The organism is Cyclobacteriaceae bacterium, assembly GCA_013141055.1.
Taxonomy (GTDB): domain Bacteria; phylum Bacteroidota; class Bacteroidia; order Cytophagales; family Cyclobacteriaceae; genus ELB16-189.
In genome coordinates this window covers 173,015-230,685 of sequence record JABFRS010000001.1, presented here as the reverse complement: position 1 = coordinate 230,685, position 57,671 = coordinate 173,015, and the positions used below count along the sequence as shown (strand labels likewise).

General features: G+C 43.5%; 59 protein-coding genes and 2 pseudogenes (1 of these 61 cut by a window edge). 50 read left to right on the top strand and 11 right to left on the bottom strand.

Features of this window, described 5'->3' with window-relative positions:
- The 9 genes in view from HOP08_01065 to HOP08_01025 are tightly spaced (at most 17 nt apart) and all read left to right on the top strand, a layout consistent with a single transcriptional unit that may run on beyond the window.
- Positions 1-231, top strand: the final stretch of a protein-coding gene (locus tag HOP08_01065; GenBank protein ID NOT73485.1) for a hypothetical protein. Its footprint begins 348 nt before the window's first position; the window shows 231 of its 579 coding nt (coding positions 349-579); its start codon lies beyond the left edge, outside the window; its stop codon occupies positions 229-231.
- 1 nt (position 232) lies between these two features.
- On the top strand, positions 233-1,636 hold the full coding sequence (locus HOP08_01060; protein NOT73484.1) for a 3' terminal RNA ribose 2'-O-methyltransferase Hen1: 1,404 nt from the start codon (positions 233-235) through the stop codon (positions 1,634-1,636).
- Entirely contained in the window at positions 1,629-4,211 is a 2,583-nt protein-coding gene (locus tag HOP08_01055) for a polynucleotide kinase-phosphatase (GenBank protein ID NOT73483.1), read from the top strand. Before HOP08_01060 ends, HOP08_01055 begins: the two co-directional genes overlap by 8 nt.
- A 17-nt stretch (positions 4,212-4,228) precedes the next feature.
- On the top strand, positions 4,229-5,005 hold the full coding sequence (locus tag HOP08_01050; GenBank protein NOT73482.1) for a hypothetical protein: 777 nt from the start codon (positions 4,229-4,231) through the stop codon (positions 5,003-5,005).
- Positions 5,006-5,009: 4 nt separating this feature from the next.
- Positions 5,010-6,596 carry a hypothetical protein gene (locus HOP08_01045; GenBank protein NOT73481.1) on the top strand — a complete coding sequence of 529 codons (1,587 nt, stop codon included), beginning with the start codon at positions 5,010-5,012 and terminating at the stop codon, positions 6,594-6,596.
- A gap of 13 nt (positions 6,597-6,609) precedes the next feature.
- Positions 6,610-7,368: a nucleotidyltransferase domain-containing protein gene (locus tag HOP08_01040; GenBank protein NOT73480.1), complete on the top strand. Its 759-nt coding sequence runs from the start codon at positions 6,610-6,612 to the stop codon at positions 7,366-7,368.
- Positions 7,365-8,438, top strand: a complete 1,074-nt coding sequence (locus tag HOP08_01035; GenBank protein NOT73479.1) for a nucleotidyltransferase — start codon at positions 7,365-7,367, stop codon at positions 8,436-8,438. Before HOP08_01040 ends, HOP08_01035 begins: the two co-directional genes overlap by 4 nt.
- Complete coding sequence (locus tag HOP08_01030) at positions 8,435-9,433, top strand: hypothetical protein (GenBank protein NOT73478.1); 999 nt, start codon at positions 8,435-8,437, stop codon at positions 9,431-9,433. Before HOP08_01035 ends, HOP08_01030 begins: the two co-directional genes overlap by 4 nt.
- A gap of 17 nt (positions 9,434-9,450) precedes the next feature.
- On the top strand, positions 9,451-10,128 hold the full coding sequence (locus tag HOP08_01025; protein NOT73477.1) for a hypothetical protein: 678 nt from the start codon (positions 9,451-9,453) through the stop codon (positions 10,126-10,128).
- Between the two features lie 30 nt (positions 10,129-10,158).
- On the opposite strand, the gene HOP08_01020 is transcribed toward HOP08_01025, so the two are convergent.
- Positions 10,159-11,295 carry a site-specific integrase gene (locus HOP08_01020; protein NOT73476.1) on the bottom strand — a complete coding sequence of 379 codons (1,137 nt, stop codon included), beginning with the start codon at positions 11,293-11,295 and terminating at the stop codon, positions 10,159-10,161.
- Positions 11,296-11,674: 379 nt separating this feature from the next.
- A complete protein-coding gene (locus HOP08_01015; GenBank protein ID NOT73475.1) occupies positions 11,675-12,295 on the bottom strand; it encodes an SCO family protein in 621 nt (206 codons plus the stop codon).
- On the opposite strand from HOP08_01015, the gene HOP08_01010 reads away from it, so the two are divergent.
- The 30 genes and pseudogenes from HOP08_01010 to trxA all read left to right on the top strand — a co-directional run bounded on the left by HOP08_01010 (position 12,287) and on the right by trxA (position 36,881).
- Positions 12,287-12,355: a hypothetical protein gene (locus HOP08_01010; GenBank protein ID NOT73474.1), complete on the top strand. Its 69-nt coding sequence runs from the start codon at positions 12,287-12,289 to the stop codon at positions 12,353-12,355. The two genes, HOP08_01015 and HOP08_01010, sit on opposite strands and share 9 nt — an antisense overlap.
- A 91-nt stretch (positions 12,356-12,446) precedes the next feature.
- Complete coding sequence (locus HOP08_01005; GenBank protein NOT73473.1) at positions 12,447-12,815, top strand: hypothetical protein; 369 nt, start codon at positions 12,447-12,449, stop codon at positions 12,813-12,815.
- A gap of 91 nt (positions 12,816-12,906) precedes the next feature.
- Entirely contained in the window at positions 12,907-13,719 is an 813-nt protein-coding gene (locus HOP08_01000; GenBank protein NOT73472.1) for a hypothetical protein, read from the top strand.
- Between the two features lie 52 nt (positions 13,720-13,771).
- The gene (locus HOP08_00995) at positions 13,772-14,812 is read left to right on the top strand and encodes a cytochrome-c peroxidase (GenBank protein NOT73471.1); all 1,041 of its coding nucleotides are present in this window, start codon (positions 13,772-13,774) and stop codon (positions 14,810-14,812) included.
- Positions 14,809-15,708, top strand: a complete 900-nt coding sequence (locus HOP08_00990; protein ID NOT73470.1) for a hypothetical protein — start codon at positions 14,809-14,811, stop codon at positions 15,706-15,708. The genes HOP08_00995 and HOP08_00990 overlap by 4 nt, the downstream gene beginning before the upstream one ends.
- A 25-nt stretch (positions 15,709-15,733) precedes the next feature.
- Positions 15,734-16,708: a YHS domain-containing protein gene (locus HOP08_00985; GenBank protein NOT73469.1), complete on the top strand. Its 975-nt coding sequence runs from the start codon at positions 15,734-15,736 to the stop codon at positions 16,706-16,708.
- Between the two features lie 19 nt (positions 16,709-16,727).
- The gene (locus tag HOP08_00980) at positions 16,728-16,892 is read left to right on the top strand and encodes a hypothetical protein (protein ID NOT73468.1); all 165 of its coding nucleotides are present in this window, start codon (positions 16,728-16,730) and stop codon (positions 16,890-16,892) included.
- A 37-nt stretch (positions 16,893-16,929) separates the two neighbouring features.
- Complete coding sequence (locus HOP08_00975; GenBank protein NOT73467.1) at positions 16,930-18,126, top strand: exo-alpha-sialidase; 1,197 nt, start codon at positions 16,930-16,932, stop codon at positions 18,124-18,126.
- 325 nt (positions 18,127-18,451) lie between these two features.
- Positions 18,452-19,780, top strand: a complete 1,329-nt coding sequence (locus HOP08_00970) for a TolC family protein (GenBank protein ID NOT73466.1) — start codon at positions 18,452-18,454, stop codon at positions 19,778-19,780.
- Between the two features lie 18 nt (positions 19,781-19,798).
- A complete protein-coding gene (locus HOP08_00965; GenBank protein NOT73465.1) occupies positions 19,799-20,893 on the top strand; it encodes an efflux RND transporter periplasmic adaptor subunit in 1,095 nt (364 codons plus the stop codon).
- Positions 20,894-20,964: 71 nt separating this feature from the next.
- Positions 20,965-24,156 carry an efflux RND transporter permease subunit gene (locus tag HOP08_00960; protein ID NOT73464.1) on the top strand — a complete coding sequence of 1,064 codons (3,192 nt, stop codon included), beginning with the start codon at positions 20,965-20,967 and terminating at the stop codon, positions 24,154-24,156.
- A 37-nt stretch (positions 24,157-24,193) separates the two neighbouring features.
- Positions 24,194-24,508 (top strand): hypothetical protein, encoded by a 315-nt coding sequence (locus HOP08_00955; GenBank protein ID NOT73463.1) that lies wholly within the window; start codon positions 24,194-24,196, stop codon positions 24,506-24,508.
- Between the two features lie 12 nt (positions 24,509-24,520).
- The gene (locus tag HOP08_00950) at positions 24,521-24,703 is read left to right on the top strand and encodes a DUF2892 domain-containing protein (protein ID NOT73462.1); all 183 of its coding nucleotides are present in this window, start codon (positions 24,521-24,523) and stop codon (positions 24,701-24,703) included.
- A gap of 75 nt (positions 24,704-24,778) precedes the next feature.
- Complete coding sequence (locus tag HOP08_00945) at positions 24,779-25,846, top strand: cytochrome c oxidase subunit II (protein ID NOT73461.1); 1,068 nt, start codon at positions 24,779-24,781, stop codon at positions 25,844-25,846.
- A 6-nt stretch (positions 25,847-25,852) separates the two neighbouring features.
- Positions 25,853-27,694, top strand: a complete 1,842-nt coding sequence (locus HOP08_00940) for a cytochrome c oxidase subunit I (GenBank protein NOT73460.1) — start codon at positions 25,853-25,855, stop codon at positions 27,692-27,694.
- Positions 27,695-27,715: 21 nt separating this feature from the next.
- Positions 27,716-28,282: a hypothetical protein gene (locus HOP08_00935; protein ID NOT73459.1), complete on the top strand. Its 567-nt coding sequence runs from the start codon at positions 27,716-27,718 to the stop codon at positions 28,280-28,282.
- 113 nt (positions 28,283-28,395) lie between these two features.
- Positions 28,396-28,821: a DUF983 domain-containing protein gene (locus HOP08_00930; GenBank protein ID NOT73458.1), complete on the top strand. Its 426-nt coding sequence runs from the start codon at positions 28,396-28,398 to the stop codon at positions 28,819-28,821.
- Positions 28,799-28,999, top strand: a pseudogene (locus HOP08_00925) (hypothetical protein). Before HOP08_00930 ends, HOP08_00925 begins: the two are co-directional and overlap by 23 nt.
- Positions 29,000-29,060: 61 nt before the next feature.
- Entirely contained in the window at positions 29,061-29,336 is a 276-nt protein-coding gene (locus HOP08_00920; GenBank protein ID NOT73457.1) for a heavy-metal-associated domain-containing protein, read from the top strand.
- Between the two features lie 105 nt (positions 29,337-29,441).
- Positions 29,442-30,815 carry a cytochrome ubiquinol oxidase subunit I gene (locus tag HOP08_00915; GenBank protein NOT73456.1) on the top strand — a complete coding sequence of 458 codons (1,374 nt, stop codon included), beginning with the start codon at positions 29,442-29,444 and terminating at the stop codon, positions 30,813-30,815.
- Between the two features lie 5 nt (positions 30,816-30,820).
- Positions 30,821-31,855, top strand: coding sequence for a cytochrome d ubiquinol oxidase subunit II (gene cydB, locus HOP08_00910; protein NOT73455.1), 1,035 nt, complete (start codon positions 30,821-30,823; stop codon positions 31,853-31,855).
- 32 nt (positions 31,856-31,887) lie between these two features.
- Positions 31,888-32,513, top strand: a pseudogene (locus HOP08_00905) (Crp/Fnr family transcriptional regulator).
- Positions 32,514-32,582: 69 nt separating this feature from the next.
- Positions 32,583-33,380: a sulfite exporter TauE/SafE family protein gene (locus tag HOP08_00900; protein NOT73454.1), complete on the top strand. Its 798-nt coding sequence runs from the start codon at positions 32,583-32,585 to the stop codon at positions 33,378-33,380.
- A gap of 85 nt (positions 33,381-33,465) precedes the next feature.
- A complete protein-coding gene (locus HOP08_00895; GenBank protein ID NOT73453.1) occupies positions 33,466-34,875 on the top strand; it encodes an MBL fold metallo-hydrolase in 1,410 nt (469 codons plus the stop codon).
- 12 nt (positions 34,876-34,887) lie between these two features.
- Positions 34,888-35,232, top strand: a complete 345-nt coding sequence (locus HOP08_00890) for a rhodanese-like domain-containing protein (protein ID NOT73452.1) — start codon at positions 34,888-34,890, stop codon at positions 35,230-35,232.
- Between the two features lie 115 nt (positions 35,233-35,347).
- On the top strand, positions 35,348-35,566 hold the full coding sequence (locus tag HOP08_00885; GenBank protein NOT73451.1) for a DUF2892 domain-containing protein: 219 nt from the start codon (positions 35,348-35,350) through the stop codon (positions 35,564-35,566).
- Positions 35,553-35,750, top strand: a complete 198-nt coding sequence (locus HOP08_00880) for a hypothetical protein (protein ID NOT73450.1) — start codon at positions 35,553-35,555, stop codon at positions 35,748-35,750. The genes HOP08_00885 and HOP08_00880 overlap by 14 nt, the downstream gene beginning before the upstream one ends.
- 29 nt (positions 35,751-35,779) lie before the next feature.
- Positions 35,780-36,094, top strand: coding sequence for a rhodanese-like domain-containing protein (locus tag HOP08_00875; protein ID NOT73449.1), 315 nt, complete (start codon positions 35,780-35,782; stop codon positions 36,092-36,094).
- Between the two features lie 12 nt (positions 36,095-36,106).
- A complete protein-coding gene (locus HOP08_00870) occupies positions 36,107-36,574 on the top strand; it encodes an OsmC family peroxiredoxin (GenBank protein ID NOT73448.1) in 468 nt (155 codons plus the stop codon).
- Between the two features lies 1 nt (position 36,575).
- Positions 36,576-36,881, top strand: coding sequence for a thioredoxin (gene trxA, locus HOP08_00865; GenBank protein NOT73447.1), 306 nt, complete (start codon positions 36,576-36,578; stop codon positions 36,879-36,881).
- Between the two features lie 47 nt (positions 36,882-36,928).
- Here trxA and HOP08_00860 read toward each other — a convergent pair whose 3' ends face one another.
- The 5 genes from HOP08_00860 to HOP08_00840 form a co-directional block, all read right to left on the bottom strand.
- On the bottom strand, positions 36,929-37,276 hold the full coding sequence (locus HOP08_00860; GenBank protein NOT73446.1) for a hypothetical protein: 348 nt from the start codon (positions 37,274-37,276) through the stop codon (positions 36,929-36,931).
- A 6-nt stretch (positions 37,277-37,282) separates the two neighbouring features.
- Complete coding sequence (locus tag HOP08_00855) at positions 37,283-38,026, bottom strand: polyphosphate kinase (GenBank protein ID NOT73445.1); 744 nt, start codon at positions 38,024-38,026, stop codon at positions 37,283-37,285.
- A complete protein-coding gene (locus HOP08_00850) occupies positions 38,023-40,422 on the bottom strand; it encodes a plasma-membrane proton-efflux P-type ATPase (GenBank protein ID NOT73444.1) in 2,400 nt (799 codons plus the stop codon). Before HOP08_00850 ends, HOP08_00855 begins: the two co-directional genes overlap by 4 nt.
- A gap of 307 nt (positions 40,423-40,729) precedes the next feature.
- Positions 40,730-41,344, bottom strand: coding sequence for a LysE family transporter (locus HOP08_00845; protein ID NOT73443.1), 615 nt, complete (start codon positions 41,342-41,344; stop codon positions 40,730-40,732).
- Positions 41,345-41,385: 41 nt separating this feature from the next.
- A complete protein-coding gene (locus HOP08_00840; GenBank protein ID NOT73442.1) occupies positions 41,386-41,766 on the bottom strand; it encodes a rhodanese-like domain-containing protein in 381 nt (126 codons plus the stop codon).
- Positions 41,767-42,115: 349 nt separating this feature from the next.
- Between HOP08_00840 and HOP08_00835 the strand changes: the two genes are divergently transcribed.
- From HOP08_00835 to HOP08_00825, 3 genes are all read left to right on the top strand, one after another.
- Complete coding sequence (locus HOP08_00835; protein ID NOT73441.1) at positions 42,116-42,814, top strand: peroxiredoxin; 699 nt, start codon at positions 42,116-42,118, stop codon at positions 42,812-42,814.
- 19 nt (positions 42,815-42,833) lie between these two features.
- Positions 42,834-44,099: an FAD-dependent oxidoreductase gene (locus tag HOP08_00830; protein ID NOT73440.1), complete on the top strand. Its 1,266-nt coding sequence runs from the start codon at positions 42,834-42,836 to the stop codon at positions 44,097-44,099.
- A 70-nt stretch (positions 44,100-44,169) separates the two neighbouring features.
- Positions 44,170-45,138: a hypothetical protein gene (locus tag HOP08_00825; protein ID NOT73439.1), complete on the top strand. Its 969-nt coding sequence runs from the start codon at positions 44,170-44,172 to the stop codon at positions 45,136-45,138.
- 57 nt (positions 45,139-45,195) lie between these two features.
- Here HOP08_00825 and HOP08_00820 read toward each other — a convergent pair whose 3' ends face one another.
- Positions 45,196-46,341 (bottom strand): hypothetical protein, encoded by a 1,146-nt coding sequence (locus tag HOP08_00820; protein ID NOT73438.1) that lies wholly within the window; start codon positions 46,339-46,341, stop codon positions 45,196-45,198.
- On the bottom strand, positions 46,329-46,691 hold the full coding sequence (locus tag HOP08_00815) for a hypothetical protein (GenBank protein NOT73437.1): 363 nt from the start codon (positions 46,689-46,691) through the stop codon (positions 46,329-46,331). Before HOP08_00815 ends, HOP08_00820 begins: the two co-directional genes overlap by 13 nt.
- Positions 46,692-46,983: 292 nt before the next feature.
- Between HOP08_00815 and HOP08_00810 the strand changes: the two genes are divergently transcribed.
- The 4 genes from HOP08_00810 to HOP08_00795 all read left to right on the top strand — a co-directional run bounded on the left by HOP08_00810 (position 46,984) and on the right by HOP08_00795 (position 49,935).
- On the top strand, positions 46,984-47,145 hold the full coding sequence (locus HOP08_00810; GenBank protein ID NOT73436.1) for a hypothetical protein: 162 nt from the start codon (positions 46,984-46,986) through the stop codon (positions 47,143-47,145).
- Between the two features lie 358 nt (positions 47,146-47,503).
- Entirely contained in the window at positions 47,504-48,070 is a 567-nt protein-coding gene (locus tag HOP08_00805; GenBank protein NOT73435.1) for a sigma-70 family RNA polymerase sigma factor, read from the top strand.
- An 80-nt stretch (positions 48,071-48,150) separates the two neighbouring features.
- Complete coding sequence (locus HOP08_00800) at positions 48,151-48,723, top strand: DUF4974 domain-containing protein (protein ID NOT73434.1); 573 nt, start codon at positions 48,151-48,153, stop codon at positions 48,721-48,723.
- Positions 48,724-48,771: 48 nt separating this feature from the next.
- Entirely contained in the window at positions 48,772-49,935 is a 1,164-nt protein-coding gene (locus HOP08_00795) for a hypothetical protein (GenBank protein NOT73433.1), read from the top strand.
- Here HOP08_00795 and HOP08_00790 read toward each other — a convergent pair.
- Complete coding sequence (locus HOP08_00790; protein ID NOT73432.1) at positions 49,932-50,189, bottom strand: hypothetical protein; 258 nt, start codon at positions 50,187-50,189, stop codon at positions 49,932-49,934. The two genes, HOP08_00795 and HOP08_00790, sit on opposite strands and share 4 nt — an antisense overlap.
- A 357-nt stretch (positions 50,190-50,546) precedes the next feature.
- On the bottom strand, positions 50,547-50,945 hold the full coding sequence (locus tag HOP08_00785; GenBank protein ID NOT73431.1) for a helix-turn-helix transcriptional regulator: 399 nt from the start codon (positions 50,943-50,945) through the stop codon (positions 50,547-50,549).
- Positions 50,946-51,125: 180 nt separating this feature from the next.
- On the opposite strand from HOP08_00785, the gene HOP08_00780 reads away from it, so the two are divergent.
- The 4 genes from HOP08_00780 (at position 51,126) to HOP08_00765 (ending at position 57,658) form a co-directional block, all read left to right on the top strand.
- Entirely contained in the window at positions 51,126-51,692 is a 567-nt protein-coding gene (locus HOP08_00780) for an RNA polymerase sigma-70 factor (GenBank protein NOT73430.1), read from the top strand.
- Between the two features lie 178 nt (positions 51,693-51,870).
- Entirely contained in the window at positions 51,871-52,800 is a 930-nt protein-coding gene (locus tag HOP08_00775; protein NOT73429.1) for a FecR family protein, read from the top strand.
- 153 nt (positions 52,801-52,953) lie between these two features.
- Positions 52,954-56,262, top strand: coding sequence for a SusC/RagA family TonB-linked outer membrane protein (locus HOP08_00770; protein NOT73428.1), 3,309 nt, complete (start codon positions 52,954-52,956; stop codon positions 56,260-56,262).
- A 10-nt stretch (positions 56,263-56,272) separates the two neighbouring features.
- Entirely contained in the window at positions 56,273-57,658 is a 1,386-nt protein-coding gene (locus tag HOP08_00765; GenBank protein ID NOT73427.1) for a RagB/SusD family nutrient uptake outer membrane protein, read from the top strand.
- The last annotated feature ends 13 nt before the right edge of the window (positions 57,659-57,671 follow it).

Sequence of the window (57,671 nt, the reverse complement as noted above, 5' to 3'; positions counted from 1 at the left end):
TACATGTTTGACTTTGAAGAACCAGAATATTCCGGACGGTCTTTGTCTGATTTATCGAGTGAACTGAAATCCGATGCTCAGGAACTCTTAAATGAAATTGAGCTTCAGGAGAAAATGAATCCGGATTTTCAAATTAAATCGTTTCGAAAAATTGAAAGCGAGTTGATCACGTCTACTGTTGTCTCAAAGAAGAAGTGGTGGACCGTTTTGTATAGTAAATTAATGAATTGAAATGTTACTGACTATTTCAACGACACATAATAACGCAAGAGATCTCAGTCATCTGCTTCATAAGCATCCTGATAAGTTGCAAAGTGTGGATTTATCCAATGGATTGGCGCATATCTTCTATCCTCATGCGACGGATGAGAGATGTACTGTCGCGTTATTGCTTGATATCGATCCGATCGGACTTGTTAGAAATTCCGGCAGGAGCGGAGATGATTCATTCTCATTACAACATTATGTGAACGACAGGCCCTACGTGGCTTCGTCGTTTATGAGCGTAGCAATTTCCAAGGCATTTTCCACTGCCATGAATGGAACATGCAATAAACATCCTGAGCTGGTAGATCAGGTGATGCCATTTGAGATTGAGATATCCGTGATTCCTGCTCCTAAAGGTGGGGATGTCATCATCAGGAAATTCTTTGAACCACTTGGGTATGAAGTTGCTCTCGAAAGGCATGAACTCGATTCGAAATTTCCGGAGTGGGGAATGAGCAAGTATTTCACCTTGAAGCTCTCAGGAAATTTTAAGCTGAAGGAAGTATTAACACACTTATATGTTCTGATTCCCACACTCGATTCAGAGAAGCACTATTGGGTGGGAAAGCAGGAAGTTGAAAAATTACTTGATAAGGGTAAGGACTGGTTAACGTCACATCCCGAAAAGGAACAAATTACCAGGCGCTATCTGAAAGGTCTTGGTGGTTTAACAAGAAATGCACTCGACAGGTTGGTTGAGGTAGATGAAATAATAGAAGACAGGATAGAAGATGAAAACGAGGGAGATATCGTAAAGGAGACACTTCACTATAAGAGGCTGAGAAATGTGTTAAACGAGATCGTTGATTCCGGTGCAAAAACGGTTGTTGATCTCGGTTGTGGCGAGGGTAAGCTGTTGAGAATGTTATTATCGGAGAAACAGTTCAGTCGAATATTAGGAGTTGATGTCGCTTTCCGTGAGCTGGAGAAAGCGAGTCAGCGTCTGCGGATTCAAGAAATGGCTCCAAAGCAAAAGGAACGAATTGAATTGATCCAGGGAGCGCTTACCTATAGGGACAAACGATTAGAGGGCTTTGATGCAGCAGCAATTGTGGAGGTGATCGAACATTTGGATCCGAATAGATTGAAAGCACTCGAGAGAGTAGTGTTTGAATTTGCTCGACCTAAAACTGTGATTATTACTACTCCCAATCGTGAATACAATATTCTTTTTGAGAAAATGAATGTGAAGCAAATGAGACATACTGACCACCGATTTGAGTGGACAAGATTTGAGTTTGAGAAGTGGAGTAATAGTGTCGCTGTAAAGAATGGATATAATGTTGAATTCAAACCGATAGGTGAAGAGGTCGAAAATATTGGAGCACCATCGCAGATGGCAATTTTTAAAATGATAGGAAATGAGTAATACTGAATTAAAGATACCTGAACTTTCACTTGTTGTACTGATCGGAATTTCTGGTTCGGGTAAGTCTTCATTTGCCAGGAAGCACTTTAAGGAAACCGAAGTACTTTCTTCAGATAAGTGCAGAGGGATCGTGTCTGATGATGAGAATAGTCAGTCAGCAACTGACGATGCATTTGATGTATTGTATTACATCGCTCGTAAGCGCCTGAAGAATGGCTTGCTTACAGTTATTGATGCAACCAATGTCCAGGAAGAAGCGAGGAGGCCATTAGTTCAATTGGCAAAAGACTTTCATTGTCTTCCTGTTGCAATCGTTCTGGATGTACCGGAAAAAATATGCGAAGAAAGGAATGAGCTTCGTGCTGACAGAAATTTTGGTAAGCATGTTGTAAGGCAGCAACGAGTTCAATTAAGACGGTCGATTAAGAAACTGAAAGGCGAAGGCTTCAGGCACATCTTCGTTCTGGATTCCGTTGAGGAAATTGAATCCATTGACCTGATCAAAAGAGATAAGCTCTACAATGACAAGAGAGATGTTAAAGGGCCATTTGATATTATCGGCGATGTTCACGGATGCTTTCAGGAACTTACTGAACTGTTGACCAAGCTGGGTTATGAGATTCAACGTGTACCAGAAGATCAAACGAATTTCGGTTTTGCAGTGATCGCACCAGAAAGTCGAACCGCGGTTTTTCTTGGTGATCTTGTTGACCGAGGACCCGATTCACCTTCTGTGTTGCGATTGGTGATGAGCATGGTGAATTCCAGAGTTGCCTATTGTGTTCCAGGAAACCATGACATGAAGCTTCAGAAATTTCTTATTGGAAAAGATGTTCAGTTAAAGCATGGCTTGGCTCTTACTGTAGAGCAGTTGAGTAAAGAGAACGATCATTTCAAAAATCAGGTGAGGGAATTTCTATATGGTCTTGTCAGTCATTATGTATTTGACAATGGAAGGCTAGTTGTTGCTCACGCTGGTTTGAAAGAAGAAATGCAGGGCAGGGGTAGCGGAGCAGTTAGATCTTTCTGCATGTTCGGGGAGACTACGGGCGAAACCGATGAATTTGGATTGCCGGTTAGATTTAACTGGGCATCTGAATATCGTGGGAAAGCTATGGTTGTGTATGGACATACACCTGTGCCGGAACCTCAATGGTTCAACAGGACAATTGACATTGATACTGGCTGCGTGTTTGGAGGAAAGTTGTCAGCATTACGCTATCCGGAAGAAGAGCTTGTTTCTGTTGATGCGAAACGAGTCTATTGTGAGCCCGCAAGGCCGTTGAACTGGAAAGCAGCCAGCTCGACGTCCCAGCAACATGAGCATGATGATCTGCTGGACATCGATGATGTTATTGGAAAGCGTATTATTAGTACGCGTCTGAGAAACAACATCACGGTAAGAGAAGAAAATTCAATTGCAGCATTGGAAGTGATGAGCCGTTTTGCGTTAAATCCGAAGTGGCTCATCTACTTACCACCCACGATGTCTCCGTCAGAAACAAGCGAGTTGGAAGGATATCTCGAGCATCCTTCGGAGGCACTAAAATATTTCAGAGGTCAGGGAATCGAGAGAGTCGTATGCGAAGAAAAGCACATGGGATCACGCGCAATTCTGATTATCTGCAAGGATGAAAAGACCGTGCTCAAGAGATTTGGCATTGAGAATGAAGGAATTGGTGTCTGTTATACACGTACGGGAAGGAATTTTTTCAATGATACAGAATTAGAGAAGCAATTCATTGGACGTGTTAACGCTGCATTGACCAGCTCCGGATTTTGGGACAAATTCAACACGGATTGGGTTTGTCTTGATGCAGAATTAATGCCTTGGTCTGCAAAAGCCCAGTCGTTGTTGAAGGATCAGTATGCTTCAGTTGGTGCGGCCGCTTCTTCGGCATTGAAGAACGTGGTTAGTCGCTTAAGACAAACTGCCACAAGGAAGATTGAAGGCATTGGAACTTTGTTGACAAAATTCGAAACCAAAATTGAAATGGTTTCTGATTTCGTGGATGCTTACAGAGGCTATTGCTGGCCGGTAAATGGGTTGAATGGATATAAGCTCGCTCCTTTTCACATATTAGCGACTCAAGGAGCGGTGCACATTGATAAAGACCATGTGTGGCACATGAGTGAGATCGAAACAATCTGCAAGGCTGATAGTGAACTATTAATGGCGACCCCTTATAGGATTGTGGATATTAACAATGAGAACGATGTGAACGATGTTGTTTCCTGGTGGACAAATCTGACGGAAGCTGGCGGTGAGGGAATGGTAATTAAGCCATTTGATTTCGTTGCGCGAGGCAAGAAGGATCTTGTTCAGCCAGCGATAAAATGCAGGGGTAAGGAGTACCTGAGAATTATTTATGGACCTGAATATTCTGCGCCAGAAAATGTAGTGAGGTTAAGGAGCAGGGGACTTTCAGGGAAGAGGTCTCTGGCATTGAGAGAGTTTGCGCTAGGAGTGGAGTCTCTTGAGAGATTCGTAAAGAAGGAACCTTTGAGAAAGGTACATGAATGTGTGTTTGGGGTATTGGCATTGGAGAGTGAGGAAATTGATCCGAGACTTTGACTTTAATAGCTATGGAAATGAATGAAATAAAGATTAAGAGAAGATTCTGTTACACAGTAACTGATGATGTAATAAATTCTTTGGATGGCCAAACGCATGCACCCTTAGATTCAAATCCTATTGAAAATAATAAAAAGCAGATTAATCAAATTCCTGATAAGAAAAAGCATAACAACATTGTTCTGATTGATAAAGATGCAAAAGAATTACTACTAACCGTTCCTTTAAGATTTAAGAATTCCATCTACTCAAGTTATTTACCTGACCCGGTTACGCTCTTTCTTCATTTAGCGCAGAGGGAGTTTGTTAGTCTGGCACAATTAGAGGAGTTTCTTAAGCAGAATTATCAGGCTGGAACTTTCGCATTAGTTACATATGATAACAATTTCCATCATAAAAAATTTACTTATGTGATCTCTTTAATAGTTTTTCTTATTATGACCATCGAGGCTCTCGTAAATGAAATGCTTCCTGACAATGCACTTGTTGATAAGCAAGAAATGGCTAAAGAAAAAATGGAGAGAGAGCTGACATTGGAGGCAAAGATTAAAGTTCTACAAGATATTGGCTTTAAGCTTAAGAGAGAGAATTACAACAAAGTAATCTATTTAAAGAAACTGAGAAATGACATTGTTCATCTCAAAAGTTTTTCAAAGGATATCAACAAGGTAAAATCTGTATATCCTTTCGACGAAATTCTAAATCTCGATGTTAAGAAATACTTCAATGAGATTTTGTCCATAGTCGAAACTTTGTCGCCAGGAAGAACCGAATACTTAAAATCAGAAACTTAAGATTATGCAAATCCTTAAGGAAAATCCTTTAACAAAAGGTCTTCATTCTCTCTGGAAAAATCAGATTTTAAATCAATTGTCAATTGAAACGGATCATTTGTCATTAATTCATTATGTCAATTCGAGTCCTAAGAAATTCTACGATAGGAACGCATTTGATGTTTATTCGAATTTTTTAAAGCTAGCGAATTCAGAAAACCCAGAAATTCTTGAAGTCATAATTAATGATCTTGGACAGGATATTAATAACGCTAACTACATCCTTAATGAGATTGATGTGAAGCCGATTCATGACACAATTCTACCAGCTAATGATTTAGAGACCCTGGATTTTATGGACACTCAAATTCATTTTAACCTTTTGAGAATTTACGAGTCCCCATTTTACTCTTTCTTATTTATTCCAGCAAAGTATAAGCGGATAAAAAGAGGCGCATCGGCAGAGGGATTGGATTTGTACAATGTTGTCGAGGAGTTGAAGAAAACTGAATTTAGTTTTATTCAAGATGTGTATAACAGCTTACTCCGTAACGGTATTGGTCACGGTAAAACGCTGCCGTCTCAAAATAGTATTGTTTACACTGACAAGAAGGGGAATAGTGTAGAATTCCAGATAAGAGATGTGATTAGGATATTTGACGACTTGGTTGATATGACCAATGCTTTTTGTTTAGCTCTTAGGATATTTCTTTTTTCTAAATCCGAAAGCACAACAAAGCCAAGATTCAATATTCCAAGGGCTTTTCTTACTGAAGAGTTAAAGACAACTTGCCAAAGCCCCGGATGGCAGGTGTTGAACACATTTGAAGGAACTGCAATTGGTAACAGACGGCAATTAACGGTTTATGTAAAGAATGAGAATAGAGATTTTGACAAAGTCAGATTTTATTGCTTTCATACAGCATACCTGGCCGAATCTTTGACTCAGGATTATGATAGAATATTTATTTCACTGCTTTCTAGTCATGCATTGCCAGGATGGGCTGCATTTAATGGGGTTCGTTTAAGGGAGCTTAGAGAAGTGAAAACCACAAATTTGACTGACTATGCTAATGTACTTGAGGATAACTTAATTGCTTTTCGTCCAAATGTTAATTTACCTAAAATATTCTACAGAATTGGAGGTATGAGAGACGCCTTTCTGATCTCCTTCGGATTACAAATGCAGAAGCGTTCGCCAAGATTTATTGAAGTTCGAGATTCATACCATCATTCAAAAGGCTCGTATTTGGTTATTGGAGATGCAAGTGTTGTTTTATCTCATGTGCCGCAAGAAGATAAGGTATTTTTTATAAGGCGGAATTTGAAGGTGATAATTAATGAGGTTAAGAAATTCACTACTCGACAATATTCTGTATTTTCTGTAAACAATTATCTTCCTGTAAAGTATGCACGAATTTTTATTTATGACTCAAATAACAGGGTTCGTAACCTCAGACATTCAGGGTTAATTCCTGAGTTAATTGCTGCAATACATATTAACACCGCGAGAAATATCAAAACGATAGATTTAATTAATTGTACAGTTGAGCAAACAGGAGCAATTAAAATTTATTGGCACAACAATTGGCGAGGGAGAACAAGAAATTAGTTTGATTGTTATGATGAACATCCGACACATAATAGAATCTCAATTAATTCAAAGTGAAATTGGTCACAATGTAAGTATTTTGTATGCTGCTGAATCTGGCAGTCGTGCTTGGGGTTTCCCATCACCTGATAGTGACTTCGATGCTCGTTTTATATATGTTCATAGTAAGGAATATTATTTGAGTATTGAAGAACAAAGAGACGTCATCGAGCTTCCAATAGATGCGGTTCTGGATATCAACGGTTGGGACCTTCGCAAGGCGTTAAAGCTATTTCGGAAGTCCAATGCGCCAGTATTTGAATGGCTTCAGTCGCCAATAGTCTATAAGTCTAATCCTGAGTTTCATGCGGAGATGAATTCGCTGATGCCAAGGTATTTTTCGCCAAGGGGAATGTTTCACCATTATCTGAGTATGGCTAAATCGGTGATTGCCGGACCGGATCTTTCCGGAGCAGAAGTGAAGCTGAAGAAATATTTCTATGCATTAAGGCCATTGCTCGCGTGCAAATGGATACTTGACTACAATGAAGTTCCTCCAATGGAGTTTGGAAAGCTTCGCATTCTTCTCGATGAAGATTTACAGGGTATTGTGAATGATCTCTTGGATCAAAAGTCTAAGTTAGATGAGACGTTTACCATTAAACCGATTAAGGAGTTGAATGCCTGGATTACTAATAGCCAGGAGTACAATGAGAATCATCAACCATTAGCGCGCGCTGTTTCGGATGATCATGAAGACCTGAATCAACTATTTAGAAAATTTCTGAAATGACATTGCAACAACTTAACGATAATCCTTCGTGCCTTTTACTGAAATGTATCAGCGGTAGTCAGGCGTACGGATTGTCGCTGCCGCATTCTGATATCGATTTGAAAGGAGTATTTGTTCTGCCGAAAAATGAATTCTATGGATTAACATACTCTGATCAGGTAAATAATGCGAGCAATGATGAGATGTATTACGAGTTAAAAAAGTTTGTGGACTTACTGCTCAAAAACAATCCTAATATCATTGAACTCCTGAGTACTCCACAGGACTGTATTATTCATCGTAATCCAGTGATGGATCTGATTCGTCCGGAGCATTTCCTGTCACGATTATGCAATCAGACATTCGGACAATACGCTTACGCTCAGATAAAGAAAGCGAAAGGGCTGAATAAGAAGATATCAAATCCAATGGAAAAGGAACGGAAGACAATTCTCGACTTCTGTTTTGTGATACAGGGGCAGGGATCTGTGCCTGCTGAAAAGTGGTTAGATGGCAAGGGCTTTAAGCAGGAGGAATGTGGATTGGTGAGAGTTGACCATATGCGGGATATTTATACATTATTTCATTCCTCACAAGCGGGCAGTGGCACTTTGTTTAGTGGAATCTATTCTGGTGACGCCGCCAATGATGTCTCGCTAACATCCATACCCAGAGGGCTGCAACCTTTCGCCGTTATGAATTTTAACAAGGACGGTTATTCTATTTATTGCAAAGATTATAAGGAATATTGGGATTGGGTGGAGTCGCGTAACGATGAGCGTTATGAGAATACAATTAGTCACGGGAAGAACTACGATGCTAAAAACATGATGCATGTATTTCGCCTGCTTAATATGGCTGAAGAAATTGCCAGGTATAAACAAGTAAATGTAAGGCGTCCTGAAAGAGAGTATCTTTTAAGAATTCGATCTGGGGAATTTTTGTATGAAGACCTTGTCAAGGATGCGGAAGAAAAAATAGTTCGCATAAATGAACTATTTACTTCATCTGATCTTCCGGATCAACCCAGTGCGAAGCACGCTGAACAGACTCTTATCGAATTACGAGACCATATTTATAGAATGAAATGACCAAATTTATTCCACTTGAGCGCGATCCGAAGTGGTCGGCCTTCAATGAACATACTTGGGAGTCGTTCCAGGAAAGCTATCTGCCAAAATGTGATCTTATTCCAAGTGTAAACGAGGAAGTCAGGAAGCAATATCGTGCAATACGTAAACTAATGGCGTATAGCTATTTTGAATATGAATTCTTTGATATTGCTGCTGCGCAAATGTCTATGCTCATGGAAATGGCAATGGCATGGAAGTATGAAACCGTAACAGGTGAACCATGGAAGAAAAAGATTAAAAAGGGTGAGCCACGCCGGGATCTAAAGAATCTATTCGAGTGGCTTGGCTCAAATGGTTATTTTGATAAAACTTACTTTGTTAGTGCTGATTTGCTCAGAGGTACCAGAAACTATTATGCGCATCCAAAAAAACATGGATTTGCTGGTGGTATTAATTTGACAAGAATTAATGAATTGATTTTTTTAATAAATGAGCTATATGATCCAAATTTGAATAAACGCAATGTATTAGCTATTGAGCTGAATACTTGGCTGACGAAGAATTGTAAGATGCGAATGACATTGTGCACGCCCGCCGAAACTATTCCATTGGCCGACCTAGCAATTGCATATATAGATTGCTCAACGGGAGACCCAAGATATTATTTGGGCTGTTTCCCTTTGTTGAAACTTCAGGAGATTGATCAGGATAGCCACTATGCTCCTCGGACTTTAATGTTTATTCAACTGGTGGATTTGAAAATGAACGATGGATATCTAGCTGGCACCGAAATTTTTGGGGGCCAGGAAGTTCGAATAGAAGTAGCTAATGAGGCGAACACGCTGCTCATTGATCAATGGTATAATCAACTTGAAACTATGGTGCATGTAGCTGCACAGATGCCTGCTTGGAGATTTATGGAACTATTTAAACTAGTCGGAGAGCTAAAGACAAAATATTTCATAAACATGTCTGAAGGTTTTAAAGTAAATGAAATCGAAGAATTAAGCTAAAAAGTTTACTCATTTCAATGCCACTCGATCGATCAAAATTTCAAAAGACAAAAGCAATAGCATTGTATAAGCAGTTTATCTTGTATGAATTTCGCGAAGTTGGTCTGTTTTTATTTGAAATGGATAATGCGTTAACAGCTAAAGTTTCCGAAATCGAAGATTTTGCAAAGACAATGATTGATAGCTCAGATCGTGAAGATACAAGGAGTGAGTTTATTGACAACCTTTTGGAGGATCCCTATCAAATGGGCACTACGTTTAAACAATTATTATTTAATAGCTCGTTTATTTCTGTCTTTGCTATGTTTGAGAATGCAATACAGGGTATTTGTCGTCACTCTCTGGGCGAAAAATTTCAAGTCAAACATAAAAATATAGTAGTCGGTTATAAAAAGGATCTTGAGAACTTTTTTAAATGCAGCCTAGATTCAGATGTTTGGAATGAAATCTTGCTTTTTAGGGGGGCACGGAATAAGCTCGTTCATAGTTCGTTGCAACTCACTTCTACAAAAGAAAGTCCTATGGGTGATGAATTGAAAAACTTTCTTAAGAAAGTTGGTCATATCAAGTTTAAGGAGGATGATAATTTTGTTGTGTCGGATCGACGTTTTTTGGAGAAGTTCTGTAATGTCGCGGAGACCTATTTGAAATTCGTTTTCAAGGAAATTGGATCGCAAGCACGAAAAATTGACTAGAGGGGTTGGAATTAGGTCTGGAACAGAAAGTTATCCCTCTTCGGTGGGTATTAGTGAAAGTTTGTTGATTGCTTCAATTTTAAGATTATCTGTAATATGTGCATATCGCTCAGTTGATTTCAGGTGCCTATGGCCAAGTAACTTTGAGACAGTAGAAATATCAACACCTTTTGAAAGTAGCAAAGTTGCGTGCGTATGGCGACCAGCGTGAAAGGTGATTTTCTTAGTGATGCCAGCTTTTAACATCCACCGGGAAAGACAGACGCTTGTTTGAGAGCTGTATCTCAGGAAATTAAAGATGCGCTCAACAGGTTCTTTACGCTCTCCAAGCAATTGTAATGCTTCGTTTGTAATAGGCAGAACGAGATATTTATTTGTTTTCTTTTGCTCGAGATGAATGTAGGCTCCATTTTCGTTCTCATGGATTTCATTCCACGTAAGATGAAAAATATCGGACCACCTTAGGCCGGTTAGAACGCTGAACAGAAATGCTTCCTTGAGATAGAGTTCTTCGCACGGTGCTTCTGCAAGCTTTCTGACCTCGGTGATTGTTAAAAATTCCCGTTTGCTTTCTTTAACCCGAATGGCTGACACCAGGGCTGCGGGATTCTTCTCGATGAGATTGCGATCAAATGCATTTGTAAGGGCTGACCGTACTTTGTTGAAGTAGGAGTGGGCGGTGTTAGCCATCAATGATCGCTTACCTTTTTCTTTATGTTCCTCTAGTAAGTAATATTTGAATTCCGTCAACCACGCATCATCGATTTCATCTAACCGTGGGTTCTTATTTCCAATGAACGTTGTCAGGTGTTTCAATGCCCCTGCCCAGTTCTCTGAATTATTTTTGTATTTGGCGCGCTGATCAGCAAGTTCAGTAAAGAATTCCAGGAAGCTTGGACGTGGTAATATGTTTGAAGGGCCATACTTAACCATCCGAAGACTAAGAATTCGTTTGTGTTTTATCTGCTGAGCGATTTCGATAATTGGTTTGTTCTTTTCTATCGCTGCCTTTCCCCATTCACCGCTCAGATAAAGTTTCAAAAACTCGTATGACCGTTTGCCATTCCAATACACGTCCAGGTAGAGCGAGTAGTCACCGTTGCGTAGCTTTTTCCGTCTGAGTCGGACGGGTTCTTTGCCGTTGAGATCCATATCCTTTGTTCGCATGGCTTATGAAAATTATGTGCACAATTAGACGAGCTATTGATGCACAAGTTTAGTGTTCAAATTTTGTTACTCAGCTTCGGGAGTAACAAACGAGTAACAAAAATGAACTGCGCCTGCTTAAGAATCGGGCCAATCGGCGTGTCAACTAGTTGATAATCAATAAAGCCTTCAACATTCACTTATTATTTTGTTACTGCCTAATTCCTTCATCCTCAACGCCTTCCAAATCCTACTTGCCATTGATGAAATCTTTATTTTAGTTCAAATCAGTCCGAATCTGATAACATTGTACAAGACAGAACATCGTTACGCTCGAAACGACGTCAGCGGATAATCCTAAAAGGCATTACTTAATAGTGCATTTTTTCAGCCGGGAATTTCACAAACTGGATTCAGTCCGAAGAAGTTTAATATCCTCTACAAGCCGGTCGACATCGCTTTCAATCGTGCCGTCATACTTGCCACGAATCCTGCCTTTCTTATCGATTAGAAGGAAAGCTCCACTGTGAATGAACCCATCCGGCTCAGCTTTGTCCTCCATTGCCGTTGCGAAATAGCTAGTCTGTGCAATCCTATAGATAGAATCCTTCTTACCGGTGACGAAATGCCATCGGTTAGTTTCAACACCTAACCGCTTGGCAAAATCATGAAGCAATGCGACCGTGTCATATTCCGGATCAATAGTATGCGACAAAATGAGGACATCAGGCATGTCTTTCGTTGCCTTGTACACACGCAACATCTGTGTTTTCATGATAGGGCAAATAGTACGACAGGTGGTGAAGAAAAAATCTGCTACGTAAATCTTGTTCTTGAAATTATCATTGGTGATAGTAGCGCTGTCCTGGTCCACAAACCGGAACGGTGCGATTTGATGGTACACCGTGTCGGCGCCGTTCACGGCACGCTGGCCGAAGATGGGAAGTGTTTTGTCCTTTGAGGAACAGCCTGACATGATAACAAAGGCAGCGATAACGATGAAAAATACTATTTGGCGCATAAGTCTAAGGTTCCAGAGAATGGTAAATGGTATTATATGAAAGATACTCGATGTGATTAAAATAGCCAATAAGTTGCCTTCTCCGACGATAACAGTCGAGAAAGCACCACAGTTCGGAGAATAATTTGCAAAAAAATCCTACTTTTGATCCGTGAGAAAATTCGCCAGCTATGTTATTATCCTGAGCATGACGCTTCATTGCGCAGGCAGGCTTGGCGCCCTTTCTTATCTATACGAGCAGCGCCACCAGATTGCTTTCTCCCTGGGATTGACGGCTGAAAAAGTCATCGCCATGTGTAAGGGGGATTATCAACAATCGCTTGTGATCGTCACGGAGGACAATAATGAGGAAAAGCGTTCTCCTGTTCCTACAACTACAGAGATCAATCTTTTTTTTGCAGTCATTGAATCTGGCATTCCTTCAGGCATCCGGTTTGAATTGAGCGTTTCAGGTACTGGCTACCACTCTGCATCCTACACTTCACCTCCGGGAGACATCTTTCATCCACCACTAGTTTAGTTCATTCTGACTGATCTTCTCCGATCAGATTTCTGGTAATGCTCATTACCACCATTAGTCTATTTTCAGAATTTATAAACTTAATTCATTTATGAAGTCTTTAAGATTTTCACTTATCGTTATTTCTATATTTTCAATTTCCGTATTGTTCACTTCCTGTAAGAAGGATGAAGTGGCGCCGGGTCCGGGTACGTTGACATTGCATTTTGACAATGTTGCCGGCGATGCGGATCTGCAAATGAACACCGCCAACACGCCCTATGTAAATTCAAAAGGAGAGGCATTCAAGATCACCTGGCTTACCTATTATATAAGTAACGTTAAAGTTAAACGTTCGGACGGCACCGTCTTCACGGACGAAATAAAATCGGACGGGTCAGCGGGATATTATCTTATTGATGAAACAGATGCTGAATCACAGGACATCGTGCTGAAGAATGTTCCAGCTGGAGATTATACAGAAGTAACGTTTACGGTAGGTGTTGATGCAAGCCAGGTAAACCAGGGTGCCCAAACCGGAGCGCTAGATCCTGCAAAGGGTTTATTCTGGAGCTGGAACACCGGTTATATCTTTTTTGCAGTAGAAGGTGTGTCACCCGTATCCACTCAAACTGACAATGTGTTTCAGTACCATGTTGGTGGCTATAAAGAAGATGCATCGAGTAGCATCGCTGCTAATAATGTCAAAACGTTAACGCTTGGCTTCAACGGGGATTCTGCACCGGTAAAAGTTGGTCATGAACCTGAAGTTCATTTGATCATGGATATTAAAAAGTTCTTTAACGGTCCTGGTGTTGCTCTGACGTTTGCGACGAATGCAAGTCGTCATACACCAAAGGCCTGTGTGGACCTTGCGGGTAACATTTCCAAGGCGTTTACGGTGGATCACGTTCACGCGAATTGATCTAAAGGAGTGATTATCGGGCAATCCATTGCCACGATATTCTCCGCCATCGATGAACAGAATTTTTACCATCGCTCTACTGGCAACAGTAATAATGGGCTGTACACCGGAGAAAGTTTCTCCGGTGGCAGATCCCTATGTTTTTACCACACCATCCAATTTCCCTAAAGCCAGTTACACATTTGAAAATAATCCTGTTACGAAAGATGGTTTTGAACTAGGACGCGCATTATTCTATGATCCCGTTTTGTCGTCCGATAGTTCCATTGCGTGTGCTAATTGTCATCAGCAGGTGACGGCATTTGCTGATCCCGTACACCGTTTTAGTAAAGGTGTGGGTGATGTCAACGGAGTTCGCAATGCACCGGCGATTCAGAACATGGCCTTTCAAACTCATTTCTTCTGGGATGGAGGAGCCAACCATCTCGACTTCGTCCCCATCAATGCGATTACCAGCAATATTGAAATGGCGGAGAAGCTGGTGAATGTTTTAAAGAAGCTGGAACGAGGCAAAACGTATCCGGAAAAATTTAACGCAGCATTTGGATCAAAAGAAGTTACGAGTCAAAAGATGCTGTACGCGCTTTCACAATTCATGTGTATGTTGGTTTCATCCAATTCACGATATGACAAATACGTTAGAGGTGAAGGCGAGATCCTGACGTCTCAAGAGTTAAACGGGCTATCATTGTTTTCACAAAAGTGCTCTTCCTGTCATGCCACCGATTTGTTCACGGATGGATCGTTTCGTAACAATGGACTCGATGCTTCTTTCGCTCTAGACAGCGGAAGGCAACGGATCACAGAAATTTCGGGCGATAGGGGAAAGTTTAAAGTTCCGAGTTTACGTAACGCCGACGTGACGAAACGCTATATGCACGATGGCAGGTTCAATACACTCAAAGAGGTGCTCGATCACTATGGTAGTAATGTGATTGTTTCAGAAACACTTGATCCGATTTTGAATTCCAATGGCGTAAAAGGCATTTCTCTTTCCGAACAGCAGAAGCTGGATATCATCTCCTTTATTAAAACCCTTACAGACACCGAGTACACTCACGATAAGCGATTTTCAAATCCATTTCTCAAATGAAAAAGATTATAACAATAATATTTGTAATACTTGCTGTTCAGCAGGCACACGCCTGTGAATTCTGCGGATGCGGTGTCGGAAATTTCTATCTTGGAATCCTGCCTCAGTTTCACAAGAATTTCGTTGGCGTTCGCTACCAGGTGTCTGATTTCAATTCACACGTGGGTTTGCATCCAAGTCTAGCTACTAGTGAACACTTTCAAAGCACAGAGCTTTGGACCCGTTTCTACATTACGCCCAAGCTACAGGTGATATCACTGATAGCTTACCATTTTAATGAGCAGACTACCACGACAGGGAAAGTTTATCTCAATGGGTTAGGTGATATTCCCATACTGGCGAATTACAATGTCATCAACACGACCGACCAGCCATTGCGTGAGGTGAATCACAATTTATGGTTGGGGGGAGGCATCAAACTGCCTACCGGAAAATATCAGTTCCAGGATTCACCCGATCAGGTAGCCAATCCCAACTTTCAGCTCGGTACGGGGAGCCTTGATTTCATGGTGAACACAATCTATACCGTGCGTTATAAAAAAATTGGATTGAATTCCGATATCACCTACAAGATCAATTCAGATAATCAGCAACGTTATCATTTTGGTAACAAAATATCCGGCACCGCGTCATTCGTTTTTGTTCAGCAGGTGAAGAAGGTTGGACTCATGCCATACCTGGGAGCCTACTACGAAAATTCAGGTGTGAATGTATCCGATGGAATTACGATCTCTGATACCGGGGGCACGGCACTGTTTGCTGCCGGTGGATTGGAAATGTACTGGAGCAGGTATTCAGTTGGATTCAACTACCGAAATCCTGTTTCGCAGAACCTTGCTAATGGAAGAATCAACGCACATGAACGGGCGATGATTCATATGACGGTTTTATTTTAATCAGGAGCTTTTAAAATCAAGAAATATGAAGCAATCAATTTTTCTATGGCTGATAATTACAATTATTTTATCATCCTGCAATAGCAAGTCAGATGACACTAAGACCGGCCCATTGTTGGACCCGACCTTGCAATTGATCGGAGATGCTCCCAAAAAGAAAATCAGGACCGTCGGTATCTTATTATATGATGGTTTTGCGACGCTGGACGCGATGGGACCTCACCATGTTCTGAAGGAGATGATGGGAACAAACGTATTTTTTATCGCCAAGCAGAAAGGAACGATCACCAACGGTGGCGGAATAAAAATAGACGTACATCGATCCATTGAAGACGTCGACAGCCTTGATATCCTCGTTGTTCCCGGTGGCTTCAAAGAAACGTATCTCATGACGAAAGATACAGCCGTTCTGAATTGGATACGAAGAATAGACAAGACAACTACCTATACCACCAGCGTTTGTACGGGTGCCTGGATCGTAGGGGCGGCGGGATTATTAAAAGATAAGAACGCTACTACACATTGGTTTGGAAAAGATATTCTTAAAAATGAGTTCGGTGCTAAAATACATGACAGGCGATGGGTGCGGGATGGTAAATACTGGTCTTCTGCCGGAGTGACAGCGGGAATGGATATGAGCGTTGCCCTGGTTGCCAATATCATGGGTGAGCCTTATGCCAGGGCGGCATTGCTGGACTTGGAATACGATCCCCAATCACCCATCGAAGGAGGATCAGAATTCAACACGGATAAGGAAACAGTTGACATGATGCGCAAGATGTATTCAACAGGAATGGAGGAAGTAAAATTGTCGTTAACCAAACGGCCGAAGGTCGAGGCGGCAAAGTTGGTATCCTTCCTTGATCCGGTTTGCAAGATGAAAGTCAACTATGCTACAGGTGATTCTGCGGTATACAAAGGAAAGACCTATAAATTTTGTAGTAAAATGTGTAAAGAGTCCTTTGAAAAAGATCCTGGCTCTTTTGTCGCAAGTAAATGACTATTAAAAAAATATACCCATGAAACACTCCATTGAACTCCGACGACGACGGCTGGAAAAGCTACTGGATGACAAGGCACTCACAAGAGAGATTTTAATAATTCTATTCGTTTTCTTTCTCACCGTGATCGCTTTTTTTGCATTGACAGGTTCTGTCTTCACCTGGTGGTGGATGCAAAAGTGAGGGTCATTAAATATCCAGGATTGTATCTTTAGCTTCTATGATAAACAAACTGTTCTCTCTGTTGCTCTTTTTTCTTGCCGTGGGTTGTTCTTTGGAACGGAAAGAAGATGTCGGAGCGATTATTCGTCAACTGCCCTCTCCCGCAAAATCGGAAAGCGGAGAGCCATTTCTGACGACCAGTCATGAAGGTGTTGTTTATCTTTCATGGATTGAGGCCAGGAACGACAGTTCCTTTTTGAAGTATTCCTATCTGAACGAAGATCAATGGGCAGAGCCGATTACAATCTCCTTAGGAAGGAACTGGTTTGTGAATTGGGCGGACTATCCTGTTATAGCCATCAATGACAAAGCGATCATGGCTCATTTTCTGGAGCGAAGCGGAGACAGTCCCTACGCTTATGATGTTAAACTTGTCGCTTCTTCAGATTCGGGTATTCACTGGACAACGCCCTCAAGATTACATGATGATGGAAAAGAGGCCGAGCATGGGTTCGTCACCATTCTTCCTTATAAAGAAGACTTCTTCATCACTTGGCTTGACGGACGTAACACAGTCATGGAAGGAATGGAAGAGCATGAAGGACATCATGGAGTAATGACGTTACGTGCGGCTATTATTGACAGGACTGGCAAAAAGTTGAATGAATGGGAACTTGATGATCGAACCTGCGATTGTTGTCAGACAACGGCCGCCATCACCGCTGCCGGACCGGTGGTTCTTTACCGCGATCGCTCTGGAGAAGAAATCCGGGATATTTCAATAACGCGTTTAGTCAACGATCAATGGACAACACCTGAAGCGATCCATCATGATGGATGGAAAATAAATGGATGTCCGGTGAACGGACCACACGTAGCAGCGAGTAATCAGCTCGTGGCAGTGGCGTGGTTTACTGCTCCTTCTGATTCATCGCGCGTCAATGTCGCTTTCTCCAGGGATCAAGGGAAAACATTCGAAAATCCAATTCAGGTTAATGACAGCACAACCATCGGGCGCGTTGATATTGAGATACTGGATGAGGAATCAGCATCGGTAAGTTGGATGGAAGGTGACAAAATTAAAGTAGCGAGGGTCTATTTTGATGGCCGTAAAGAAAAACCACTCATCGTCGCAACCTCATCGTCCACACGTTCCAGTGGGTTTCCGCAGATGACACGACGTGGCGATCAATTGATATTTGCATGGACAGACGATGATGTGAAAACGGTCAGGCTTGCAACGCTCAAATTCTAATACAGCGGGTTAGTTAATTCTGTCACCCCTCAAAACGAATTCCGATTTCGGTGGATAGAATAATAAAGTCTTCAAATGTTTATGACTTCCATCCAGGATCACGATTTCACTTGTTCGGAAACCGTAGCCTGCTTTCCAGGTTTTAAGAAGAGGTGAGATATCGCTGTGAGCATGTGCGTTAGGTAGATCTTTCTGTGCCTCAGGATCAGATCAAAGCGATTCAAAAAAGAGAATTCCAATCCTTTAGGCTTTCATTTTTCTGTGTGACATCAATCACAGATTGCCAGTGATAGGCCCCATAGCTTTGTGGGAAATAACAATAACAATGCTCAACGGAAGGAATTCGCTGCTCACGACACTGATATTTTTCTTATTAGTCAATGGATTACAGGCTCAAGACGCTTCTGTGTCGATTTCGCTGGAAGAAGCCATCCTTGAAGCATCAGGTAATAACAAGTCGATACTTATTTCCCGGACGGACGAAAAGATAGCGGAAGCCAACTACCGCCAAACCAATGCCGTATTTCTACCTCAGGCCAGTGTGTCGTACACGGCCATGACCACGAACAATCCATTGAACGTTTTTGGCTTTAAGCTTCAACAGCAGTCTGTAACGGGCAATGATTTCAACCCGGCCCAGATGAATAATCCGTCCGCTACTCAAAACTACATGACGCGTGCCGATGTGCAACTGCCGTTGCTAAACATCGACATGCTCTATTTGCGCAAGGCAGCTCAAAAGCAAATCGAGTTCTCTCAACTGAAATCCCAACGCAATCAAGAATACATTCAGTTTGACGTCCAGAGCGCCTATTTACAGGTACAACTTTCGTATGAAACCGTTGCGGTTTTGGAAGAAGCGTATGTGGCCGCGAAGGCAACCTTTGATTTTACGGAAAACCGATTCCAGCAGGGACTACTTCAAAAACCGGATGCACTCAATTCTAAAATTCATTTGGCTACGGCTGATCGTCAGCTTTCAGAAGCAAAGAGCAATATTAAAAATGCGTCCGATTACCTCAGTATACTCATGGGCAAACAACCTGGTGTTGTCTACCTCGTGGATAGAATGCCGGATGTAAAATTTGAAACGGTTAGCGCAGCAAGCGAAGTTTCTGACGGACGTGCCGACCTACGTGCACTGCAAGTGGCCATTGAGTCAACAGGTTACGTGAGCAAATCCAGCAGTATGAGTTACCTGCCCAAGCTCAATGCGTTCGGCGTCTATCAGCTGAATGATAAGGAAGCGCTTGGCTTCAACTCGAAGTCTTATTTAGCGGGCCTTCAGCTCTCCTGGGATATTTTTAAAGGCACGAAAACAAAGCATACCATCGAGGCAAAAAATCTGGAGAAAGATAAACTGGTTCGTCAATTGGAAGAGCAGAAAAACCAGAGTCGTAGTGAACTGGAGAAAAGCTACCGACAGTTGACCGACACCGAGCTGGCCATTCAACAATACAGGATTGCTATCGAGCAGGCTGAAGAAGCTGAGCGCATTTTAAAGGATAGGTATCAGCAAGGTCTGGTAAATACAACTGATGTATTGATGGCCAGTTCTCAGTCGGCGCAGCAAAAGCTCGCCTTGTCACAGGTCATTTTTAAACACCATGTGACGATTGCTTATCTGAATTTCTTGACCTCCACGACACACTAATTCTAAATCAACATTACAATGACCTATACATTTAAAGCTGTTATCCTGTTAAGTTCAGTGCTTCTGGCGAGTGCATGTTCAGACCCTGCCAAAACCGAACAAGCGCCATCATTACCGCCTGTTAATGTTACGTTAGCCACGCCAACAATTAGTGGCCTTCAGGGAATCAGTGCCAGTGGTCGGGTTGAAGCAGGGCAGGCTGCCATGATCAGCACGCGCGTTATGGGTTATATCAAAAAAATAAATGTCAGCGTGGGAGACCCGGTTAAGAAGGGTCAACTACTGGCCACGATTGCCAACGATGACCTGATGGCAAAAAAAGCGCAGGCTCAGGCAGCACTTGGTCAGGGGCAAGCTGCCTTCTCCAATGCGGAGAAAGATTTTCATCGTTTCACCGAACTGCATCAAAAGCAAAGCGCTTCTGATAAGGAACTTGAAAGCGCAACATTTCAATACGCTTCTGCAAAGGCCCAACTTGAATCTGCCCGACAGATGCTAAGCGAAGTAAACGCAATGTTAACCTACACCAATCTCATAGCACCACTCTCAGGCGTCGTCACTCAAAAGATGCTGGATCCCGGAAGCATGGCAAGCCCCGGTATGCCCATTCTGGCCATTGAGCAAACTCAGGGACTTCAGGTACGAGCGAACATTTCAGAAAGCGATATTGATAAAGTTAAGAAGGGAACCTCGGTGAATGTAGAGATCAAGTCGATCGGCAAACGCCTTAGGGGAATACTTTCAGAGATCAGCCAATCATCAAACTCAACCGGGGGACAATACCAGATCAAGATTGCCTTGCCCGACGCTTCCGATACAGGACTTTATTCAGGAATGTATGTCAAGGTATTGATCCCTGTCAATCGCAAGACCGGTATAGCGGATGTGGGCAGTCCACTCGTTCCAATCACCAGCATCATTCATCGCGATCAGCTAACCGGAATTTACACCATCAGTGATCATCATACGGCCTTACTGCGATGGGTGCGACTTGGAAAATTATATGGTAATGACGTAGAAGTTCTCTCCGGACTTGATAAGAATGAAAAATTTGTTCTTAGTGCCCAGGGCAAGCTTTATAATGGAGCGTTGGTAAGGGAGGTCACGAATTGAGAAATGATTGCTGAAGATATATGACAATCGTATATCCATTTCAATCACAGAAATTTTAATAACTGAATTTTATGCAAGAAGGTTTTTCCGGAAAAATAGCGAGTGCTTTTATTAACTCGAAACTAACCATTCTGTTAATGGTTGCATTTCTGCTGATCGGTGGATATAGCACGTTTCTCATACCCCGTGAGGAAGAGCCTCAGATTGAGGTGCCGATTGCGGATATTTTTATTGGCTTTCCCGGTGCCTCATCGAAAGAGGTAGAGACCAAGGTGACGGCCCCCCTTGAAAAGATTGTGTCCAATGTAAAAGGTGTTGAGTATGTCTACTCCACCTCGATGAATGGCCAGGTCATGCTGATCGTGCAGTTCTATGTGGGCGAAGATGTGGAGAGGTCTATTGTAAAGCTTTACAATGAGATCATGAAGAACATGGATCGTATGCCGCAAGGTGTTACGCTGCCCCTGATTAAAACGCGCGCCATTGATGACGTTCCGGTGCTCGGCCTGACGCTCTGGAGTGATACGTATGATGATTATCGCCTGCGACAGCTGGGCGAAGAGCTAACCAATGAAATAAAAAAGATTCCCGATGTTGCAGCCGTTACGATCACCGGTGGCCGGAGTCGTGAAGTGAAAGTGATGCTCGATAAAGAGAAGATGGCCGAAAGTCATGTGGATTTTCTCTCCATCGATAAGCAGATCCAGGGAAGTAACTCCCAACTCGCGTCGGGCACGTTATTAAGGAGTGATACCGCTTTTTCTGTAGAGACGGGAAATTTTCTCAGCACTGCCGAGGAGGTAGGAAATCTGATCGTTGGAGTAAATGACCAGCGGCCAGTCTATTTAAAGCAGGTCGCCACCGTCGAAGATGGCCCCGCCACCCCAAGTCAATACGTTTTCTTTGGACATGGGCAGGCCGATCCTGCAGCGGCAACGTCATTTAATTCTGAATATCCTGCTGTTACACTTTCTATTGCTAAGAAGAAAGGTGCGGATGCCATGCATCTTTCTGAATTGATTCTTCATAAAGTGGACTATCTCAAAAAGGATTTAGTCCCTGATGATGTCCATGTTACGACCACCCGCAATTATGGTGAGACTGCCTCCGAAAAAGTTGGTGAATTATTGTTCCATCTATTTGTAGCCATTATTGTCGTTACGCTTTTTGTGATGATGGCTATGGGATGGAGAGGAGGTCTGGTTGTATTTCTTTCGGTGCCGGTCACCTTCGCACTCACACTGTTCGCGTACTACATGATGGACTATACCCTCAACAGAATCACACTTTTTGCACTTGTCTTCATTACAGGAATTGTCGTGGATGACTCCATCATCATTGCCGAAAATATGCACCGCCATTTTAAAATGAAACGCCTTCCATTATTGCAGGCCGCCATTTATGCCATCAATGAGGTGGGAAATCCTACCATATTGGCCACGTTCACCGTGATTGCTGCCGTATTGCCGATGGCATTCGTGTCAGGATTGATGGGACCGTACATGAGTCCCATGCCGATCGGCGCTTCCATTGCGATGATGTTATCACTGATCGTAGCGTTAACGCTTACGCCGTACCTCGGATATATCTTTCTTCGTGAGAAGGAAGGGCATCATGAGAAACCCGTAGTATCACTGGAGCAATCACGCATTTATAAAATCTATTATGCGTTCATTAACCCGATGCTGGAAGTTCGCTGGAAGCGATGGACGTTTATCGTCAGTATTGTTGTGATCCTGGTGGGTTCGCTGTCGTTGTTCTATACCAAATCGGTAGCAGTAAAGATGTTGCCGTTTGACAACAAGAACGAATTCCAGGTTATTATTGATATGCCGGAAGGCACTACCCTTGAGCGAACCGCTGCGGTAACACAGGAAATTTCAGCCTACGTCTCCAGGCAACCATTGGTTATCAACTACCAGGACTATGTCGGCACCGCTGGCCCGATCAGTTTCAATGGGCTGGTACGCCATTATGATTTACGTAAGGGCGACAACGTAGCAGACATACAGGTGAACCTCGTGGATAAAGGAGATCGAAGCATTCAAAGTCATGATATCGTGAAGTCCATGAGAGCTTCGATTCAGTCGATCGCCAAAAAATATAATGCGAATGTAAAATTGGTTGAGGTGCCACCCGGACCACCCGTGCTTTCAACGCTCGTGGCAGAAGTATATGGTCCTGACTATGACGCGCAGATCGCGGTAGCAAAACAGATCAAAGCTAAAATCGACGCCGCGGCCGACGTGGTGGATACGGACTGGATGGTGGAAGATGATCAGCCGCACTATAATTTTTCGGTTGATAAGGAGAAGGCCATGCTGTCGGGTATTTCGCCGGCCCAGGTTGTAGCGACCATGAACGCGGCACTCGCTGGAAAGAATGTCGGGACGCTTCATAAACCCGCAACATTCGAACCCGTCAATATCGTATTGCAACTAAGCGATGTTGATAAATCCAGCATCGACGACCTGCGCAACCTGAAGATAATCAATCAACAAGGCCAGGCCATTCCAGTGGGTGACCTGGTTCACATTACAAAAGGTATAAAAGAGAAGAGCATCTTCCGCAAGAACCAAAAACGTGTTGTGTATATCGTCGCGGACATGGCAGGCGAACTGGAGAGTCCATTTTATGCGATGAACAAAATTTCGGAAGAGATAAAAAGTATAAAGGTGCCAGAAGGGTATTCCATCAGCGAAGCGTATAGTCAGCAGCCGGAGCTCGAAGATAACTTTACGCTCAAGTGGGACGGCGAGTGGCAGATTACCTACGAAGTGTTCCGTGACCTGGGCATTGCTTTCCTCGTCGTGATCATCATTATTTATATGTTGATTGTCGGTTGGTTTCAGAATTTTACCGTCCCGTTGGTAATGCTGGCGGCAATACCATTATCTCTTGTGGGTATTGTGCTGGGTCACTGGATCATGGGTGCCTACTTCAGTGCTACTTCCATGATTGGTTTTATTGCGCTGGCTGGTGTTATGGTCCGAAACTCTATTCTACTGATTGACTTTATTAATATAAGGCTGGAGGAAGGTATTCCACTCAAACAAGCCATCATTGAAGCGGGTGCAGTCCGCACGACCCCAATATTGTTAACGGCAGGTGCTGTGGCGTTGGGAGCTATCGTCATTCTGTTCGATCCGATTTTCCAGGGACTTGCGATCTCGCTGATGGGGGGTACAATTACCTCTACCTTCCTCACATTGCTGGTAGTCCCGTTGCTCTATTATAAAATGATGCGCAGCTCTACAAAATAGTATTCAGCTCAATACTCTACTATAAACCTTCGGTCTTATGAAACTATTGATAATAACCTGTCTGAAAGAATATCAAAAAGAAGTCGCCCGAATGCTTGGACAAGCAGGCATAACGGTTTTCAGCGTCTCGCAAACCATGGGCTTTAAAGAAAATCATGACGTTAACCTGCTGGACAGCTGGTTCAGCAACGGTCAGGAACATTTTGATTCAATTTTCTTTTTCAGTTTCACCACCGAGACCAGTGCAGAAAACGCATTGAAATTAATTAAGGCTGGTAACGAAGCGACTGAAACGGATTTTCCCATTCGCGTTTTTATTGTTCCTGTCGAGAAATCAAATTATTCCATTTAATCAAAACCAGTTATGCGCGAACGAATTGTACGAACAGTAGCGGGATTCATGGTATTGCTCAGTGTTGGCCTGTCCTATGGAGTGAATATTCAATGGCTTTGGCTTTCTGTTTTCGTAGGAGTCAACCTCATCCAGTCCTCTTTTACAGGATTTTGTCCTCTTGAGAAAATTTTGGATTGGCGAAAGGTAAAGTGATCGGATTGTTTTCTCAAGGACTGGACTCAATGATCCAATGTGAGTTGATGTGTTAACATAAATAAAACTAGAGATATGGATGTAATCATCATGGTAGTGGGGGGCTTATTAGTGACAATCATCTTATTCCTGATTTTCAGAACCAGTAACCTCGTGAATCTGATAAAGGGCAAAGTGCCAGTCTGGGAATCTACCAGCAATAGAGTAAATGCTGTATTGATGCTCGTGTTCCTGTTTCTTTTTATGGGTGGTTTCTGGTGGTACTTTTTCTATGCGCAGGCTGATTTGTTACCGGAGTCAGCGTCTGAACATGGGCTTGAGACGGATAGCTTGTTTAATATTGTAATGGCGGTTATTCTCATACCCTTTGTCCTATTGAATATTTTTTTATTCTGGGCGGCGTACCGTTTTCGGTATAATAAGAATAGACGATCAAAATTTCACGCCGACAACAATAACCTCGAATTGGCCTGGACCATTATTCCTTCCATCGTCTTTACAATTCTGATTCTTCGGGGTGTGCCCTTATGGGATAAAATGAAATCGACGGCCCCGGAGGAGTCAGAATTAGTTGAAATCATGGGTTTTCAGTTCGGATGGAAAGTTCGCTATCCTGGCTTGGACCGATCACTGGGAAAGCATAATGTTCAGTTGATTGATGCTAATAATGAATTCGGCATGGATATGATGGATCCGACAGCGTACGATGATTTCATCACCAATGAAATCCATGTTCCAAAAGGCCAACCTGTATTATTGAGAATTTGGTCACGGGATGTGATTCACAGTGTATTTGCTCCCCATTTTCGATTGAAGCAAGATGCCGTTCCGGGCATGTTGACTACGTTCTGGTTTGAACCGCGCTTATCGACCGAAGAGATGCGACAGAAGTTAAGTGCACCCACTTTTAATTATGAGATCGCCTGTACAGAGGTATGCGGCAGGGGACATTTTTCCATGCGAATGATTGTGGTTGTTGATGAACCGGATGTGTTTGAAAAATGGAAGCGGCACCAAAATTCCTGGCTTAAGTCCAATCCGGAGTATATGGCTCACGTTCCTGAAAATCTACGAGAACTGGCACAACTACGGTCCGGAATGGATCAATACCAGGAAATACCAAAGGCAACTCTTCTAAAATAGAACATTATGAGCCAGTCAAATTTCATAGTACCAGCAGGCATGGACGAGATACTTATTGATAGTCATGTTCATGAAAATTTCTGGACAACTTATATTTTCAGTACAGATCACAAAGTAATTGGTAAGCAATTTTTGCTCACGGGAATTTTTTGGGCTGTCATTGGCGGTTTACTCTCCGTCCTTATCCGCTTACAGTTAGGAAGTCCGGATGCGGACCTAAGCTGGCTTCAACCCATTCTGGGCAAATGGGTTGTTGAGGGTAAACTTGATCCTGAATTTTATTTGGGAGCAGTGACCATGCATGGAACCATCATGATGTTTATGGTCCTGACGGCAGGACTGAGCGGCACATTTAGCAATTTTCTGATACCGTTACAGATTGGAGCCCGTGACATGGCTTCGCCATTTATTAACATGCTAAGCTATTGGTTTTTCTTCCTTTCAAGCGTTTTGTTTTTTAGCTCTTTCTTTGTGGAATCTGGTCCAGCCATGGGAGGTTGGACAATTTATCCACCACTCAGCGCATTACCACAAGCGGTTTCGGGTTCAGGACTAGGGATGACATTGTATATTCTGGGTTTCATTTCCTTTATCGTTTCCACTATGCTGGGTGGATTAAACTATATCACTACAATTATCAACATGCGGGTGAAGGGGATGTCGATGACGAAGATGCCCCTTACGATTTGGGCATTGTTTTTTACAGCTATTATTGCTTTGCTATCATTCCCTGTATTGTTTTCAGCACTTTTATTGCTACTATTTGACCGATCATTTGGCACCAGTTTTTATCTGTCGGATATTTATATTGCCGGTGAGGCTTTGGCAAATGTGGGCGGGAGTCCAATTCTTTATCAACACTTGTTTTGGTTTCTGGGTCATCCAGAGGTGTATATCATTTTTTTACCTGCGCTTGGACTTACCTCCGAAATTGTAGCTACCAATTCGCGCAAACCCATTTTTGGGTATAGGGCAATGATTGGCTCCATGCTTGGCATCGTAGTACTTTCTTTTATTGTCTGGGCCCATCACATGTTTACCTCTGGTATGAATCCCTTCATCGGAAAGGTCTTCATGATTACCACGTTAGTGATCGCCGTTCCTTCCGCAGTAAAAGTCTTTAATTACATAACTACTCTCTGGAATGGTAATATCAGGTTTACGTCCGCCATGCTTTTTTCGATCGGACTTATTTCCTTTATTATTTCCGGGGGATTGACCGGTATTATTTTAGGGAATGCCCCACTGGATATTCATTTGCACGATACCTACTTTGTAGTAGCTCACTTTCACCTGGTAATGGGTACGCTTGCTTTCTTCGGAACATTTGCAGGGGTGTATCATTGGTTTCCAAAAATGTTCGGTCGCATGATGAATGAAAAACTCGGTCAGATTCATTTTTGGATAACGTTTGCGGGCTCGTACCTTATGTTTATCCCGATGCACTTTATTGGGTACGCTGGCTTTCCAAGGAGGTATTATTCGTTTACCAATTTTGACTACATGAATAATTTTGCCAATCTCAACTTGTTTATTACCGTAGCAGCTATCATCACCGCTTCAACACAGCTTTTATTCCTGTTCAATTTTTTCTATAGCATGTTTCGCGGCAGGATAGCACCTCAGAATCCGTGGAACTCCAATAGTCTAGAATGGACTACACCCTCCGGTAGACCCGGTCATGGAAACTGGCCAGGAGAAATACCGGAAGTTTATCGCTGGCCGTATGATTATAGCAAACCGGGCGCAGTGGAGGATTATATTCCGCAGAACATACCGCTTTCTGAAACACAAGAGTCCAATACATCCCTCGAAAACGAACAACTGGCTAATGGAGAAAGAAAATAAGTAATCGAAACGATTAGCGAGATGATTGAATATCGACGAATAATAAATAGCCGCCTTGACGAAAAGCGTCGGTTTGCCCGTGCGCGGATGGGCGTTTCCTGGTTATTAATCATTTCCAGTGCACTGGTAATGATTACATTATTGAAGATGGTAATCGTATTTTCAGCACGCGCCGTAACTATGCCTTCCGTATACTACCTGGTAGTTCTTTTAAATGCTGCCATCGTATATTCCTTGTGGAGAGCAAAACAGTTTATCATTACAAGTGAATTGCCGATCGCAATGCGTTTAATTCAGCTAGCGCTCGTTATGGGTATTTTTTGGCTGATGATCATCATAACCGGAAGTTTGCAGTGGTTTTCTGATGGATCGTCTCATAACAGAATTGAACCCAATGCTCCGATTGTTTTTCTGTTTTTCTATCTGGTAAATGCTATCATCGGATTAGTTCAACTCGCTTCAGTCTATCAAAAATTAAAAGTGTATGAAATTCATTCGATGAATAACGCAAGGTTCACTCAAACCTTCACCTTTTGGATATTTCTCCTGGTGGGGTTTTCTGTATTTGTATTAATTCTGCTGGCATGAAATTACATCAAAATTGGGATAGCGGCTTCAGCTAGTTTTGGCTCCATTGGTGACAATTGTCACAGACCGGGAGGGAGTGGGCGCCTACTTTTGGTGTTGTAATTATGACTCTTATGATTGCCAAAGGATCCAAACTGTACAGCATATTACTCCATCGATGCCCTCAGTGTCAGGAGGGAAATTTATTTGTGAATGGTGCCTATTCAATGAATTTTTCCAAAATGCCTGAAAAGTGTCCTTACTGCGGCCTGCATTATGAGCGGGAACCTTCGTTTTTCTCAGGGGCAATGTATGTGAGTCATGCCCTTCAGGTTGCTTTGTTCACCACCGCCTACGTTGCGTTGCGGGTTTTATTCGATCCACCCGTTGATGTCTACGTCTTTGGCACGATTGGCCTGGCGTTAATTTTATTTCCTGTAACCTTCCGCCTGTCACGGGCGATCTACATTAACTTCTTCATTGGCTATAAAAGAGAAATCTTAAAAGAAAAAGTTCACCCCACGACACCTGAAAAACATGAACCTGTTACTCAACGTTAAACAAGTCCTCTTTACCAACTGGAATTTCGTGCGATGGCTTCGCCTGGGTCTTGGTCTTTTCATTGCCTTTCAGGCACTGAAAAATCATGACGCTCTGGCGGGATTGATCGCGACTTTCTTTTTATTCCAGGCGATGACCAATACAGGATGCTGTGGGGCGAGTGGTTGCGCCGTTCCGCCTGCATCGAGTAATAGTGTCTCAGCAGAAGTGACTTATGAAGAAATTAAATCTACTAAAAATGAAAACTGAAATACACGTGGAAAATATCCGGTGTGGAGGTTGCGCCGCCACCATCGAAAAAGAAATCAAGAATATTGCCGGCGTCCTGGCAGTCACCGTCGACATAGAAGAGGGTGATATTACGGTCGACTATAATGAAGCATCCTTGCTGGACAGCATCAAGAGCAGGCTTCTGACCCTTGGCTACCCGGAACGTGGTTCAGTTCAAGGCCTGTCAAAAGCGACTTCCAAAGCGAAATCGCTGGTAAGTTGTGCCGTGGGAAAGTTGTCCTGAAAGAAATGGGACTATAAAAGCTTAAAGAAGTCATAACAGACTTCTTTAAGCCGTACCTTCAGGTGCCATAGCGATACGGTACATTGACTCTAAAAAATCCTGATTTTGAGCGTTGAAATTCTTTCACGACTGCAGTTTGCCTTCACGGTAGCCTTCCACTACATCTACCCTCCGCTAAGTATCGGCTTGGGTTTGATGATGGTCTTGATGGAGGGCCAGTATATCCGCACTGGCGAAAAAGTGTACGAAGAGATGGCACGCTTCTTCACAAAAATATTTGCCCTTACGTTCGGTATTGGTGTTGCCACGGGTATCGTCATGGAGTTTGAGTTTGGAACCAACTGGGCCACCTATTCCCGCTATGTTGGTGATGTGTTTGGAAGTGCTCTGGCAGCAGAAGGTATCTTTGCTTTCGCGCTGGAGTCAGGCTTTCTGGGAGTAGTGCTTTTCGGTTGGAATAAAGTGGGACGCAAGGTTCACTTCTTCGCTACCGTCATGGTATTTCTTGGGTCGATGTTTTCGGCTATCTGGATCGTGGTGGCCAACTCATGGCAACAAACGCCAGCAGGGTATCATATCGTAGGAGAAGGAACAAACGCCCGCGCTGAAATCACCGACTTTTGGGCGATGGTCTTTAATCCATCTGCGGTGGACCGTGTCCTGCATGTGTGGATTGGTGCCTTTCTCGCAGGCTCGTTTCTGGTGCTCAGCATCAGCGCCTGGTACTTGTATAAGAAAAAGCATATTGAATTTTCGCAGCGCTCTTTTAAAATAGCGCTGGTGGTCGCTGCCATCGCATCGTTATCACAACTTTTTACTGGACATCGTTCAGCTGGGATCGTTGCAGAATACCAACCGGCAAAACTAGCGGCTATGGAAGCTCACTTTGATAGTCTTGCTGTGGCGGATCTGTACTTATTTGGCTGGGTGAATAAAGAAACTCAGAAAGTATATGGCCTGAAGATTCCGAAAGGTTTAACCTTTATGATTCATCAGAATCTTACAACTCCTGTTCGCGGCCTGAATAGTTTTGTGGAAAGAGACCGGCCTCCGATGATAAATTTTGTCTTTCAGATGTATCATATCATGATTGCAATCGGTATGTTTTTAATCTTTTGGTCGTGGTATTTGATCTGGCGTTGGTGGCGAGGAAAATTGTTTACGCATCAATGGGTGTTGATCGTGAGTGTCTGGACGGTATTACTTCCTCAGATTGCCAATCAGGTCGGGTGGTACACGGCGGAAACCGGACGTCAGCCCTGGGTGGTCTACAAGTTGCTCCGTACTTCCGATGCCTTGTCAAAAACGGTAACGGCCAACCAGGTGGTCTTTTCATTGATTCTCTTCACGGTTGTCTACATGCTGTTATTGACGCTCTTTATCTATATGCTTAATAAGAAAATCAAGCACGGTCCGGAGCCTCATGACAAGGATATACAACATAGTCCATTGCAACAGGGCATGGCCGATATAATCTGATACGAATGGAAACATTTTTAGGCATTGATTATCCTACGTGGTGGTTCCTGGTGTTAGGAGCGGTGTTCACCGGCTACGCCATCCTGGATGGGTTTGATCTGGGTGCGGGCGCGTTGCATTTGTTTTTCAAAAAAGAACTAAGCAGGCGCATTGCCTTAAATGCCATTGGCCCGGTGTGGGATGGCAACGAAGTATGGCTGGTGATCGGTGGGGGTGTTTTGTTTGCAGGTTTTCCAAAAGTGTATGCCTCCCTGTTGTCCGCTTTTTATATTCCGATCATGCTCTTTCTCGTACTGCTGATTTTCCGGGCAGTCTCCATTGAATTCAGAAGCAAAGAACCCATGGCGTGGTGGCGAATGACCTGGGACATTTCGTATTCTGTATCCAGCACACTCATTGCTGTTTTGCTGGGAGTAGTATTAGGCAATGTCCTGCTGGGAATCCCAATGGATAAAGATGGAAATTACTTAGGTAATTGGCTGGAGTTGCTCAATCCCTATTCCATCATGGTCGGCGTAGCCACGCTTTCACTGTTCATGATGCACGGAGCCATTTACCTGGTGATGAAGACAGAAGACAAATTATATGAGAAACTGACACGACTTGTGCAGCGCTCCACCATCTTTTTTGTGATCAGCATCCTGATGCTGAGTTTTTACACACTACTATATGTGCCTCATTTAACCAAAGTCATTAAAGATGATCCGTGGATGTTTCCGCTTCCTGTGGTGATGATTCTGGCCATTGCCAATATCACGCGGCAAGTCAGCAAGAAAAAATATGTCTGGGCATTTGTATCCTCGGCGATCAGCATGAGTGTGCTGCTAATCATTGTAGCGATCGAACTCTATCCCACGATTCTGTTATCTTCTGGGAACCCGGAGTATAGTTTAACAGTTTACAATGCAAGTTCTTCTCAGAAATCATTGGGCATTATGCTGACCATTGCCGCCATCGGCGTACCATTAGTCGCCGTTTACACATCCTTTGTGTTCTGGACCTTCAAGGGTAAGGTGAAGCTGGACGAGACAAGCTATTAACCTATCAGGGCAGCATAATATTTCTAAAAAACATAACCATGGAACTCCAGCAGATTTTTCCGCAGTTTGATTCTGAACTGGTCAGTCATCTTGAAAAAATCGGTCAGGTGGTTGAATTCGAAGAAGGCGAAATGCTCATGCGCTCAGGTCAGTACTTTAAGAACTCGTTACTTATTCTGGAAGGGCAAGTGAAACTTTACCGTGAGGGGGCCGAGGGGAGGAATTCTTTTTATACTATCTCGAAAAAGGAAATGCCTGTGCACTGTCGATGATCTGCGCTACGAAAAATGAAGCCAGCGCCGTGAAAGCAAAAGCCCTGACCCAAGTAAAAGCCCTTGCCATCCCCATTCAGTATATGGATGGACTCATGAAAGATCACCGTGAGTGGTATTACTTTGTCCTGGAAACCTACCGATCCCGTTTCAGCGAATTACTGGAAGTCATCGATCATGTCGTGTTTCATTCCATGGATGAGAAGCTTGAATTCTACCTGAAGCGCCAGTTTGAATCCCTGGGAAATAAAATCACCATCACCCATCAGGAGATAGCGGATGACCTCAATTCATCCAGGGAAGTCATTTCCCGCCTGTTGAAGAAGCTCGAAACACAAAAGAGAATTTCCATTTCCCGCAATGAAATTACCCGGTTAACTTTTTGACTCCTGCGTGACCGTTGTCACGTAACGCTACTTTTTTCATGTTGACCTTTGTAGGGAAATGACGCAACAATGGAAAACGTGGTCGGATATCTTGCAGCCATACTAATAGGAGTTTCGCTCGGTCTTTTCGGAGGGGGAGGTTCCATCCTTACCATTCTGGTGCTGGTGTACTTATTTCATATTGAACCAACGCTTGCTACCGGCTACTCATTAATTATTGTCGGCGCCACCGCGCTGGTCGGTGGACTTCGCAGTGTATGGTACAAGATGGTGGATTTCAGAAGTGCTGTTGTATTCTCTGTTCCTTCCATGATCGCCATTTATCTGACGCGGCATTACGTGCTGCCACATATCCCGGAGGTACTTGGAAGGTTAGGCACGCTGAACCTCACGAAAGATTTTGCTACCATGATGCTTTTCTCGGTGCTCATGATCATCGCTTCACTCAAGATGATCCAAAAAAAATCAATCCCGATTAATTCGATTCGACCTGCCGGGAATCGCAATGTACGGATCGCGCTTCAGGGCTTCATCGTCGGAATACTGACAGGAACGGTTGGTGCGGGCGGTGGTTTTTTGATCTTACCCGCACTTGTTCTGCTCGTAGGGATTCCGATGGAAAAAGCAGTCGGAACATCATTGATCATTATCGCCATCAATTCATTTATTGGAAGTATGGGAGATATTGGAACGGATTCGCCTCTGGATTATTCGTTGGCGTTGGTTCTTTCCGCACTTTCAATCGGAGGAGTCCTTGCCGGGTTCTATGTCGCCCGATTTTTTAAAGGAGATAAGCTAAAGACAGGATTCGGATGGTTTGCCCTCTCCATGGCCGTCTTTATAATTGGAAAAGAGCTATTTTTTTAAGCCGGGGTGATAAAAGTCACTGAAGCGGGGCCTCATTCATGACGACCTTTGTGAAAGCAAATAGAAGGAAACAAAATCACAGACTATGAAAATTGAACAGATCTATACCGGATGTCTTGCGCAAGGGGCTTATTACATTCGCTCTGGAAACGAAGCGGTCATTATTGATCCACTGCGGGAAGTAGAATCCTATATTGAAAGAGCAGAGACCGACGGAGTCAAAATTAAATATGTGCTGGAGACACACTTTCACGCGGACTTTGTTTCAGGTCATCTGGATCTGGCCGCAAAGACGGGGGCAATCATTGTGTATGGTCCAACAGCTCAACCAAAATTTAACGCGCATATTGCCAGGGATGGCGAAGAATTGAAAGTCGGTAATATCACGATCAAAGTAGTACATACTCCCGGCCATACGATGGAGTCGGTCACCTATCTCTTGCGGGATGAAAAAGGAAAAGACTATGCCATTTTTAGTGGTGATACACTTTTCCTGGGTGACGTGGGCCGTCCTGATCTTGCACAAAAGGCTGCCGACATGACGCAGGAACAGTTGGCGGGTTTGCTCTTTGATTCGCTCCGAAACAAGATCATGCCCCTTGCGGACGACTTGATTGTTTACCCCGCGCATGGAGCAGGCTCAGCATGTGGTAAGAATATGATGAAAGAAACGATTGATACACTGGGCCATCAGAAGAAAACCAACTATGCGCTTCGTTCAACCATGACGCGCGAGGAGTTTATTACCGAGGTGACCAGCGGACTTCAGCCTCCGCCTGCCTATTTTCCAGAAAATGTGAGAATGAATAAAGAAGGATATGAAAGCATTGACGCTGTCCTCCGTAAAGGAGCACATCCGTTAAGTCTTGACGAATTTGAATTCATAGCAAATGAATCTGGTGCGTTGGTATTGGATACACGATCAGCCGGGATATTTGCCAAAGGCTTTATACCGAATTCAATTAATATCGGCATTGACGGAAGTTTTGCCCCCTGGGTGGGTGCGTTGATTCCGGTTGGTCAGCCACTGCTGATCGTAGCAGACGAAGGTCGCGAAGAGGAAGTCATCACTCGTTTGGCACGGGTGGGTTATGATAATACGCTCGGCTATCTGAAGGGAGGGATTCAATCATGGAAAGACGGGGGGAAAGATATTGATTCAATTACTTCAGTTTCGCCCCACGAATTTGCGGATCGTTTCAGGAAAGAAAACCTTCACGTGATCGATGTGAGAAAGATTACTGAATTTCAGAGCGAGCATGTTGACAACGCGATCAATATTCCACTTGACTTCCTGAATAACCACCTGTATGAAATTCCGAAAGAGAAAGAAGTCTTCCTGCATTGTGCCGGAGGATACCGGTCCATGATTGCTGCCTCTATCTTAAAAGCCCGAGGCTGGAACAACATCGTCGATATTACCGGTGGCTTCAGTGCTATCGCGGGAACCGATGTTCCCCGAACCGATTATGCATGTACAAAAACTCGACAATAATTTTTTATCAATATGAAAGCACAGCAAACAACCCGGTCTTTCGAAGATCTTACCAGTGGACAGTTTCAACAGAAACTCTCAGAGAATAACAATGCATTGCTTGTCGATGTACGAACTCAGGAAGAGTTTGACAGCGTCAGACTACCAGAGGCGATCAACATAGACGTGATGGACAGATCATTTGTTGAGAAAATAGCCGTATTGGATGCCGGTAAAACGTATTTCGTTTATTGCCGCAGCGGCGGTAGAAGCCGCCAGGCCTGCGCGGTGATAGCCTCCAAAGGCCTTCATGTCTATAATTTGTCAGGTGGGATTGGGAGCTGGAAGGGACCGGTTGTAAGTAGTATCAATGCATGATTTAAATCATGAAAAAGTCGCTAAAGTCTTTTGACCTTTCACTACTGACTCTGTGATATTAGTCACAGAACAGGGTTCGAAGACAAATTACTTTTACTTAACTAAACAAATAACGATGAAAAAGAATATGGGTTCTGTGGATCGCATTATCCGGTTGATAATAGCGGCGGTTGTTGTTGCACTCTATTACACGGGTACCATCACGGGAACACTGGGGATTGTATTGATGGTGCTCGCTGCCGTCTTTGTTCTTACCAGCCTGGTAAGTGTTTGTCCACTGTACCTTCCGTTTGGACTGAGTACGCTGATGCGAAAGAAAAATGTTCAGCATTAAAAAATATACGCTTGTGCTGGCGGGGGTTACCCTTGGCGCGATCGGTGGGTTTTTATATTGGAACTATGTGGGTTGCGTATCGGGCACGTGTCCGATCACTTCCAGTCCTACGAATTCAACCTTATACGGCGCGATGATGGGCGGATTGTTATTAAGTATGTTCAGGAATGAAAGCAAAAAATAGTATGCAACTAAAATAAAAACTGAAGTGTCATGATTGAAACGTTAAAGAAAATATTTGGAATATCTCCTTCCGTGGACTTCGCACAGCTAGCCAAGAATGGTGCAGTGATCCTCGATGTCCGTACCAAGAGCGAATACGCCAATGGTCACGTTCAGGGATCGTTAAATATCTCCGTAGACCAGTTGAAGGAAAATCTGCGTCGGTTGCCGAACAAGGAAAAACCGATCATCACCTGCTGCGCGTCGGGAATGCGGAGCGCTACCGCAATGGCCATCCTGAAGTCTAACGGATATCAGCAGGTGTTCAATGGCGGAAGCTGGGCAAGCTTAAAACATAAATTATAAAATTGTACCAGTATGGAACCACACTATTATAATATCGACATTGCCTGGAGCAAGGAACGAAAAGGAATGATGTGCTCTCCTGAATTGAAGTCAGGATTGGAACGGAATAGTGGTTGCATTGAAGTGGCCACTCCTCCGGAATTTCCAAAAGGCATGCCCGGTATCTGGTCTCCGGAACATTTATTTACCGCATCAGTCAGCAGTTGCCTGATGACGACGTTCCTTGCCATCGCAGAAAATTCAAAACTCGAATTTATTTCGTTTCGGTGTGGCTCAAAGGGGAAACTCGAACAGGTCGAAGGAAAATTTATGATGACCGAGGTTTTACTGGAACCGGTTGTCGTTTTAAAGGATGAGAAGGACGTAGACCGGGCCATGAAGGTCTTGTTAAAATCCGAGGCTAACTGCCTGATTTCAAATTCCATAAAATCAAAGGTGACAATGAAGCCCGTCGTGGAGGTTCAACTACAGGAAGCATAGCATGGCACACGGAAATTTTTCAGCATTGATTAAAGAGGACGGCGCAACACTGGTGGATTTTTCTGCCGAGTGGTGTGGTCCCTGTAAAATGATGAAACCGATCCTTGAAGAGCTGAAAGCAAAAGTCGGTGACAAGGTTCGAATCATTAAAGTGGATGTGGACAAGAATCCTCAGGTCGCGAGTAGTTATCAGATCCAGGGTGTTCCGACACTCATACTTTTCAAAGGGGGTGAGATCAAGTGGCGCCAGTCGGGGGTCGTGCAAGTGCATCAACTTGAGAAAGTTGTCAATCAATATTCGGCTTGAATTTCACGTTACGACCGGAATCGCAACAATCATTTTGATGGTTTACCTTACGCCGAATGAAACCCATATTTTTTAACCAGGGAATTTAACTCGTGTAGAAACAAGGGATGGTTGACATCCGGAATTTCTATGTTAGCATCTTTCATCTGTGTAATCAGCGACGAGTAATGTTCGAGATCCAACGAGGAATTTTGAAGTAGTGTGAGATCTCTTTTCAGAAACTCCCGCTTGATTGCACTAATCGCAATGGTATTGAAGTGTTCCTCCAGAAAGGACATGAGCGAAGCGTCATCCAATAAGTCCAGCGCACGTTGGTTTCTGATCGTTTGGATATTTTCAATAATTACTGCCATCCTTATTTTTGATATTTCCTGGGCAAATGAGCTTTTTTCCATTTCACCTTATTTAGATTTCACGGAGGCAGGATAATGCAAGTGGAGCGCCTCCAGATGCTCCGTTAGGATTTTAGCCACGGCAAAATTGCGATACCATCGCTTGTCGGAGGGAATAATGTTCCAGGCGGGGCTGCTGCACTCATTTACAATCATGTCATACACCTTCACATATTTATTCCATCGCTCTGCTACCGTTTCATCTTCTTTGGAGTATTTCCATCGTTTATGTGGCTGGGTCAGGCGTTCCTGAATTCGCTTTTCCTGTTCTGCCTGAGAAACGTGCAGGAAGAATTTAAGCACCAGCGTCTTGTCCGATTCAAAGTGTTCCTCCAGGCGGCTAATCAGCGTACAACGGTGGTGAATACGTTCCTGTGAAAGCGATTCTTCAATGGAGGGGACCAGAATATCCTCATAGTAGGATCGATTGAATACTTCTATTATTCCCTTTGCCGGAAAGTGAGGAAATATTCTCCAAAGAAAGTCATGTGTTCTTTCTTCTGTTGTTGGTTCCTTGAAGGCCTTCACCTGAACACCCATCGGATTCATACACGACATGACATGCCGTATGGTTCCATCTTTCCCTGAGGTGTCAAGACCCTGAAAAATGATTAACAATGCAAATCGGCTATCGGCGTAGAAGACATTTTGTAATTCAAAAAGCTTCTTGTGCAGTACTTTCAATTCGTCGTTACAATCCTTCTTTGAGAATGTATCATCAGGCAAGGTAGAAAGCGCTTTCAGTTTAATCATATCGGTCGAATAATAGGTTCCAACGGCCATTTTCTTAAAATAAATACTTTAACCAGGTCATTTACAATGAATGAGAATGCGGCCGTGTAGAGAAGGACAACAATGGTTTGACTTAAGGGGATGGCTTTGAAGCCCAATAAACCGAAGGTTGAAAAAACAATGCCGAGGATCAGGTCTGCTGATATTATATAAAGGAGTGTTTTGCTGGGAGGGGTGTGCCAGAAGTGATTTTTCTCCCGGACAACGAATATTGAAAACAAAGCAAAGAATAGAAGCATTTCAAAGCAGAAGGTATTGAGCGCTTCATTGTCAGTCGTTAAACTGAAATAGTGCAAGCCCAGATAGAGAAGCCCGAAAGCTTCCACGGTCATTAACAGCCCGATAATGATTCCTATTTTCGCTAATCCATTGATATTCCACCGGGCAGGTCGTTGGGACCATTTTACATTATCGGTGGACAGCGATATTTTTACAAAGTCCGTCATAAAAATCATAATCAGCATCGCCGACGCAGTGATGGTAAATTTGCCCAGCAGCAGAAAGGCAAATACTACGAAGCACGTCTTTAGGATGGTTCTGGCAATCTTGTTTAAGATCCAGGTGTTGATGCGTTCAAACATCATCCGGCCAACCTTTATTGGACTGATTATATTGACTAAGCCTTCGTTGATTAAAACAATACTGGCAGCACCCTTCGCTACATCGGTAGCGTTGCTGACGGCAATTCCAACTTCCGCTTGCTTTAACGCAGGTGCATCGTTTACGCCATCTCCCGTCATGCCAACAATATGACCATTGGCTTGAAGAGCCGTTACAATATCATATTTATCCTTTGGATAGACTTCTGCCACGCCATCGATCTTCTCAAGGAGTTCTTCAAGATTTCCTTCCTTTAGGTCGGACGCTTTTACAACGCTGCTGCCAATACCTACTGCGCTGGCAATTTCCACTGCAATCGGAAGAGCGTCACCGGTAAGCATCTTGATCGTTACGCCTAACGTTTTGATTTCGTTAATAAGTTTTTTAGACTCCATCCGGGGAGGATCGTGTAATGCTGTCACGCCAACGAACTGCGGTTTATTGTTTTTCTCAGATCTGGCAACGGCTACTACTCTGAAACCTTCTTTTCCTAAATCATTTACCTTGATCTCCCAAGCTTTCAGGGTTGCTTCGTCCAGTTGGCAGAGATGTGTGATTACACTCAACGAACCTTTAATGACGTTAAATTCTTCTGAGCCGATGGTGATGGTTGCTTCTGTTTTTCGATTCTGTGGATCGAAGGGAATGAAGGTTTTTTGAACGTACGATTTATCCAGAAGATTTTTCTCTTTTGCCGAAGTAATGAACGCCATGTCAATTGAATCGTGGTTGGCTTCCTGAGACGCCAGCGCTCCGTACAATATCACTTCGTCCTCTGTATGGTCTTTCGCAGCCAATAGTTTTGCAACAGACAGTTTATTCATCGTGAGCGTGCCTGTTTTGTCCACACACAAAATATCCATGCTCGCTGCATCATCGGGGGCGTTTAGTCGTGTCACCAGCACCCCCTGTTTTACCAGTTCTTTTGAAGCGATCGCCATGCTCACCGTGAACATGGCTGTCAGGGCAACGGGAATGGCTCCCAGCAGGAGCACCAGCAACAAAGGAAGTATTTCCAAAAGATGAATCCCTTTCAGAATGGAGAAAATCAACGCGACGGATAGTAATGTGCCAACGATTAGCAATAGCCATTTTACCACTCTGGAAATGACCTCTTCAATATGTGATTTAGGCTTGGCGGTTTTTACCAGTTCAATGGTTTTGCCAAACTTCGTATGGGCTCCGGTCAATGTCACCCTGCCAGTTGATTCTCCCTTGGTGACGATTGAGCCTGCATAAATCGTTTCGCCGCTCTTTTTTTCTATTTCAAGGGATTCTCCGGTGAGTGCTGATTGATCAATATTGAGTTCTCCTGTTGTAATGTTTATATCGGCAGGAACGAAATCCCCAGTTCTAATCCGGATGACATCGCCGGGAACGAGCTCTCGGGCAGGCAGTGTTTTCCAGACACCTTCTCTGAGTACTTTGACATTGATCTGCAGTTTTTTCTTCAGGGTTTCTACCGCGCTGGCAGCGCTGTGCTCCTGGATAAATCCGATGACTGCGTTGAATACGAGTAGACCTATGACAATATAGGCATCTGAATGCCGGTTGAGTATCCACGAAAGAATAATGATCAATTCTAGCATCCAGGCAGTAAGGCCCCAGAATTTTTTCAGAAACAGAATAAGGGCATTCGTTTCTTTTCCGAGAACCTCGTTATAGCCATGCTGCTTGCGCAACGTTTCTACATCAGGTTGACTTAATCCTCTGGCGGGGTCGGTAATTTGCTTAGAAATCTTTTCTGGATCGTTCATAAAATCAAGGGGCTACAGGAGATCTTAAAATACCGCGCCACACCAGGCCTGATAGAAACATGCACAACGGGCAGGTATTGGCTTATCCTGCAACTTAAATGACGACTAATTTTCCCAAGGCCAAAGCTGAGTTACTATGGCTTTAAAGGACTTAAGATTTGATTAAGAATTCCATGATGTGTTCCGCATGAGACATTCACTTACCAGAACATTTATTAGATGAAAATATTGGTGAAAGTCACAATGATCTTTTTGTATTTCACTTGCAGTTTTAAGGGAATGAAAGAACGGTTACGTCCGTCATCGGCTATGCATAGAGATAAATTCTGGCAAAAGTAACTAGCCCCAGGGCGAGCAAGACCAGACTTGGTAGCAACGTCATCAGGCGACTATGTTGAATAAGGCTTGAAACTCGTTGTGCCATGAATGCCACCAGGATGAGCAAGGCTAAGACGCCAACGGCGGTACCGAATAAATAGCTGTGAAGTGTTAACCCCGTATCAATCGTTATCCAGCCTTGGGATTTCAGATAGGCCGTCATACCAATCCACCAGGGTATTCCCTGGGGGTTCAGCAAACTAAGTAGTAAGCCGCGCCTGAAACCGCTTTCCTGAAGTTTCATAGTAATGATGGATGGCTTGCGCGCTGCCCATAATCCTAAAAGTCCGAGGATTACCATCACGGATGCCGCAAGCAACTTGAAGTTCTCCTGAACAACGGGCGAAGAGGTAATCCATCCTTCAAACTCAACAGCGATCCAGGTATACGGATACTCTACAAGGGCAACTGCAATTGAAAATCGCAAAGCTGCTTTCAATTTATTTTCCAGCCCGAGTTGTAAGACCAGTATATTAAGCGTTCCCGGTGGAATGGAACCCAGAAAGCTGGCGATCGCGCCAATGATGAATCCCTGAAGTATCAATATTTTATGGAAAGGTCGCGTCGTCTTTTATCTTATTGGAATCATTTCACGATGGGCATTTGTGCTTTCTTCCATGCGTTGATACCACCCTGCAAATCGTACACCTGTGTGAATCCCAGCTCGATCAATGCTTTTGAGGCTCCTGCACTTCTTACGCCGGCTGCACAATAGACAAAGACAGGCTTGGCCTTATCGAGTTTCGTTAATTGTTGTTTGAAGTCAGGTTTATTATAGTCGACCATCACCGCAGAAGTCAAATGTCCCTGACTGTACTCGTCAGGCGTGCGGACATCCAATATAGTTTTATCTTTTACCGAGGCCATTTTTGCATCAAAGGATTTTACATCAAGTACTCTTGATTGCGCCTGTATAAAGGTCAATGTGCCCAAAAAGAAAGCGAAAAAAGATGCCGTCCGTTTCATGGTAATAAAGATTTTAATGTGTGTATCAAAAAGGTCAATTGTCTTACAAAGGTACGTGCTTAAACTTCATTTTGTGTGACTTTAGTTACAAGCTGGTGTTTTCCATTCTTAGAATTTAGCGTTGTAAGAATGATTTATTTACGACGTCGCCGCATAAGTCTTGCGGGAGAGCAATCGTTTACAGAATCAGACGTCAGGGCTTGCTAAAGGCTGAAATAAGTCTTGACTCCGGGTGACAAAAATCATCTTAAGTAATATTGCTTTAGATCACTTTTACTACTAACTGCTATGAATTGAGCAGCAGAGATCGATTCGTTCACATTATTATCAAGAAATAAATCAAAATAAAATGGAAGAGATACAACAAGTGGTCGCAATGCCACGAATAGGAGATAAGGCTCCCACCTTTAAAGCAATAACAACCCAGGGTGAAATCAATTTTCCCTCCGACTACAAGGATAAATGGATTATCCTTTTTAGTCACCCGGCTGACTTTACCCCTGTTTGCACGTCCGAGTTTATGACGTTTGCAAAAATGGAACCCGAGTTCACTGCCCTGAATTGTCAACTGGTAGGGTTATCCATCGATGGATTGTACAGTCATATTGCCTGGCTGAGGACTATCAAGGATAAGATTGAATTTAAGGGAATGAAGAACATTGAAGTCAAATTCCCATTGATTGAAGACATCACCATGGAAGTGGCAAAGAAATATGGCATGATTCAGCCCGGTGAAAGTTCTACCAAAGCAGTAAGGGCTGTATTCTTTATCGATCCCAAAGGATTGATTCGTGCGATTATCTATTATCCGCTTTCGATGGGACGAAATTTCGATGAATTAAAAAGGGCGCTAATAGCCATGCAAACTGCCGACACTTATAGCATCGCGACGCCTGCCGACTGGCGTCCGGGTGATGATGTGATCGTACCGACTGCAGGTTCTTGTGGCGTTGCAAAAGAAAGAATGGAGAGCAAAGACGAGATGACGTGCTACGATTGGTTCTTCTGTACAAAGCCGTTGCCTCTTGAAAAAGTAAAAACCAAATAATCTCTTAATTAACAGATGTATGTCAAAACCTCGCATCATAATACTCGGCTGCAATTTTGCTGGACTTACCACAGCACGATATATTCATGCTTCTGTAAAAGGCAAGGCAGATATTACGATCATCGATCGTAAATCGCTTCTCACCTTTGTGCCAAATATTCCCATGCAGGTTTTGGCAAACATCAATCCTGCCATAGACCTGCAATACAAGTTCATGTCGTTTCTGGAACATGACGGAAGTGAGTTTATCCAGGCGGAGGTTATTACCATCGACCCGGATGCTAACGTAGTTTTTTACCAACCCAATGAGCGTCTCGGTCATCCGGTAAGGAAAATCAGATATGACTATTTGGTAGTGGCATTGGGCAATCGGCTGGCCTATGATAAAATAGATGGCTTTGACGAAAACGGACACAGTGTGACAGATACCTTTTTGGGTAATCGCCTGCGAAATTATTTACACAAGGAATATAAAGGAGGGCCGATAGCGATCACTTCCGACATATTTCATCAGGGTAAGAGCAATAAACTACCGAAAAATTTACCGGTTGCTTTGACTGCGTGTGAAGGTCCTCCGGTTGAACTGGCGTTTTCAATTGCACATTGGCTGGAGAGAAACGACACCGGAAAAGCTTCCACGGTGTATTTATCCACACCTGCAAAAGTGATTGCAGAAGATGCGGGGGAAACGATCTTAAATCAACTGCTGCCGATGATGACTAAAATGGGTTATCACTATCAGGCGAACACGCATGGAATTAAAAAAGTCTATGATGGCGGCATTGAATTCAATGACGGTTCATCACAAGAGGCCGAAGTGACGATTGTTTTTCCTGATTGGCAAGCTCATTCATTCTTAAAAGAATTGCCTTTTACGGACGATATGGGTTTTGTAATCACGGACTTATACATGCGAAATCCTGACTATAAGAATATTTTTGCTGTTGGTGATGCGGCATCGATTACGGTTCCAAAAATTGGTTCATTGGGACACATGGAAGCGGAAGTTCTGGCGAATACGTTGGGGAAGGAGTTAGGTGCTATACAAGGTGATGTCAAACCGATGGAATTTGAACTCTTATGTATGGGTGACATGGGCGGTATAAAGGGATTTTACATGCGGACCAATGAATGGTGGGGAGGAAAGGAAAGTCATCTGGAAATGGGGATTACGCCCTATGCGCTGAAGATGGGCTTTAAGCAAATGTATTATACACTCGGAGGCAAGATTCCGCACTGGGGACTGGCGCTGAGCGAAATCCTGGGTGATCATACCGTGGTATGATTCACTTTGGATACGGCATGCGTCCGGGAGAAATTCGATTATTCCGGCCAGGATTTTTGTAAACTTATTGGTGAATTCAACCCAAAGAGTGGAGCCCTATTGGATCAGAGTGCTGAACTTCTACTTTAAGAAAGGATACATATCCAATGGGCTTACTTTACCGTTCTTAATCGGCTGCGCACCGAAGATGTATCCACCAGAGTACATTGTATCAATCGAGGAGTTTCTTTGCAGACTGATGTTATCCCGGTATGAGGTTACATTGATGACGTGTCCGCAACTGGGCGAGATCGTAATTGGGGCAATGGATTCGGATTCCCGGCTACTTGCCGATCAGGGTCTTTACAAGCGTATCGGGAGTATTTGTTTAACTGATAGCACGTTAGAAAATAATTTATCCATTGATGGTCTTATCTGCTATTGCCAAGCCCGCTATTCAGAAGTGATCGAACGCGAATTGTTTTCTTACAGTCACGGCAGGTGGACTGAATATTCCGAAGAAGAGATCAAACGGCTTGCGGAGCTGGCAGAAGTGACTATCCGTGATCGCAAAACAAGCCAGGAATATGATAAAACTGAAATCATAGTTGATGAGATCCGGCAACTGCATCGTCAGGGCGAATTACGGGGGGTAACTCCTTTATGGCATACGGACATCCGTGGTTTTCATCTCGACGATCAGCCTGGTAATCTCGATGCGAGTCTTCGAAGGTTTGGAATGGAAATTATATTGAACGTAAATTTTGAAAAATTACTGGATAACATGTTTCCTGAATGGGCCGGGGACGTTCGTGAGCAAGAGTTATTTCATGAGTGTTTAGCCGATGAGAAGACAGCCGTGGTCATCCATCACTGGATGAATCACGAAAAACTAATTCCACCCACTATTACCTTTGAGCCACGTAGCGAACGGAATTTATATCCTTCAGATGGCAAACATCGTATCAATGCTGCTTATTATCTCGGCGTTTCCGTTTTGCCCATTTTGGTTTTAACGGTTCAGAAGGATAAAATCCTATCACTGTTATACCAAAGCTGAAGATCAGGCACGGTGGACAAGCGTATTGGAAATTTATGTTTTGTGATTGTCTTGGTTTTAATGCAAGACGGTGACGGTTTCCGGAAGGTTCCCATATACCTGCAGAAATTCTTGAAACGAAACTTTCAGTAATTGATGGTCATTTAGTTTTCTGAAAAGGTATCCGTCACCGGTGTCAAAAAAGATTCGCTCATTTGCGGCCTGCCAGGATTTGCGTTCATGCTTCCAACTAAAGTCATACATACCTTTGTACTCTCGCATGACGGAGAATTTCTCCTGTGTAATTTCCTTAAGGCGTTCTTTTTTTGCGTTTGGAATCTCCTCTTCCATTTTCATTTCTAGCATCCCCAACTGAACATTGACTTTGCTTTTTGCGACAACAAAATTTTCTGACTCGTCAATACCACGCGTAACTCTCGCCTCGTAATCAATAATCAGGTCGCTTAGTCTGCCCTGGAGCGAAGCTTTGATCGAATTTCTGACGGTAGGAATATAGGATTCCAGTGCAGTCAGTGATCGGCGCAAAGTGTCTAGCGAATGTTTCAGGGCCTCCATGTTCTCATTAAGATCGTAGAAGACTATATAGTTAACATGCGTATGCTTCAACCGGTCAAACGCCAGATCGCTGGAAATTTTCTCGAAGTTTTGAAAAAGGCTTTCAGCCGTTGCCTTCGACAGTATCCTTGCCTTCTGATAGTTTTCTTTTGTGAGCCAGTTGAACGGAATTTTCTTGAATGGCATATGATCTATATCCATGTCTTCCAGATCAGACCATACCTTTAATTTCTTCTCATCGCTTTCTATCTTTTCACTCAGGGCTCTTTTTTCTTTCTGAAGCCCACGAATTTTCGTTTCAATGGAAGGATCAATCGTGCTGGTGATTTCGCGAAGGTCAGATGTTAAATAGGCGTCACGGTAGAGATTGTCAAGTATACTGTCGGCCAATGATTCAATGTCGTTTCGTTGTTTTTGGAGAATATCCACCTTTCGTTGATTCTGCCTGATTAGATCATCAACAGGCGTCATCTTGCGATCAAACTCTTTGATTTCTTCCCGTAGTGCCATGATCTTGTCTTCATATTCCTTCTCAGCAGGAACCCAGGGATCGAGCTCATCGAGTTTGATCGGTCGCAGTCTTCTGGTCACTACGCTTGCCAGTATCAGGTTTTGCTTAAATGACTTTGCGTTGATCACCCAGAGCATGTCACCGTAAAATTCTTCACGTATCCGTATGGTCGCAGGGAGATGGATGAATTCTGAAATTCGATGACAGTCCCGGTATCGGTTCGCACGTCGGCATAATGGCGTTCACCTTCATCGCTGGTGATGACGATCTCGCGCCAGTCGAAGGGGAATTTATTCTTCCATCCGCGATGCCATTCTGTTTCATGCTCTTTCCATGGGTCGCAATTCTGGTCGATCTTATGTGCCCAGTGCCAGTCATATATTTCCCCGCATTTGGCGATCACATTTCCTTCACACACCTGGCAGGTTGCCTTGCCGTTTGGAAAGGGAGGCACGCGTTTCTTGTTTTCGTCTATTCCGATTGTCATACGGTCGTCTTGATTCGTCTTGCAGTTTGGGACCTCAAAAAATGCTGAAAAAATGATGCAGCGCCAGAACAGAACGGCCTGCAAAGTCTAAAAAGTAGTTGACGAAAATAACGGAAGAGATGATGCTGTCAATGCATTCAGAAGATTAAATTTTCGGCTCAGCCGTGGGCAAACTAAGGGTATAAAATCAACGCATTTAGAAAAACCCCCTTTAGTTGAATCCGGATTTGTCTAAAGGATTCTTTAGATTTTCTAAAGAAATATTTAGATCCTGCTCACTGGATTTCAGGAATTGTCGGAAGGGGATGAGCTCGGAAATGAATTCCGCGCTATTGATGTGTACACCTTTGCGCGCGTAGTCGTTGCAGGTATCCTTGATCCATATCTCGATGATACTGTCGTGATTTTCAAGGATTTCCAGGAAAAGCCTTTTGTCAAAATCATCGAGTTTTGAAAACTCGTTATGGGGGTTGCTAAGAAAATGGTTATTCATTCCAATTCAAGTACGCAAATTTCCGGAATTGTTGTCAATCATGCTCGTGTAGGAGAACCCGCCTATTTCATCGTTCTCCTATTTTGGAATTTGTGTTCCTCTTCCTATTTTAAGAAAACGTTTCGCAACGACATCATTCTGAACGCCCTGCGCTGGCGAAAGGAATCAGACAGGATGTTTCCTGTTTTCTTATCCTATGATTCGTTAAAACTTATCTCAGGGTAAGTACAATCTGATTTGATGTTATCAGCGAATAGAAATAGTTGTAGTTTGAGTTTATCCCCTAAAAAATTTCTGCTCTCTAAATTTTGCGATCGTAATGTTCGGTGGTATAGACGATGATCACATACGTAAACTTCTATATGCTTATCCTTCGAGAGCAATTAATCTGCTGTACAACAAGTACTACCACAACCTGATCAAACTTTCATTCAGACTTACGGACGATGCTGCGGCGTCGGAGGACATCGTCCAGGAAGTATTTGCTATGGTTTCTGAAAAGCACCGGGAACTAAGTCATCCTCACTCCGTGCCGATCCGTGGGTTTTTGATCAAGGTCGTGAAATACAAGTCCATTGACTTTTTCAGACAAAGCGAGCGGATCAAACACAAACTCGCCGAGATCCAGCACCGGCTTAAAGACGATGTGGAGTTTCCTGTGGAATCACATATTATCAATCGTGAACAAACCGCCGCGCTCTGGGCACTTGTTATGTCGTTTCCCAAACGGGAGCGCGAGTGCCTTCGACTTCGTTACGAAGAAGATCTTTCCCTGGATGAGACGGCTGAAAGGCTTGGGATTTCGAGAAAATCCGTGGAACGAAGTCTGACAAGCGCCCGGAAAAGGCTACTTAGAATTGGAAAAGAAAATCTGGGATATTATTAAAATTTTATGAGCGAACCGAGGTATTACGGGCAGACTGTTCGAGTAGATAGTAGGAGGCAGCATATAAAAATTACCAAGGTATGAACACATACTGGCTGATCGACCGTGTATTATCGGGTAAGGCAACTCCTGATGAAAAAGAGGAGCTTGAAAAATGGATGGCAGCAGATCCCCGGAACAAAGAGGAGTATGAGGACATGAAGTTGCTTTGGGAATTTTCCAAGGATACTTCTGACAAGAGAAAAACCGACCCGCATTTTTATGAGGGGCTTTATAAGATTCGTGACATTATTGAACTGCGCAAGCGGTCGGGAAAGAATGACTGGAAAGTTTACCTCGCCATCCTGGCGTTGATATTCTCCCTGGTGGCGCTGGTGTATTGTTGTATTTCCTATCAGTCAAAGGAGTCAAGAGGTGGACAAGCAATTACGATTCAGCAGCGATGCCTCGATGAGGTTTTCGTGATCGTGCAGAAACGATATAACGTTAGTATTGCTGTAGATAATCCATCCGTTATGAAGTGCCGGTTTACGGGTACGTTTAATTCGCGGGCAAGGCTGGAAGAAGTAATGGACGTTATCAGGAAATCGACCGGCCTGGATTATCATATCACGGATCGCTCTCATATAACGATTAAGGGACAATGTAGATAGGCAGGATTCGATACAAGGTAATTTTTTCCCTCTTGAACACAGATGAAGATGGGACCTAATGTCAGATACGAATTACAGGAGATAGAACGTCTTATTGCCGTCGGGCTGGACGACCAGGCAGATGAGCGGATCGTCGCTGTGTCCAGAGATATGCTTAAGGCCGAATCCGAGCGCATACGAAATACCCTTATTAATGAGGTATTTTCTTTTGAAGATGAACGCCACCTCGAGCGTTACATCCAATACCATCAACAGGCGATTATACAGCTGATGGATGAAGTTGCGAGAAAGGAGTTGGATCATCACACTTCATCCATGCGCCTCAACGTCCATTTCTATAATGTGCTGGCGGGATTGCTTCAGTTCATCGAACGGTACTTTTCGAAATATTTTGATCAGAATGTAAAGGCGCCTCATAGTTACCTTGCGGTAACGGGTAAGGTAGCACAACGTAATATTGTCAGGTTGAAGAAACGGTTGTCAAAGGCAGGGGCCGATCCTGAAATTATTGCAGTTCTGATGAATCCTATCGGCCGGGCCATTCAAAAGGAAACAACGGATAACATTACTTACCGGAATGTGATGTATGGCAACCTGATGCAGACCGAGTTGTTCCGCCTTCTCGAGCAATACGCACCCGGATCAGACATCAATGAACCACTCCGTAACCTCATCCTGTATGTGAACTATAATAGCGACGAGGCACTACGGTATCTTTTCCATCATATTGATTCTCTGATGCGTTCAGAGGAGAGTTGTCTTCAAAAGATTGAGCGGCTTTCCTTTGCGCTAAAGACAGTCAATCAGGCATCGCAAAAGCCGGGAATCAGTTATTGTGACGAGATGCCGTCCGTGAAGCATATGATGAGTGACTACCTCAATGAAGAAATCATATTCCAATCACGGTTTCAGAATCAGGCAGCCCCTTCGGCAAGGGGAGATGTGAATTTTGAAGGCAGTTTCAAGATGAAGTTCGATGTTTCCGTCGCGCAGGTGTCCCTTCTGGTGAAGGCATTTGTTGAGACAAAGATTATCCAGAACGGAAACCTCGCTGAGTTGCTGAGGTTCATCGCGACCTTTATCATCACCAAGAAATCGGAGCAGATTTCTTACGACAGCCTCAGGGCCAAATATTATAATGTAGAGCAGGGCACCAAGTCATCTGTCAGAAATTTGCTCGTGACGATGGTGCAATACCTTGACCGCAGTTAATTCATCCCTGTGATCCATTCCTTGTCTTTATTGTATTGCTTGATGATGTCGTCGTACCGGGAAAGGATGAGTTGGGCGGTGGCATCGAGGCATGATTTCTCACGTTCGTACTGATCGAGTAGTATTTTGAGTTCCTCTGCTCGCGTCATATAATGGAACTGATCGATTCGGCTGTGAACCGCCAGGCGTTTATCCTGTTCGAGTTCATGAATCAGCAAGCGAAGTTCAGGAAGGAATTCCTTAACCTTTTGCATATCGTAGAGCATTGGACGTCCATGGACTTTATAAAAAGGGACCGGGTACTTTCTTAACCTAAACTAAAAACCTGAAGTACTTCCCGGTCCCATGATATAGTCACGACGGTCGTGAAAACTTAATGAGTGAAGGCAGATTTTTTTCTGTAGGAAGCTATCCTGATACTAAAAAAATGTCAGGTTTTCCGTCGGCGTTAACTGAAGGGCAAATACAGCGGCAGCACTATCTTTGTTACATGGAAAACAAATCAATAAAAGATCTGGCCAACGAGATATCAGCTACCCTTCAGCAGATTAATTTCCATTTAACAAAATACTTTCTGGTGTGTCAGTTCAGAGGAAGAAATCTCAACTGATTTAGTTTACCTTTTTTCCTTCAATTAATTTGGCCATTCTCTCATTGAGAGAGATTACAGACTCCATTAACTTGTTCAGCATTTTCAAATGCTCTTCACTTGTAGTTGAAAAGGTGTGAAAATTACTGTTATTTAAGATTGATGAATTGTGGACGTTTTCGAAGAAAGTTGACGGACTTGCAGAGATTATTTGCAATGGGTCCACTTCAAGAAACTCGGCAACCTTCTGGATGAAAGTAACAGTAATCTGACTTTCTCCTCTTTCATACTTGGTATAGGCCGCTTCGCTCAGACCTACGTGCCGCGCGACTTCACTCGCTTTTTTTTCCCGGATCCTCCTGAAGTTCAGGATATTCTTTCCGATCCGCGTATTCTCCAATACTGTGAATTCTGCTTCCATTCTTTGGTGTTTTTGGCACTACTTAATTGACTGTTAAATATACTTAAATGAGCCTAAATCTACTCAAAATGTGCGGTTTTTCAAGGCGGCGCCCATTACCTTGCTCATTAAGAATCTTTTTCGCGACAGTTTTTTAATGCTGTTTTTTTCAGTTTGTCAGTTGAAACGATAACCAGTGATTTGAACCTTGAAGAGCACCATACCGACGAGGAGCTTGTATCATTTCTTACCCAGGATAACGAGCAGGCTTTTGAAATCATCTATACGCGGTATGCGTCGGAGCTGTACCGGTATGTCCGGAAGAGTATTTCTATAAAGGAGGATTGTGAGGAAATTGTCCAGGATGTTTTCGAGTCGCTGTGGAATCGCCGTGGAAACGTTTCAATCACCAACCTTTCGTCCTATTTGTTCAGTGCCGTGCGATACAAAGCCATCAGTTATTTTCAGCGAAGCCTGGTGCGGAAGAAGTATGAAGAGCACTTTAAATTTTTTGAACTGCTATATGACAACAGCGAGGAACTGCAGATGAGCCCAACTGAAGCGAGCGCCATTATTCAGCGTTGTGTGCGTGAGCTTCCCCAACGGTATCAGGAGGTAGTTAACCTCCGGGTGTATGAGCAGTTGACGAACCAGGAGATTGCAAGAAAAATGAATGTCACCCCGCAGACCGTGGAAATCTATTTTTCAAACGCCCTAAAAGGCCTGAGGACTGCCTATCGGGCCGGTTTCCGCCCAATAAAATCCTGACCACTTATTTATTCAGTTGCCTATTTTTTTTAACTTGGAATGGAAGCTTCCTCTCAGAGCGTTCTTCCCGGTGACCTATTCGCGGTGTTACTTTTTCAGAAAATATTCTCTGAAAAGCGTTAAGGTTTTGAACTGTACATTACTTACCTATTAGCAGTGTGTTAAATTCTCCTCAGGAATGGAAAAATCAAATTTTGATAAACTCTTAGAGAAGTACGCAACAAACGAAACGACGCCGGAAGAGACTGCGAAGATTGAGGCGTGGCTGGATGTGGCGAAAACTGAAAATTTCTCTGAGGACGAGTTTACAAAGTCCCAAGAAGAACATCTGTTCAAAAAAATCACCGGTAATCTTGGTTTAAATGAGTTTAAACATTCGTTGCCTGTAAGACGTCGGCGACTTAGTTCCTGGACGATTGGTATAGCCGCCTCCTTTCTACTGATCCTTTCTATATCGGCTCTTGTCTGGATGATATCCAACAACTCTACTGTTGAGAAACTTATTCTCAATGATGGAACACTGGTATGGCTGAAGGGAGACAGTCGGCTCAACTACTACGAGAAGCCCAATGATCCGACGCGTTATGCCGAGTTGTCGGGAGAGGGTTTATTTGAAGTGGCGAAAGATCCGGCCAGACCGTTTGTTATTCAATGCGGGAGCATGACCGTCAGAGTTCTCGGAACAAGTTTTAATCTTAAAGTTGTCAACGACAGTCTTTACCTGGACGTGCTTACCGGAAAAGTGAAAGTAATTTCTGAAAAAGACAGTGCAGGCATTCAAGTTGTTCCCCGTGAACGTGTCGTGTTCAGTGCATTTCGTAAAGTGGAAGATGAAAAGTTAAGCACCACCCAGATATCGAAGATTACCCGACAGACGGAATACAATATGCAGTTCAGTAATGTGCGGGTGACGGACGTATTGGACAGGATGGAGGAAAAATTTGAAGTTCAGGTAAAGCGTGGTAAAGAGTTTAAAGATTGTCCGATCACGGCCGACTTTACTGATCATTCACTTGAAAGCACTTTAAAAATGCTTTCAGACATTATTGATTTCACCTATGTAGTTGAAGGTAAAACGGTCACCATTTCCGGAAATGGGTGTAATTGATATGATCGTTCTACGCCTACACAACTCACACAATACGACCTGATAGGTGAGGTCTTAAGTATCAATTGTTCATTGAATTCTACGGTTCGCATTCCATTCGTTGGGATGTCTGCCACTGCTTTGTCTCATTTTGAACCTTCTAACCGATTATTTATGAGAGATTTTTTTACCAGACAATGGTTTGTTTTCAACACGGGAATCAGGATTCGCTATTTATCAGTGATTATTTTTTTAGCGATTTCATGCTTATTCAATTCTAATGTCCAGGCCCAAGCCCAGGCAAGAATTTCGCTGCACATGAATGAAGTGGAGATAGGGAATGTACTGACAGAGTTGGAAAAGCAAACCGGTAAGAAATTCATTTATCGGGATGACCAGTTGGATGCGTCGGAAAAGGTTTCGATTAATGTGGATAGTGTGTCGCTTGTTGAAGCACTAATACAGCTGCTTCATCCTAAAAACATCTCCTTTAAAATCCATGAATCGGAATCAAGGGTTACTCTCAGAAAGAACCCCAACAGATCTCAAAATTCTGAAGTGGGTGACCGACCCTTATTCACCGTTTCTGGAACCGTCATTGATGAGAAATCAAAGGCTGGTATTGCCGGTGTAAATATTATCATCAAAGGAACTGCGTCTGGAACGACTACCGATGCGGAAGGAAAATTTGCTCTGGAAGCAGGGGAGAAAGACGTTCTGGTATTTTCCTTTATTGGCTTCGTCTCTTTTGAAACGGTGGTTGGTGACAAGACAATTATTGATGTAACGATGAGTGAGGACGCGAGGAATCTAGAGGAAGTAACGGTGCACGCAGGTTATTACGACGTGGATTCCAAGGAGCTTACCGGAAATATAGGACGCATGAGTTCGAAACAAATCGCGTCGCAACCTGTGCTGAATCCCTTGCAGGCAATGCAGGGCAGGATAGCGGGTGTTCAGGTTCAGCAGTACTCCGGGATTCCTGGTGATGCATTTATAATACAAGTAAGGGGTATGAATAGTATAAGAGGGCAAACAGCCAACGAGCCCCTATATCTCATTGACGGCGTTCCCTTTTCATCGGCCACGATGTTCAGTGCGGGAGGTGGTGTGATTCGTGGCGGTACTAATCCGCTCAACTCAATCAATCCTTCAGATATTGAAAGTATCGAAGTATTAAAGGATGCTGATGCCACGGCGATCTATGGTTCACGCGGATCGAATGGTGTTGTGTTGATTACAACCAAGAAAGGTAAAAGCGGAAAGACGAAAGTTGATCTCAATATTTACACGGGAATAGGTTCAATGGGCCGGCAAATGGATATGCTTAATACTTCCCAGTATGTCAGGATGCGTAAGGAGGCTTTTAAGAACGATGGAGTTACGCCAACAATCTCCAATGCGCCTGATCTTCTGGTCTGGGATACAACAAGGCAAACTGATTGGAGGAAGGAGTTGCTGGGAGGGACGGCAAAGATTACCAATGCACAGGCAAGTATTTCGGGTGGGAATGCCAGTACGCAATTTCTATTCGGCGGCGGATACCTGAAGCAAACGACCGTCTTTCCCGGAGATTACAATTATCAAAAGGGTTCTATGCATTTCAATATTTCTCATAGTTCCCTTGATTCAAAATTCCTGATGAATTTCTCCACCAGTTTTGTGATTGATCAGAATGTCCTGCCCACAACGGACTTCACAGGCCTGGTATATTCGTTAACGCCCAATTCGCCCCAAATTTATAATCCTGACGGATCGCTTAATTGGTCAAATGGAACATGGAACAATCCTTACGGTGATATGAGGCGCAGTTACACTGCCAAGACCAGGAATTTGATCAGCAATCTTACCTTATCATATGAAGTAGCAAAGGGTTTGAAATTGAAACTCAATACAGGATTGAATTACCTCAATACGAATGAGCGAAGCATCACTCCAATCGCCGCACAAAATCCGGCCTTCAATCCAACGGGTTCCTCGAACACCACCACCGGATCTATAACATCCTGGATCGCTGAACCACAGATCGAATATCAAAAGGCGGTTGGAGGGGGCAGACTGTCCGCGTTACTTGGTACAACGTTTCAACAATCGATTCGTGATAAGACAGGATATTTCGCTTCCGGATTTATTAACGACACACAGCTTGAGAATCCAGTAGCGGCTGCGACAGTTACTCCCTCAGGCGTTGAGTATTCAGAGTATAAGTATCACGCAGTGTTCGGACGAATCAATTACGCGTGGAAGGAAAAGTATATTCTTAATCTGACAGGCAGGAGAGACGGTTCCAGTCGATTTGGACCTAACCGGCAGTTCGCAAATTTCGGGGCTGTGGGTGCAGCCTGGATTTTTTCAAGTGAAGATTTTATCAAGAATTTCATTCCCGGACTTTCCTTTGGAAAGTTAAGAGGAAGCTTTGGTGTAACCGGTAGTGATCAGATCGGGGACTATCAATACCTCGATACGCATACATCCACTCAGTACACCTACCAGGGAGGTAAAGGGCTATATCCAACGCGATTATACAATCCGGACTACAGCTGGGAAGAGAACAAGAAGATTGAAGGAGGGATCGAACTCGGCTTTTTCAATGATCGTTTAGCATTTTCGGCGAGCTACTATCATAACCGATCTTCCAACCAGCTGGTGGGCTATACCTTACCTGCGGTTGCGGGATTCACTTCCATCCAAAGCAACCTTCCGGCGGTCATTCAAAATACCGGTTTAGAGATTGTAGTCTCTAATCTGAATATCCGCCGAGGAAGTTTTTCGTGGAGTTCCAGCCTGAACGTCACACTGCCAACCAATAGACTGGTAAGTTATCCGAACATTGAAGGGTCCAGCTATGCCAACACCTATGCGGTCGACAAATCGTTGTTCGTTGTAAAGAAGTATAAGAGCCTTGGTGTCGATCCTCAAACCGGCTTGTATTCCTTTGAAGATGTTGATAATAATGGCGTATTAAGTACAGCAGTCGACGCGCAATTCCTTAAGCAACGGACTTTCGATTATTATGGTGGACTTCAGAATACGATAACCGTTGGAAATTTTGAATTGCAATTCTTCTTTCAATTCGTAAAACAGGTTGGATTTAATTATTTGTATAGTATCGGACTTCCACCTGGTTATCGTGGTAACCAACCGACGTTGGTACTGGAGCGGTGGCAACGACCTGGTGATATCACGGATGTTCAACGATATACTCAGGGCGGCGTAGCAGCCACCGCATTCGGAAATGCCATTTCCAATGGCGATGGAATTCTTTCCGATGCTTCTTTCATTCGGTTACAAAATGCTTCATTGTCGTGGACGATGCCTGCGGCAGTATCCGGAAAGATCAGGGCTGAAAAGGTGAGGCTTTACGTTCAGGGCCAAAACCTGTTTGTCATCACAGACTATAATGGCTCTGATCCTGAACCTCAAAATGTCAAATCTCTATCACCCCTGCGGATGATGACCATTGGCGCTCAATTGACCTTTTAAAATGAACAACATGAAACGATATATTATTTTATTCCTGGTGACGATTGCACTCGATGCCTGTGAAAGCTTTGTAGAGATCGCCCCTCCAAAGACAGAATCTGTAAGCTCTATCGTGTATGCCGATGATGTTAGTGCGACCGCTGCTATCAGAGGAATCTATCATGAGATGGTGCGTTCCGGTTTTGCGAGTGGTCTTAGCTCAAGCGTGACATTCGTTGGCGGAGCCTCGGCCGATGAGTTGATCAGTTATGGTTCTGCGCTCGATGAGTTCTACAATAATAATGTCCTTCCGACCTCCAACAGTAATTCAGCTATTTGGGCCGGGGCTTACAAATCTATTTACTATTGCAACTCTGCCATTGAGGGTCTTCAGCAGAGTACCTCCATTACCGCGGCCGTTAGAAATCAGCTCTTGGGAGAAGCCAAGTTTATCAGGTCGTTCTGTCACTTCTACCTTACGAATCTATATGGTGAAATTCCAATTTCTACATCCACAGACTATGTTGTCAATTCAAGTTCCAAACGGGCAACGAAAGATCAGGTGATCGCTCTGATCAAACAGGATCTTACGGAAGCACAAGGCTTACTTGCAAATGATTTTCAATTCACCAGTAGTGAACGTGTTCGGGTCACGTCATGGGCGGCTTCGGCAATGCTTGCAAGGGTTCATTTATATAGCGGTGATTGGGTCAATGCAGAAAGCGTTTCAACCACGGTAATTAACCAGGCAACTCTTTTCAAGCTGGTAACAGATCTCAATGTTGCTTTTTTAAAGAACAGCACGGAAGCGATCTGGCAACTTATGCCAGTGGTAACGGGTCAAAATACGAACGAAGGTTCACTGTTCATCCCTTTCTCCTCTACGTCATTACCGTCAACGGCATCTTTGACCACTTCGCTTATCAATTCGTTTGAAGTGGGAGATAAGCGGAAGACAAACTGGACCGGAAATCAAACGGTTGCCGCTACGGTCATTTATTTTCCATTAAAGTATAAAGTCAGACTTTTAAACCAACCCGTTACTGAATATTCAATGGTCCTGCGTTTGGCAGAACAATACCTGATTCGTTCCGAGGCGCGTGCCCGGCAAGGAAAATTACCTGAGTCCATGAGCGACCTGGACGTGATCCGTTCTCGTGCGGGCCTGCCCTCCATTCAAACGAAGATCCCCGTTCCAACGATGGATAATTTGCTGTTGGCTATCGAACAAGAGAGAAGGGTTGAATTCTTTTCAGAGTGGGGGCATCGCTGGCTTGATTTGAAACGCTGGGATCGCGCCAATGCCGTGCTGCAGCCAGTAAAACCGGGGTGGGCATTAACTGACTTGCTCTATCCAATTCCTCAAACAGAACTTGCTGCTAATCCGAACTTGAACCCACAAAATTCAGGATACTAATATGAGATATCAA

What these genes read in the sequence shown, in the direction of transcription:
- HOP08_01060 (NOT73484.1), top strand. Translation starts at nt 233, where the DNA reads ATGTTACTGACTATTTCAACGACACATAATAACGCAAGAGATCTCAGT.
- HOP08_01055 (NOT73483.1), top strand. Translation starts at nt 1,629, where the DNA reads ATGAGTAATACTGAATTAAAGATACCTGAACTTTCACTTGTTGTACTG.
- HOP08_01050 (NOT73482.1), top strand. Translation starts at nt 4,229, where the DNA reads ATGAATGAAATAAAGATTAAGAGAAGATTCTGTTACACAGTAACTGAT.
- HOP08_01045 (NOT73481.1), top strand. Translation starts at nt 5,010, where the DNA reads ATGCAAATCCTTAAGGAAAATCCTTTAACAAAAGGTCTTCATTCTCTC.
- HOP08_01040 (NOT73480.1), top strand. Translation starts at nt 6,610, where the DNA reads ATGAACATCCGACACATAATAGAATCTCAATTAATTCAAAGTGAAATT.
- HOP08_01035 (NOT73479.1), top strand. Translation starts at nt 7,365, where the DNA reads ATGACATTGCAACAACTTAACGATAATCCTTCGTGCCTTTTACTGAAA.
- HOP08_01030 (NOT73478.1), top strand. Translation starts at nt 8,435, where the DNA reads ATGACCAAATTTATTCCACTTGAGCGCGATCCGAAGTGGTCGGCCTTC.
- HOP08_01025 (NOT73477.1), top strand. Translation starts at nt 9,451, where the DNA reads ATGCCACTCGATCGATCAAAATTTCAAAAGACAAAAGCAATAGCATTG.
- HOP08_01020 (NOT73476.1), bottom strand. Translation starts at nt 11,295, where the DNA reads ATGCGAACAAAGGATATGGATCTCAACGGCAAAGAACCCGTCCGACTC.
- HOP08_01015 (NOT73475.1), bottom strand. Translation starts at nt 12,295, where the DNA reads ATGCGCCAAATAGTATTTTTCATCGTTATCGCTGCCTTTGTTATCATG.
- HOP08_01000 (NOT73472.1), top strand. Translation starts at nt 12,907, where the DNA reads ATGAAGTCTTTAAGATTTTCACTTATCGTTATTTCTATATTTTCAATT.
- HOP08_00995 (NOT73471.1), top strand. Translation starts at nt 13,772, where the DNA reads ATGAACAGAATTTTTACCATCGCTCTACTGGCAACAGTAATAATGGGC.
- HOP08_00990 (NOT73470.1), top strand. Translation starts at nt 14,809, where the DNA reads ATGAAAAAGATTATAACAATAATATTTGTAATACTTGCTGTTCAGCAG.
- HOP08_00985 (NOT73469.1), top strand. Translation starts at nt 15,734, where the DNA reads ATGAAGCAATCAATTTTTCTATGGCTGATAATTACAATTATTTTATCA.
- HOP08_00980 (NOT73468.1), top strand. Translation starts at nt 16,728, where the DNA reads ATGAAACACTCCATTGAACTCCGACGACGACGGCTGGAAAAGCTACTG.
- HOP08_00975 (NOT73467.1), top strand. Translation starts at nt 16,930, where the DNA reads ATGATAAACAAACTGTTCTCTCTGTTGCTCTTTTTTCTTGCCGTGGGT.
- HOP08_00970 (NOT73466.1), top strand. Translation starts at nt 18,452, where the DNA reads ATGCTCAACGGAAGGAATTCGCTGCTCACGACACTGATATTTTTCTTA.
- HOP08_00965 (NOT73465.1), top strand. Translation starts at nt 19,799, where the DNA reads ATGACCTATACATTTAAAGCTGTTATCCTGTTAAGTTCAGTGCTTCTG.
- HOP08_00960 (NOT73464.1), top strand. Translation starts at nt 20,965, where the DNA reads ATGCAAGAAGGTTTTTCCGGAAAAATAGCGAGTGCTTTTATTAACTCG.
- HOP08_00955 (NOT73463.1), top strand. Translation starts at nt 24,194, where the DNA reads ATGAAACTATTGATAATAACCTGTCTGAAAGAATATCAAAAAGAAGTC.
- HOP08_00950 (NOT73462.1), top strand. Translation starts at nt 24,521, where the DNA reads ATGCGCGAACGAATTGTACGAACAGTAGCGGGATTCATGGTATTGCTC.
- HOP08_00945 (NOT73461.1), top strand. Translation starts at nt 24,779, where the DNA reads ATGGATGTAATCATCATGGTAGTGGGGGGCTTATTAGTGACAATCATC.
- HOP08_00940 (NOT73460.1), top strand. Translation starts at nt 25,853, where the DNA reads ATGAGCCAGTCAAATTTCATAGTACCAGCAGGCATGGACGAGATACTT.
- HOP08_00935 (NOT73459.1), top strand. Translation starts at nt 27,716, where the DNA reads ATGATTGAATATCGACGAATAATAAATAGCCGCCTTGACGAAAAGCGT.
- HOP08_00930 (NOT73458.1), top strand. Translation starts at nt 28,396, where the DNA reads ATGATTGCCAAAGGATCCAAACTGTACAGCATATTACTCCATCGATGC.
- HOP08_00920 (NOT73457.1), top strand. Translation starts at nt 29,061, where the DNA reads ATGAAAACTGAAATACACGTGGAAAATATCCGGTGTGGAGGTTGCGCC.
- cydB (NOT73455.1), top strand. Translation starts at nt 30,821, where the DNA reads ATGGAAACATTTTTAGGCATTGATTATCCTACGTGGTGGTTCCTGGTG.
- HOP08_00900 (NOT73454.1), top strand. Translation starts at nt 32,583, where the DNA reads ATGGAAAACGTGGTCGGATATCTTGCAGCCATACTAATAGGAGTTTCG.
- HOP08_00895 (NOT73453.1), top strand. Translation starts at nt 33,466, where the DNA reads ATGAAAATTGAACAGATCTATACCGGATGTCTTGCGCAAGGGGCTTAT.
- HOP08_00890 (NOT73452.1), top strand. Translation starts at nt 34,888, where the DNA reads ATGAAAGCACAGCAAACAACCCGGTCTTTCGAAGATCTTACCAGTGGA.
- HOP08_00885 (NOT73451.1), top strand. Translation starts at nt 35,348, where the DNA reads ATGAAAAAGAATATGGGTTCTGTGGATCGCATTATCCGGTTGATAATA.
- HOP08_00880 (NOT73450.1), top strand. Translation starts at nt 35,553, where the DNA reads ATGTTCAGCATTAAAAAATATACGCTTGTGCTGGCGGGGGTTACCCTT.
- HOP08_00875 (NOT73449.1), top strand. Translation starts at nt 35,780, where the DNA reads ATGATTGAAACGTTAAAGAAAATATTTGGAATATCTCCTTCCGTGGAC.
- HOP08_00870 (NOT73448.1), top strand. Translation starts at nt 36,107, where the DNA reads ATGGAACCACACTATTATAATATCGACATTGCCTGGAGCAAGGAACGA.
- trxA (NOT73447.1), top strand. Translation starts at nt 36,576, where the DNA reads ATGGCACACGGAAATTTTTCAGCATTGATTAAAGAGGACGGCGCAACA.
- HOP08_00860 (NOT73446.1), bottom strand. Translation starts at nt 37,276, where the DNA reads ATGGAAAAAAGCTCATTTGCCCAGGAAATATCAAAAATAAGGATGGCA.
- HOP08_00855 (NOT73445.1), bottom strand. Translation starts at nt 38,026, where the DNA reads ATGATTAAACTGAAAGCGCTTTCTACCTTGCCTGATGATACATTCTCA.
- HOP08_00850 (NOT73444.1), bottom strand. Translation starts at nt 40,422, where the DNA reads ATGAACGATCCAGAAAAGATTTCTAAGCAAATTACCGACCCCGCCAGA.
- HOP08_00840 (NOT73442.1), bottom strand. Translation starts at nt 41,766, where the DNA reads ATGAAACGGACGGCATCTTTTTTCGCTTTCTTTTTGGGCACATTGACC.
- HOP08_00835 (NOT73441.1), top strand. Translation starts at nt 42,116, where the DNA reads ATGGAAGAGATACAACAAGTGGTCGCAATGCCACGAATAGGAGATAAG.
- HOP08_00830 (NOT73440.1), top strand. Translation starts at nt 42,834, where the DNA reads ATGTCAAAACCTCGCATCATAATACTCGGCTGCAATTTTGCTGGACTT.
- HOP08_00820 (NOT73438.1), bottom strand. Translation starts at nt 46,341, where the DNA reads ATGCTCTGGGTGATCAACGCAAAGTCATTTAAGCAAAACCTGATACTG.
- HOP08_00815 (NOT73437.1), bottom strand. Translation starts at nt 46,691, where the DNA reads ATGACAATCGGAATAGACGAAAACAAGAAACGCGTGCCTCCCTTTCCA.
- HOP08_00805 (NOT73435.1), top strand. Translation starts at nt 47,504, where the DNA reads ATGTTCGGTGGTATAGACGATGATCACATACGTAAACTTCTATATGCT.
- HOP08_00800 (NOT73434.1), top strand. Translation starts at nt 48,151, where the DNA reads ATGAACACATACTGGCTGATCGACCGTGTATTATCGGGTAAGGCAACT.
- HOP08_00795 (NOT73433.1), top strand. Translation starts at nt 48,772, where the DNA reads ATGGGACCTAATGTCAGATACGAATTACAGGAGATAGAACGTCTTATT.
- HOP08_00790 (NOT73432.1), bottom strand. Translation starts at nt 50,189, where the DNA reads ATGCAAAAGGTTAAGGAATTCCTTCCTGAACTTCGCTTGCTGATTCAT.
- HOP08_00785 (NOT73431.1), bottom strand. Translation starts at nt 50,945, where the DNA reads ATGGAAGCAGAATTCACAGTATTGGAGAATACGCGGATCGGAAAGAAT.
- HOP08_00775 (NOT73429.1), top strand. Translation starts at nt 51,871, where the DNA reads ATGGAAAAATCAAATTTTGATAAACTCTTAGAGAAGTACGCAACAAAC.
- HOP08_00770 (NOT73428.1), top strand. Translation starts at nt 52,954, where the DNA reads ATGAGAGATTTTTTTACCAGACAATGGTTTGTTTTCAACACGGGAATC.
- HOP08_00765 (NOT73427.1), top strand. Translation starts at nt 56,273, where the DNA reads ATGAAACGATATATTATTTTATTCCTGGTGACGATTGCACTCGATGCC.